63 protein-coding genes and 1 pseudogene (1 of these 64 cut by a window edge) are annotated in these 55,210 nt (G+C 67.9%); 41 read left to right on the top strand and 23 right to left on the bottom strand.

The window, feature by feature from the left end:
- A protein-coding gene (locus RJ03_RS24540; RefSeq protein ID WP_369974801.1) for a type III secretion system chaperone family protein crosses the window boundary here: on the top strand, positions 1–284 show its 3' portion. 220 nt of this gene lie to the left of the window's left edge; the window shows 284 of its 504 coding nt (coding positions 221–504); its start codon lies off the left edge, out of view; it ends in the stop codon at positions 282–284.
- Positions 285–363: 79 nt separating this feature from the next.
- On the top strand, positions 364–1,326 hold the full coding sequence (locus tag RJ03_RS24535) for an ROK family protein (RefSeq protein WP_036506018.1): 963 nt from the start codon (positions 364–366) through the stop codon (positions 1,324–1,326).
- Between the two features lie 58 nt (positions 1,327–1,384).
- On the opposite strand, the gene RJ03_RS24530 is transcribed toward RJ03_RS24535, so the two are convergent.
- From RJ03_RS24530 to RJ03_RS24510, 6 genes are all read right to left on the bottom strand, one after another.
- Entirely contained in the window at positions 1,385–1,606 is a 222-nt protein-coding gene (locus tag RJ03_RS24530; protein ID WP_036506087.1) for a DUF4287 domain-containing protein, read from the bottom strand.
- Between the two features lie 85 nt (positions 1,607–1,691).
- A complete protein-coding gene (locus RJ03_RS24525; RefSeq protein WP_036506016.1) occupies positions 1,692–2,915 on the bottom strand; it encodes an FAD-dependent oxidoreductase in 1,224 nt (407 codons plus the stop codon).
- 21 nt (positions 2,916–2,936) lie between these two features.
- Positions 2,937–3,857 (bottom strand): alpha/beta fold hydrolase, encoded by a 921-nt coding sequence (locus RJ03_RS24520; RefSeq protein ID WP_036506013.1) that lies wholly within the window; start codon positions 3,855–3,857, stop codon positions 2,937–2,939.
- A 92-nt stretch (positions 3,858–3,949) separates the two neighbouring features.
- Positions 3,950–5,056, bottom strand: a complete 1,107-nt coding sequence (locus RJ03_RS24515) for a YeiH family protein (protein WP_036506085.1) — start codon at positions 5,054–5,056, stop codon at positions 3,950–3,952.
- Positions 5,057–5,061: 5 nt separating this feature from the next.
- On the bottom strand, positions 5,062–5,223 hold the full coding sequence (locus RJ03_RS37825; protein WP_167332004.1) for a hypothetical protein: 162 nt from the start codon (positions 5,221–5,223) through the stop codon (positions 5,062–5,064).
- A 114-nt stretch (positions 5,224–5,337) separates the two neighbouring features.
- Entirely contained in the window at positions 5,338–5,874 is a 537-nt protein-coding gene (locus RJ03_RS24510) for an SLATT domain-containing protein (protein WP_157163491.1), read from the bottom strand.
- A gap of 149 nt (positions 5,875–6,023) precedes the next feature.
- Here RJ03_RS24510 and RJ03_RS24505 point away from each other — a divergent pair, with 149 nt between their 5' ends.
- From RJ03_RS24505 to RJ03_RS24480, 6 genes are all read left to right on the top strand, one after another.
- The gene (locus RJ03_RS24505) at positions 6,024–6,407 is read left to right on the top strand and encodes a hypothetical protein (RefSeq protein WP_030516176.1); all 384 of its coding nucleotides are present in this window, start codon (positions 6,024–6,026) and stop codon (positions 6,405–6,407) included.
- Positions 6,408–6,492: 85 nt separating this feature from the next.
- On the top strand, positions 6,493–7,287 hold the full coding sequence (locus RJ03_RS24500) for a hypothetical protein (RefSeq protein WP_036506009.1): 795 nt from the start codon (positions 6,493–6,495) through the stop codon (positions 7,285–7,287).
- A gap of 78 nt (positions 7,288–7,365) precedes the next feature.
- Positions 7,366–8,103, top strand: coding sequence for a phosphoglyceromutase (locus RJ03_RS24495; RefSeq protein ID WP_036506083.1), 738 nt, complete (start codon positions 7,366–7,368; stop codon positions 8,101–8,103).
- Positions 8,104–8,446: 343 nt separating this feature from the next.
- On the top strand, positions 8,447–10,498 hold the full coding sequence (locus RJ03_RS24490) for a CocE/NonD family hydrolase (RefSeq protein WP_036506007.1): 2,052 nt from the start codon (positions 8,447–8,449) through the stop codon (positions 10,496–10,498).
- Between the two features lie 406 nt (positions 10,499–10,904).
- Positions 10,905–12,155 (top strand): sensor histidine kinase, encoded by a 1,251-nt coding sequence (locus RJ03_RS24485; RefSeq protein ID WP_030516180.1) that lies wholly within the window; start codon positions 10,905–10,907, stop codon positions 12,153–12,155.
- Positions 12,152–12,841, top strand: a complete 690-nt coding sequence (locus RJ03_RS24480) for a response regulator (RefSeq protein ID WP_030516181.1) — start codon at positions 12,152–12,154, stop codon at positions 12,839–12,841. Before RJ03_RS24485 ends, RJ03_RS24480 begins: the two co-directional genes overlap by 4 nt.
- Positions 12,842–12,975: 134 nt before the next feature.
- Here RJ03_RS24480 and RJ03_RS24475 read toward each other — a convergent pair whose 3' ends face one another.
- The 3 genes from RJ03_RS24475 to RJ03_RS24465 all read right to left on the bottom strand — a co-directional run bounded on the left by RJ03_RS24475 (position 12,976) and on the right by RJ03_RS24465 (position 14,871).
- Positions 12,976–13,290, bottom strand: coding sequence for a hypothetical protein (locus RJ03_RS24475; protein WP_143860062.1), 315 nt, complete (start codon positions 13,288–13,290; stop codon positions 12,976–12,978).
- A gap of 78 nt (positions 13,291–13,368) precedes the next feature.
- Positions 13,369–14,007: an NADPH-dependent FMN reductase gene (locus tag RJ03_RS24470; protein WP_083871305.1), complete on the bottom strand. Its 639-nt coding sequence runs from the start codon at positions 14,005–14,007 to the stop codon at positions 13,369–13,371.
- Positions 14,008–14,031: 24 nt separating this feature from the next.
- A complete protein-coding gene (locus tag RJ03_RS24465; RefSeq protein WP_051025208.1) occupies positions 14,032–14,871 on the bottom strand; it encodes a DUF3109 family protein in 840 nt (279 codons plus the stop codon).
- Between the two features lie 167 nt (positions 14,872–15,038).
- Between RJ03_RS24465 and RJ03_RS24460 the strand changes: the two genes are divergently transcribed.
- The 9 genes from RJ03_RS24460 (at position 15,039) to RJ03_RS24425 (ending at position 23,695) form a co-directional block, all read left to right on the top strand.
- Positions 15,039–16,034, top strand: coding sequence for a Ppx/GppA family phosphatase (locus RJ03_RS24460; RefSeq protein WP_051025200.1), 996 nt, complete (start codon positions 15,039–15,041; stop codon positions 16,032–16,034).
- 36 nt (positions 16,035–16,070) lie between these two features.
- Positions 16,071–17,732, top strand: a complete 1,662-nt coding sequence (locus tag RJ03_RS24455) for an Rv0497 family membrane protein (RefSeq protein ID WP_036506004.1) — start codon at positions 16,071–16,073, stop codon at positions 17,730–17,732.
- 32 nt (positions 17,733–17,764) lie between these two features.
- Positions 17,765–18,646: a sugar phosphate isomerase/epimerase family protein gene (locus RJ03_RS24450; RefSeq protein WP_036506002.1), complete on the top strand. Its 882-nt coding sequence runs from the start codon at positions 17,765–17,767 to the stop codon at positions 18,644–18,646.
- A 318-nt stretch (positions 18,647–18,964) separates the two neighbouring features.
- A complete protein-coding gene (locus tag RJ03_RS24445; RefSeq protein ID WP_051025206.1) occupies positions 18,965–19,795 on the top strand; it encodes a thioesterase family protein in 831 nt (276 codons plus the stop codon).
- Between the two features lie 71 nt (positions 19,796–19,866).
- Positions 19,867–20,685 (top strand): pyrroline-5-carboxylate reductase, encoded by an 819-nt coding sequence (gene proC / locus RJ03_RS24440; protein ID WP_036506000.1) that lies wholly within the window; start codon positions 19,867–19,869, stop codon positions 20,683–20,685.
- A 167-nt stretch (positions 20,686–20,852) separates the two neighbouring features.
- Entirely contained in the window at positions 20,853–21,080 is a 228-nt protein-coding gene (locus tag RJ03_RS24435; protein WP_030516190.1) for a helix-turn-helix domain-containing protein, read from the top strand.
- A gap of 230 nt (positions 21,081–21,310) precedes the next feature.
- Positions 21,311–21,412 carry a 30S ribosomal protein bS22 gene (locus tag RJ03_RS36255; RefSeq protein ID WP_003402602.1) on the top strand — a complete coding sequence of 34 codons (102 nt, stop codon included), beginning with the start codon at positions 21,311–21,313 and terminating at the stop codon, positions 21,410–21,412.
- 193 nt (positions 21,413–21,605) lie between these two features.
- A complete protein-coding gene (locus RJ03_RS24430) occupies positions 21,606–22,688 on the top strand; it encodes an NAD-dependent epimerase/dehydratase family protein (RefSeq protein ID WP_051025205.1) in 1,083 nt (360 codons plus the stop codon).
- Positions 22,685–23,695: a lysophospholipid acyltransferase family protein gene (locus RJ03_RS24425; protein WP_036505998.1), complete on the top strand. Its 1,011-nt coding sequence runs from the start codon at positions 22,685–22,687 to the stop codon at positions 23,693–23,695. Before RJ03_RS24430 ends, RJ03_RS24425 begins: the two co-directional genes overlap by 4 nt.
- Before the next feature lie 73 nt (positions 23,696–23,768).
- Here the strand turns inward: RJ03_RS24425 and RJ03_RS24420 are convergent, their stop codons facing one another.
- Positions 23,769–24,806: an HAD family hydrolase gene (locus RJ03_RS24420; RefSeq protein ID WP_371507423.1), complete on the bottom strand. Its 1,038-nt coding sequence runs from the start codon at positions 24,804–24,806 to the stop codon at positions 23,769–23,771.
- 81 nt (positions 24,807–24,887) lie between these two features.
- Positions 24,888–25,148: a glutaredoxin family protein gene (locus RJ03_RS24415; protein ID WP_036505996.1), complete on the bottom strand. Its 261-nt coding sequence runs from the start codon at positions 25,146–25,148 to the stop codon at positions 24,888–24,890.
- A gap of 352 nt (positions 25,149–25,500) precedes the next feature.
- On the opposite strand from RJ03_RS24415, the gene RJ03_RS24410 reads away from it, so the two are divergent.
- The 4 genes from RJ03_RS24410 (at position 25,501) to RJ03_RS24395 (ending at position 30,387) form a co-directional block, all read left to right on the top strand.
- Positions 25,501–26,376, top strand: a complete 876-nt coding sequence (locus tag RJ03_RS24410; protein WP_036506067.1) for a redox-sensing transcriptional repressor Rex — start codon at positions 25,501–25,503, stop codon at positions 26,374–26,376.
- Positions 26,373–27,761, top strand: coding sequence for a glutamyl-tRNA reductase (locus tag RJ03_RS24405; protein ID WP_036505994.1), 1,389 nt, complete (start codon positions 26,373–26,375; stop codon positions 27,759–27,761). Before RJ03_RS24410 ends, RJ03_RS24405 begins: the two co-directional genes overlap by 4 nt.
- Positions 27,762–27,823: 62 nt before the next feature.
- Positions 27,824–28,828 (top strand): hydroxymethylbilane synthase, encoded by a 1,005-nt coding sequence (gene hemC, locus RJ03_RS24400; protein WP_036506065.1) that lies wholly within the window; start codon positions 27,824–27,826, stop codon positions 28,826–28,828.
- Positions 28,825–30,387: a bifunctional uroporphyrinogen-III C-methyltransferase/uroporphyrinogen-III synthase gene (locus RJ03_RS24395; RefSeq protein ID WP_036505992.1), complete on the top strand. Its 1,563-nt coding sequence runs from the start codon at positions 28,825–28,827 to the stop codon at positions 30,385–30,387. The genes hemC and RJ03_RS24395 overlap by 4 nt, the downstream gene beginning before the upstream one ends.
- Before the next feature lie 41 nt (positions 30,388–30,428).
- Here RJ03_RS24395 and RJ03_RS24390 read toward each other — a convergent pair whose 3' ends face one another.
- Positions 30,429–30,698 (bottom strand): hypothetical protein, encoded by a 270-nt coding sequence (locus RJ03_RS24390; protein WP_036505990.1) that lies wholly within the window; start codon positions 30,696–30,698, stop codon positions 30,429–30,431.
- A 329-nt stretch (positions 30,699–31,027) separates the two neighbouring features.
- On the opposite strand from RJ03_RS24390, the gene hemB reads away from it, so the two are divergent.
- The 5 genes and pseudogenes from hemB (at position 31,028) to RJ03_RS24365 (ending at position 34,188) form a co-directional block, all read left to right on the top strand.
- On the top strand, positions 31,028–32,005 hold the full coding sequence (gene hemB / locus RJ03_RS24385; protein ID WP_036505988.1) for a porphobilinogen synthase: 978 nt from the start codon (positions 31,028–31,030) through the stop codon (positions 32,003–32,005).
- Positions 32,002–32,520 (top strand): hypothetical protein, encoded by a 519-nt coding sequence (locus tag RJ03_RS24380; RefSeq protein ID WP_063065421.1) that lies wholly within the window; start codon positions 32,002–32,004, stop codon positions 32,518–32,520. The genes hemB and RJ03_RS24380 overlap by 4 nt, the downstream gene beginning before the upstream one ends.
- A gap of 385 nt (positions 32,521–32,905) precedes the next feature.
- Positions 32,906–33,421: pseudogene (gene mce1N, locus RJ03_RS24375) on the top strand (transport-regulating membrane protein Mce1N); the annotation flags it as partial.
- Between the two features lie 110 nt (positions 33,422–33,531).
- Complete coding sequence (locus tag RJ03_RS24370) at positions 33,532–33,771, top strand: hypothetical protein (RefSeq protein WP_143860068.1); 240 nt, start codon at positions 33,532–33,534, stop codon at positions 33,769–33,771.
- An 81-nt stretch (positions 33,772–33,852) separates the two neighbouring features.
- Complete coding sequence (locus tag RJ03_RS24365; RefSeq protein ID WP_036505982.1) at positions 33,853–34,188, top strand: hypothetical protein; 336 nt, start codon at positions 33,853–33,855, stop codon at positions 34,186–34,188.
- A gap of 39 nt (positions 34,189–34,227) precedes the next feature.
- Here RJ03_RS24365 and RJ03_RS24360 read toward each other — a convergent pair whose 3' ends face one another.
- Complete coding sequence (locus RJ03_RS24360) at positions 34,228–34,611, bottom strand: hypothetical protein (RefSeq protein ID WP_036505981.1); 384 nt, start codon at positions 34,609–34,611, stop codon at positions 34,228–34,230.
- A gap of 249 nt (positions 34,612–34,860) precedes the next feature.
- On the opposite strand from RJ03_RS24360, the gene hemL reads away from it, so the two are divergent.
- The 6 genes from hemL (at position 34,861) to ccsB (ending at position 41,173) form a co-directional block, all read left to right on the top strand.
- A complete protein-coding gene (gene hemL, locus RJ03_RS24355; protein ID WP_036506061.1) occupies positions 34,861–36,198 on the top strand; it encodes a glutamate-1-semialdehyde 2,1-aminomutase in 1,338 nt (445 codons plus the stop codon).
- A 194-nt stretch (positions 36,199–36,392) separates the two neighbouring features.
- The gene (locus tag RJ03_RS24350) at positions 36,393–36,998 is read left to right on the top strand and encodes a histidine phosphatase family protein (protein ID WP_051025203.1); all 606 of its coding nucleotides are present in this window, start codon (positions 36,393–36,395) and stop codon (positions 36,996–36,998) included.
- A 26-nt stretch (positions 36,999–37,024) separates the two neighbouring features.
- Positions 37,025–37,603, top strand: coding sequence for a TlpA disulfide reductase family protein (locus RJ03_RS24345; protein WP_036506059.1), 579 nt, complete (start codon positions 37,025–37,027; stop codon positions 37,601–37,603).
- Positions 37,604–37,647: 44 nt separating this feature from the next.
- Positions 37,648–38,469 carry a cytochrome c biogenesis CcdA family protein gene (locus RJ03_RS24340; protein WP_086007306.1) on the top strand — a complete coding sequence of 274 codons (822 nt, stop codon included), beginning with the start codon at positions 37,648–37,650 and terminating at the stop codon, positions 38,467–38,469.
- Positions 38,470–38,474: 5 nt separating this feature from the next.
- Positions 38,475–40,178 (top strand): cytochrome c biogenesis protein ResB, encoded by a 1,704-nt coding sequence (resB, locus tag RJ03_RS24335; protein WP_051025199.1) that lies wholly within the window; start codon positions 38,475–38,477, stop codon positions 40,176–40,178.
- 2 nt (positions 40,179–40,180) lie between these two features.
- Complete coding sequence (gene ccsB / locus RJ03_RS24330) at positions 40,181–41,173, top strand: c-type cytochrome biogenesis protein CcsB (protein WP_036505978.1); 993 nt, start codon at positions 40,181–40,183, stop codon at positions 41,171–41,173.
- Here ccsB and RJ03_RS24325 read toward each other — a convergent pair.
- The 3 genes from RJ03_RS24325 to RJ03_RS24315 all read right to left on the bottom strand — a co-directional run bounded on the left by RJ03_RS24325 (position 41,170) and on the right by RJ03_RS24315 (position 43,770).
- Positions 41,170–42,540, bottom strand: coding sequence for a wax ester/triacylglycerol synthase domain-containing protein (locus tag RJ03_RS24325; RefSeq protein WP_036505976.1), 1,371 nt, complete (start codon positions 42,538–42,540; stop codon positions 41,170–41,172). The genes ccsB and RJ03_RS24325 overlap by 4 nt on opposite strands.
- A gap of 715 nt (positions 42,541–43,255) precedes the next feature.
- Positions 43,256–43,468 carry a MarR family transcriptional regulator gene (locus tag RJ03_RS24320; protein WP_036505974.1) on the bottom strand — a complete coding sequence of 71 codons (213 nt, stop codon included), beginning with the start codon at positions 43,466–43,468 and terminating at the stop codon, positions 43,256–43,258.
- Positions 43,465–43,770 (bottom strand): hypothetical protein, encoded by a 306-nt coding sequence (locus RJ03_RS24315; protein WP_036505972.1) that lies wholly within the window; start codon positions 43,768–43,770, stop codon positions 43,465–43,467. Before RJ03_RS24315 ends, RJ03_RS24320 begins: the two co-directional genes overlap by 4 nt.
- 118 nt (positions 43,771–43,888) lie before the next feature.
- Here RJ03_RS24315 and RJ03_RS24310 point away from each other — a divergent pair, with 118 nt between their 5' ends.
- A complete protein-coding gene (locus tag RJ03_RS24310) occupies positions 43,889–45,055 on the top strand; it encodes a helix-turn-helix domain-containing protein (protein ID WP_245552373.1) in 1,167 nt (388 codons plus the stop codon).
- A gap of 172 nt (positions 45,056–45,227) precedes the next feature.
- Here the strand turns inward: RJ03_RS24310 and RJ03_RS24305 are convergent, their stop codons facing one another.
- From RJ03_RS24305 to RJ03_RS24290, 4 genes are all read right to left on the bottom strand, one after another.
- A complete protein-coding gene (locus tag RJ03_RS24305; protein WP_036505969.1) occupies positions 45,228–45,680 on the bottom strand; it encodes a nuclear transport factor 2 family protein in 453 nt (150 codons plus the stop codon).
- A 145-nt stretch (positions 45,681–45,825) separates the two neighbouring features.
- Positions 45,826–46,053 (bottom strand): deoxyribodipyrimidine photolyase, encoded by a 228-nt coding sequence (locus RJ03_RS24300; protein ID WP_227463165.1) that lies wholly within the window; start codon positions 46,051–46,053, stop codon positions 45,826–45,828.
- Positions 46,054–46,240: 187 nt separating this feature from the next.
- Positions 46,241–47,218, bottom strand: coding sequence for a quinone oxidoreductase family protein (locus RJ03_RS24295; RefSeq protein ID WP_036505967.1), 978 nt, complete (start codon positions 47,216–47,218; stop codon positions 46,241–46,243).
- 39 nt (positions 47,219–47,257) lie between these two features.
- Positions 47,258–48,136: a helix-turn-helix transcriptional regulator gene (locus tag RJ03_RS24290; protein ID WP_232329508.1), complete on the bottom strand. Its 879-nt coding sequence runs from the start codon at positions 48,134–48,136 to the stop codon at positions 47,258–47,260.
- Positions 48,137–48,278: 142 nt separating this feature from the next.
- Between RJ03_RS24290 and RJ03_RS24285 the strand changes: the two genes are divergently transcribed.
- The gene (locus tag RJ03_RS24285) at positions 48,279–48,962 is read left to right on the top strand and encodes a lysophospholipid acyltransferase family protein (protein WP_036505965.1); all 684 of its coding nucleotides are present in this window, start codon (positions 48,279–48,281) and stop codon (positions 48,960–48,962) included.
- Positions 48,963–49,047: 85 nt separating this feature from the next.
- Positions 49,048–49,695 (top strand): hypothetical protein, encoded by a 648-nt coding sequence (locus tag RJ03_RS24280; RefSeq protein ID WP_036505964.1) that lies wholly within the window; start codon positions 49,048–49,050, stop codon positions 49,693–49,695.
- A 22-nt stretch (positions 49,696–49,717) separates the two neighbouring features.
- Here RJ03_RS24280 and RJ03_RS24275 read toward each other — a convergent pair whose 3' ends face one another.
- On the bottom strand, positions 49,718–50,614 hold the full coding sequence (locus tag RJ03_RS24275) for a LysR family transcriptional regulator (protein ID WP_036505962.1): 897 nt from the start codon (positions 50,612–50,614) through the stop codon (positions 49,718–49,720).
- Positions 50,615–50,685: 71 nt separating this feature from the next.
- Here RJ03_RS24275 and dapA point away from each other — a divergent pair, with 71 nt between their 5' ends.
- Positions 50,686–51,564, top strand: a complete 879-nt coding sequence (dapA, locus tag RJ03_RS24270) for a 4-hydroxy-tetrahydrodipicolinate synthase (RefSeq protein ID WP_036505960.1) — start codon at positions 50,686–50,688, stop codon at positions 51,562–51,564.
- Between the two features lie 43 nt (positions 51,565–51,607).
- On the opposite strand, the gene RJ03_RS24265 is transcribed toward dapA, so the two are convergent.
- Positions 51,608–51,811, bottom strand: a complete 204-nt coding sequence (locus tag RJ03_RS24265; RefSeq protein WP_036506051.1) for a hypothetical protein — start codon at positions 51,809–51,811, stop codon at positions 51,608–51,610.
- Between the two features lie 78 nt (positions 51,812–51,889).
- On the bottom strand, positions 51,890–52,123 hold the full coding sequence (locus tag RJ03_RS24260; RefSeq protein ID WP_051025198.1) for a BldC family transcriptional regulator: 234 nt from the start codon (positions 52,121–52,123) through the stop codon (positions 51,890–51,892).
- A 222-nt stretch (positions 52,124–52,345) separates the two neighbouring features.
- On the opposite strand from RJ03_RS24260, the gene RJ03_RS24255 reads away from it, so the two are divergent.
- The 5 genes from RJ03_RS24255 to RJ03_RS24235 form a co-directional block, all read left to right on the top strand.
- Positions 52,346–52,684, top strand: a complete 339-nt coding sequence (locus RJ03_RS24255; protein ID WP_036505958.1) for a DUF4229 domain-containing protein — start codon at positions 52,346–52,348, stop codon at positions 52,682–52,684.
- 229 nt (positions 52,685–52,913) lie between these two features.
- On the top strand, positions 52,914–53,999 hold the full coding sequence (gene cds1, locus RJ03_RS24250) for an L-cysteine desulfhydrase Cds1 (RefSeq protein ID WP_036505956.1): 1,086 nt from the start codon (positions 52,914–52,916) through the stop codon (positions 53,997–53,999).
- A 95-nt stretch (positions 54,000–54,094) separates the two neighbouring features.
- Complete coding sequence (locus tag RJ03_RS24245; protein ID WP_036505955.1) at positions 54,095–54,316, top strand: helix-turn-helix domain-containing protein; 222 nt, start codon at positions 54,095–54,097, stop codon at positions 54,314–54,316.
- A complete protein-coding gene (locus RJ03_RS24240; RefSeq protein WP_036505953.1) occupies positions 54,316–54,906 on the top strand; it encodes a Clp protease N-terminal domain-containing protein in 591 nt (196 codons plus the stop codon). Before RJ03_RS24245 ends, RJ03_RS24240 begins: the two co-directional genes overlap by 1 nt.
- A 25-nt stretch (positions 54,907–54,931) precedes the next feature.
- Positions 54,932–55,210 (top strand): phage holin family protein (locus tag RJ03_RS24235; protein ID WP_036506049.1); only part of this gene is annotated, 279 nt, incomplete at its 3' end.

Here is a 55,210-nt window from a genome sequence, read left to right as displayed (position 1 = left end):
ACCTGCTGCGCCGCAACCGCCGCCTCTACGGTGTCGCCTACACCCTGGACCGGGTCGGCGACATCTATCTGGTCGGCCGTATCGCGACCCATGCCGTGACCCCGGACGAACTGGACCGCGTCTTCGGTCAGATCCTGGAGGCGGTCGACGGCGACTTCAACGTGCTGCTGGAGCTCGGCTTCGCGGAATCCATTCGGCGCGAATGGAAATGGCGTGTCTCGCGTGGCGAATCGCTGAAGAACCTGCGGGCGTTCGAGCATCTGGTCGACACCGAGGAGTCCTGAGGACCGTCCGCCCCGCCCGATGTCCGGCGCCGGGTACCGTGCATCCGATCGGGTGATGCGCTGAGGAGGCGGTGGCGAGATGGGCGTGCTGGCTGTGGATATCGGCGCGACGAAACTCGCCGCGGCCGTCGCGACGGCGCCGATCGAGGCAGTTCCGTACGACGACCCCGCATTGCGACCCCGTTCGCTGTCCCTGTTGCGGCACATGCGCCGGGTCGACGTGCCTTCCCGGGGAGCCTGGGATGCCTGCCGCGAGCTGCTGCGGCAGGTGGTAGCTGCCGCATCGGCCGACGACACCTGTGGCACCGGCGAATTCGAGGTGACCTCGATCGGGATCGCCGCCGCCGGCCCGGTGGATGTCGGTGCCGGTAGCACCGCGCCCTTGAACATTCCCGAGTGGCGTGACGGCTTCCCGATCGTCGCCGCGGTGCGAGAATTGTTCCCCGAGGCCGATATTCGATTCGCGATCGATGGCGCGGCCTTGGCATTGGCGGAGTATCGCGTCGGTGGTTTACGCGGTGTCCGTTCCGGATTGGCGATGACGGTCTCCTCCGGAATCGGCGGCGGGATCGTCAGCGACGGCCGAGTTCTCGTGGGCCGCACCGGAAATGCCGGGCACGTCGGCCATGTCGTGGTACCGGGCTGGGATGTGCCGTGTGCCTGCGGCGGTGTCGGATGTGTGGAGGCCGTCGCGAGTGGCATGTCCTCGGTCCGGTGGGCACGCGCACAGGGCTGGACGGGAACGACCGGGATGGAACTGGCGCGCTCCGCCGGAGCGGGTGACGCCGTCGCCGCGGCGGCGCTGTCGCGCGCGGGGACAGCTCTGGGACAAGCCATTTCGTCTGCCGCCGCGATGCTCGACATCGACCGTGTCGTGATCGGTGGCGGTTTCGCCGAATCCGGCGCCCCGCTGTGGGATCCGCTGCGGGCGGCGGTGGTGAAACATGCCGGCCTCGGCTTCATCCGTAAACTTCGTGTCCTGAAATCTCCGATCACGGACGGAGCCACGCTGGTGGGCGCGGCGGCTCTCGCGACCGATTGAGGACGAGGGCCGGTTCGACGGCCGGCGCCTGCGCGCTGTCGGGCCGAGCCCGTGCTGCCTACCCGTTGTCGATGTTGCGCACATGGGCGACGAGCGCGTTCGCATGCCCGTGCCCCAGCCCGTGCTCGCTCTTCAACCAGGCGACCAGCTCCATATGCTTGGTCGGCTCCGACCCGCGAACGACCTCGAACCACTCCTCGACGGGCCGGCCGTACTTCTTCTCGATGGCGGGGAAGTAGGACGCCGGACCCTTCACCGCTGCGGTGCTCTGTTCGCTCATGTTCATGTGGACGGTATCGATCGGCGGAACTCATCCGCATCGGAAAGTGATGTGCGACACATGCTCTCTGTGAGGCGGGCGGCGCCTACCCGAGGGCACTGCTGTTCCGGACATTCGGCGGGTAGTCGTCCACGGTCATGGAGTTGTAGACCCGGGCGCTCGTGGTGGTGAGCCGGAGGAAGGTGCGGGCGGCGCCGGTGGGCAGGGCGGAGAGCAGGCGAGTGGCCTGCACCAGTCCGGTGACACCGAGGCGGGAGGACGGAATCAGCGTTTTCGCCGCGCTCGAGGCGACCGCACGGCTGTCGCGTATGTGATCTGCCATCGCGTGTTCGTAGGCGGGGAAGGCTCGTTCGTAATCGCCGCCCGCCCGGGCCAGTTCACCGGCGAGTACGTAGGCGCCGACGACGGCGAGGGTGGTGCTGCCGCCGACGGCCGGGCCGGGGCAGTAACCCGCATCGCCGACGAGTGTCACCCGGCCACGCGACCAGCTGCCCATCCGCAGCTGGGCGATGGAGTCGAAATAGAACGCCGGGCTGTGGTCGAGTTCGTCCAGCCATTGCCACACCTCGGGATCGAAGTCGCGGAAGGCGTTGCGCAGCAGAGCCTTCTGCCGCGGTATGTCGCGATGGTGACAGTCGAGTTCGCGCTCGCTGCGGAACAGGAACAGCGCTCGGGCGTCGCCGAGGTGACGCGCGCCGTACATGCCGGCGGTGCGCCCGACGCCGACGTGGATGTGGAGTTCACGGTCCAGGCCGGAGTCGGGCAGCGTCAGCACCGCGAGATAGGCGCCCGCGAACACACGGAAGCGGGACTCCTCGCCGAAGACCAGGCGGCGCACGGTCGAATGCAGTCCGTCCGCGCCGACCACCAGGTCGAAGCGGCGGGGTGCGGCGTGGTCGAACCGCACCTCGCCCTCGGTGGAGATCGAGGTGACCGAATCGCCGAAGAGATATTCGACGTCGTCGCGGGTGGCGTCGTAGTAGATCTCGCTCAGATCGTCGCGCATGATCTCGGCGTGCCGATCCGAGGTGGCGCCGAAGATCTTGGCGAGATCCACCCGTACGGGACCGCGCCCGCCCTCTGGGTGCAGAACCATCCGGCTGGTTCCGGTGGCGCGCTCCTCGATCCGAGGCAGCACGCCCATCTTTTCCGAGATGTCCATCGCGGGCCGGAACAGGTCCACGGCGTGACCGCCCGTCTTGCGCGGTGCCGGCACGCGTTCGACGACCGTCACGGAGTAGCCGTGGCGGGTGAGCCAGTACGCGAGCACCGATCCGGCGATACCGGCGCCGGAGACGAGAATTCGCATCGAATCGTCCGATCGTGTGGCTCAGTACTTTTCGGCGAAGTCGCGCAGGAGTTCTCCGGTGGGGCCGGGCTCCTCGATCATCGGGCTGTGCCCGCAGTCGAGCGATTCGATCCGCACTCCGGGCACGCTCCGATAGTCCTGGAACGATGCCGCCGGCCAGCGGTGGTCCCGGGAGCCGTAGAGCACCAGGCTCGGCAGCCCGAGATCGGCGAGGCGGTCCGGTTCCCGGCGTTCCCGCAGATAGACGTCCGACGCGTCGGAGGTCGCGGTGATACTGCGGTAGGTCATGCCGTGGAAGTCGTCCACGAGCTGCTGCGGGATCGCGACGTCGCGAGTGAACGCGCTGCTCATGGCGTATCGAATGGCGGCATCCGGGAGCAGGGGCCACAGCGGTTGCCCGATCTGCGGGACGAACAGCAGGTTGCCGAGTGGGCCGTTGTCGGTGAAGGCGTCCAGGCGCGACCCGGTGCTGATCAGTCCGATCGCGCTCACCAGGTCGCGGCGCTGAGCGGCGAGTTCGGTCGCCACGTACCCGCCGGTGGAGTGCCCGACGGCGATCGCGCTCCGCACGCCGAGGCGGTCGAGGACCGCTCCGACGCGATGTCCCTGCTCGGCCATGCTGTAACCGCTGTCCGGTTTGGCCGACCGGCCGTGGCCGAGCAGGTCGACGCGCACCACGTAGAAGTCCGCCAGCGCGGGCAGGACCGGATCCCACCACGAGACCGAGCCGCCGGACCCGTGGATCAGCACCACCGCCCGCGCGCTCGGCGCCCCGCTGGTGACGACGTGGATATCGCCATCCGGTAGCCGCACCATCCGGTCCACGGAATCGTCCGGTGCGGCCGTCGCGACCCCTGCGGTATTCCCGACGAGCAGTGCGGTGAGCGCGGTGACCAGCAGCACCATCGCGCGTTTCGCTCGGCCGGCAGCGGCAGTTTCCATATCTCCTCCTGAGGACGATGGCGAATGCCATGACTGTCCCGGAGGACGCGGGTGCGCGTCTTGTAGAAATGTCGGCCGCTACCGGCTGTCCGTCAGTCGACCACGCCCCAGTGCAACACCCGGACGGTGAACAGCACCAGTCCCAGCGACACCGTCGCGACCACTACCAGGCCGACCACCGCCACCGCCAGGGGCCGCCATCCGCTGCGCCCCAATTCCCGGAAATCGGTGTTGAGACCGACGCCGGCGAAGGTGAGCAGGAAGGCCCATTTCGACAGGTTGGCCAGGTTGGCCAATTGCGCCTTGTCGATCCAGTGGGCGGTCGCCAGCGCGGAGACCGCCAGGAAGCCGAGGACGAACTTCGGGAACTTCGCCCACACGAAGGCAGCCTTGGCGCGCAGACCGGGCGCGATGGTGTCGGCCTCACCGCGGGAAGCCCAGTACAGGCCGAAGCCCAGGACCACGAATCCGATGAGCGCGTTGCGGGTCGATTTCACCAGCACCGCCAGTTTGCCTGCGGCGTCGGAGTAGGCGTAGCCGGTCGCGGTGGTTTCGGCGGTGTTGTCCACGGCCAGACCCGCCCAGAGGCCGAATTCGTGATCGGTCAGCCCCAGGCCGTGGCCGATCGCGGGAAGCGTGAACAGTGATACCGCGCCCAGTGTCAGGATCGCCGCGATGGCATAACCGACGTCAGCATTGCGGGCCCGGATGGCTCCGCGCGCGGCCACGATCGCCGAGACGCCGCAGATCGAGGTGCCCACGGCCAGTAGCGATCCCAGCTTGCCGGACAGGCCGAGCAGCCGTGCCACGGTGAGAATGATCGCGCCCGCCACCGTCATATCGATGAGGATCAGCACGAAGCTGGTGCCACCCAGTTTCGCGACATCCCCGAGGACGAAACGGGATCCCAGCGCCACGATGCCGGCCTTCAACCAGAATTCGTAGGTGCCGATACCGGGCTTGAAAATCCGGTGCACCCCAACGGTATTGGCGATGATCAATCCGAAGACGATGGCCCACAGGACGTATTCGATATCGGGGAAGCGCCAGTGGTGAGCGTGGACGAAGTCGTTCACCCGGATCTGGGTGTACTTGCCGAGCAAGCCGACCGCCACCAGCAGCGCGATGCCCGGCAGATAGGCCAGAGCGCCGCGCAGGTTCACCGATTCCTCTGTCGCGGTTGTCGTTTCGGTTGCCATGGCGATCACCACGGAATCTTCGGCAGGGCGTCGGCGACGGCGAGCAGCACGAACACGCCCGCGACGATCACCGCCCACCAGTCGACGCCGATCCGCCGGAAGACGGAAGGTTCCGGGGCCGATGCCCCCGAACCTTCCCGGTCGGGTACCACACCCGGTTCGCTCATGGCCGACTCCCTCATAGCCGTCGATCGCGGTGACTTCTGCGATCAGGCGTCATCATGAGCGCCGTCGAGTCGGCGGGAAAGTAATCGAATCAACAAGATTCGAGAAGGACGGGTCTAGCGTTCCTTGCCCGTGTCGGTGACTTCGCGCGCCAGCGGCTGGGTTCGGCGCATGGAGGTCCACGCTTCCAGATCTTCGGCGAGGATCGCGTTGAGTTCGATCATCGCCTCGCGGGCGAGCAGGTCGCGATCCTCGTGCTGGGCTCGCCGCAGTTCGACGCCGCGCAGCAAGGTCTGGAGCTGGCCGATGATGACACTGCGCTGGATCCACATCTCCCGATGGCGATAGAGACCGTCCCAGGCGGTGACCACGCCGATCGATGCCGCGAGTCCCGTGCTGAGCAGGCCGATCCACGGCGCCTGGAAGACCGCCACCGCGGTACCGAGCACGGCGATGACACCGTTGGCGACGGCGGTCCATACGACCACCCGTTTGGCCCGGGTCTTGACGACCAGGCGGGAGCGTTCGTACTCGTTCCGGTAATAGATCAGGTAGTGCAGGCTCACGGTCAGGGCGTCGGCGTCGCTGGGCGGCGAAGGGGGGCTGTGCAGCCCCGAGGAGTGACTTCCGCGCGTATTTCTCGACAGTCGCATGGAACAGGGAGGTCCTAGCGGGAGTGCGGTGCTGGGTTGATATGGAGGTGGATAAGGTAGCAGAAGTGGTTGCATTTGGGTGGCATTTTCAGCTACACTGATCTCACCGCCGTGTTGCGGCAGGCTCGTGCACTGGAGGGTTGAGACCGATGACCGTTGCGAACGCTCTCGCCATCACCAGTCATGTCGATACGGCCAAGCTGCGTCCGGCGGAGCTCGCGCGACAGCTCGTCCAGCATCTGGGTCCGACCCTGGTGGCGTTGATCGCCGGTGTCCGAGACCGCAAGCTGCCGCACAAGTGGTCCCATGCCGAAGGTCCGACGCCCAGGGATGCCGCCCTGGCTCGCCTGCAGGTCGCGCATCGGTGCTGGATCATCCTGGCGACCGCCGAGGACAGTGATGTGGCGCGGTCGTGGTTCATCGGAGCCAATCCGCGACTGGGCGAGGAGTCGCCCGCCCTGGCCATCCGTGCGGACCGATTCCGCGAGACCATCGCTGCCGCAGTGGCATTCGTCGACGGCTCGGACAACTGACTCGGTCGACCGGGGCGCGCGGTGAAGCCCGCCTTCGATAAACTCCCCTCTTTGGGAAGCTATCGGAAGAGGGAGACCGGTGTCTGTGCGCGAAACCCGAAATGCTCGGCGCTGCGCCAAGACCGGTTTCGCGCTTCTGCCCGCTGCCTCGCGTGAGGTCTATCGGCTGGCGAAACCGTCCTACGGACCGCTCAATCCGCTCCAGCGCGGGATCTCCAGTGACGAATCACGAACGGACTGGAACCGTTACGACGTCGAAGGCCAGCAGACCGTCTACGCCGCCAGTACCGAACAGGGCGCGTACGGAGAGCTTCTCGCACCGCTCAAGCCGAAACTTCCTCGCCGCGCATCCCACTATTTCGACGACGTCGCCTCCGACGACGAGCTCGAATCGCTGATCAAAGAGGAGTGGCAGAGCTCGGGATATCGGCCGCCGCGTGAGCTGAACATGTTGTGGCTCAGTGAATACAAGCTCTACCACCTGAGACTGCCGACGCACGGATGGTTCATCGATATCGAGGCGGCCTCGAGCCTGTCGGCGATCGCGCGGTATGCCCCCATCGCACTCGTGGAGCGCGGTCTGCGGGAGGTCACGGTCGCCGAACTGCGCGGCGGCGAGCGCTGGCTCACCACGGCGATCTCCACGCGGATCTGGCAGATCACTCTCGACGACGACAGCCTCGCGCACGGCATCGCCTACGGGTCGCGGCACGGCAGCGAATGGGACTGCTGGGCCATCTGGCTGCGCAGGACCGGTCTCGCGCACACCGCGAACGGACTCGTCACATCGGCGGATTCGGGCGCCGAGGTGTTGCCTCCGCCGATCAACCCCGCTCTGCAGGCGATTCTGACCGCCTACGATCTCACCGTGAGCTGGTAGGCCGCGCTCGCGGCGGTCGCGAGCGTCCGATCCGGCGCAGCTGAAATCCGCCTGCGCGGCACCGCTAGCATGACCTGCATGACGTACACCCTCGTGTTGCTGCGCCACGGCGAAAGCGAATGGAATGCTCTCAATCTGTTCACCGGCTGGGTGGATGTGCACCTGACCGACAAGGGTGTCGCCGAGGGCAAACGGGCCGGTGAACTGCTGGCCGAGCACGGCATTCTGCCCGATATCGTCTATACCTCGCTGCTGCGGCGGGCGATCAGCACCGCGAATATCGCCCTGGACGCCGCGGATCGGCACTGGATTCCGGTGGTGCGGGACTGGCGGCTCAACGAGCGGCACTACGGCGCGCTGCAGGGTAAGAACAAGGCCCAGATCCGCGATCAGTACGGCGACGACCAGTTCATGATGTGGCGTCGCAGCTACGACACCCCGCCCCCGCCGATCGAGGCCGACAGCGAATACAGCCAGAGCGGCGACGCGCGCTACGCCGGTATCGACGTGCCGGCGACCGAATGCCTGAAGGATGTCGTCGCCCGCATGGTCCCGTATTGGGAGTCCACGATTTCCAGCGAACTGGTGGCCGGAAAGACCGTTCTGATTGCGGCACACGGAAATTCACTGCGCGCGCTGGTGAAGCATCTGGACGGGATTTCCGACGAGGATATCGCCGGCCTCAACATTCCCACGGGTATTCCGCTGCGCTACGAACTGGACGAAAATCTGCGCCCGATCGGTCCGGCCGAGTATCTGGACCCCGAGGCGGCAGCCGCGGGTGCGGCCGCGGTCGCGAGCCAGGGCGGTAAATAGACCGGATTCTCCGCACTTTCCGACGCGCCGTGGTCATCGACCGCGGCGCGTCGTCGTATCTTGTGAGCTGCATCTCTTCTGCCGATTCGTAGCTATCGAATTGCCCATATGGCGGTTCGTGTCCCGAATTGCCCTGCCGGTAGTGGCGTCCGGGCCGGTGGGGAGTGGTGTGGATAACTTCCGGTAGGTAAACCGCGGGACTTTCCGCTGGTCATCGACGTGGATGAGGGGCTGAGAAGTTGAGAGTTTTTCCTTGCAGAAGTTGTAACGGCTGGTTTGCAACTTACTCCGCAGTAGATACACTCTCGGTCGTTCGACCATTTCGAGAGGCGGATCACGTTCGATGAAGTACGCGTTACGCGCCACAGTTGCCGCCGTCGCCGCCGCGGTGACCGTCCCGTTCTTCGCCACTGGAGCCCAGGCCGGACCCGTCGCGACCGGCCCGGACGGTGGCGCCGCCGGCGCCGCGTGGACCGCCACCCAGGACGGCCCGCAGCAGTATCCGAACATCCACATCGACTGGGATGTGCCGATCACCATGAGCGACGGCACGGTGCTGAAGGGCAATGTGTACCGCCCCGCCGACGCCGCCAGCCGTCCGGTCGACACCCGCACCCCGGTCGTCGTGAACATGACGCCCTACACCAAATTGGTGTCGAATCTGGCCGATCACGCGGGCTCGGTTCCGGGTCTGTCCGACGCGCTGCTGGGACTGTTCCGCCAGATCGATATGAGTGGCACTCCGCTGTCCGGGGTCACCGATCTGACCAAGGCCTTCGGTGGCGGCGAGCTTCGCAACTTCTCCGTCGACCGTCAGCTGATCAAGAGCGGTTACACCCAGGTCGTCATCGATGTCCGCGGCACCGGCTTCTCGCAGGGCGAATGGGATATGTTGCGGCAGCGCGAGCAGCAGGACACCGTCGAGGTGATCGACTGGGCGTCGCGGCAACCGTGGTCGGACGGCAAGGTCGGGATGACCGGCATTTCCTATTCGGGCATCAATCAGGTCCAGGTCGCGGAGAAGCAGCCGCCCGCGCTGAAGGCGATCTTCCCGGTGGTACCCGGCAGCGATCTGGTCGACGATGTGCTGGCCCCCGGCGGCGGCTTCGGCTTCAACTTCATTCCGTTGTGGCTCACCGCGATCAACACCCTCAAATGGGTCCCGGACGTGCAGTCGATCGTGACCGGCAAATTCGACACCGCCTGGCTGAACGACCGGATCAGCGATCCGTACACCTATATGGACGTCCTGCTGAACGCCTACACCAACACCGATATGAACACCCTCGATCCGCGGGTGAAGGACATGTTGAACGACATGTCCGCGCAACGGCAGGCGTGGATCGGTGATCCGGGCCGAATTCAGGTGCCGACCTTCGTCACCGGCGGCTGGCACGATCTGTTCACCTACTCCGAATCCAAGATCTACAACCAGATCCCGCTGCCGCCCGGGCAGAAGCAGCTGTTCATGGGCAACACCTACCACCTCAACTCGGGCAACGAGTACGGCAAGCCCGGCCTGCCGCCGCGGCTGGACGTCCTGCAGCGCGCGTGGTTCGACAAGTGGCTCAAAGGAATCGACAACGGCATCGACACCTACGGTCCGGTGACGCTGCGCGAGCAGGGCGGCGGCTGGGTCACCCAGGGCGGTTTCGGGCCGTCGGCGCCGGCCGAGGAGGCGGCGAAGTACCGCCGCATGTACCTGTCCGCTGATCGCAGCGGCACCGCGAACAGCGTCTACGACGGCTCGCTGACCGGTGAATTCACCGGTGCGCCGACGCGTCTGACGGTGGCGCCCGGTCTGACCACGGTGTGCTCCAACGATGCCGCGCAGGCCACCGCCGGTGTGCTCGCGATCATCAACGGCTGCGCCGCGGACTCGCGCATCGCGGAAACCGACGCGCTCACCTTCACCAGTGCGCCGGTCGCGGGCGAGACAACGATCTCGGGCCCGATCGCGGTGCGGCTCAACACGGTTCAGGACGCCGCCGACGGCTACTGGACGGTGACGGTGAACGACGTCGCGCCCGACGGGCAGTCGACGGTGCTGTCCTCGGGACAGTTGATGGCCTCGCTGCGTGAGGTCGACGAGGCGAACAGCACCCGTTCCGAGAACGGCGACTACACCGATCCGCGGGCCTACACCTCGCTGGACAAGCGCCTGCCCACGGTTCCCGGTGAGGCCACCGAGCTGAATATCGCCCTGCCCGCCACCCGGGCCGTCCTCGCGCCGGGCCATCGGCTGCGGGTGGACGTGTTCGCCGGCAACTTCCCCAAGGGCCTGCCGATCGCGCCGATGCTCGCCGACACCGGCCTGAAACCCGAGCATCTGCAACTGGATCCGAACGCCCCGAGTTTCGTGAACATCCCGGTCAAGGGAGACTCCGGCTGGTGATCCGGTAGGGGACTCCCCGACGGTCCCGGGAACGTACAACGGCGTACGTACCCGGGACTTTTCGTTTTCCGCCGGTGCGCGCGGCGCGTCTCCCGCCGGTGCCCGCGGCGCGGAATTGAGGCGCACCTCACAACCGGCATACGCCGCGAGGCCGGGCGACGCGGGCCGACCGACACGCCGGAGGTGTTCACGCGCGATTCGCGCGGCCTCCAGATGTGCGGTGCCGCAAGGCAAACTGTCCGCGCGACCATTGCCATGCGGCCGAAAACCGCCGGTCGAGGCCGATCCGGGGCTCGGCCAACTTTGTGTGAACACCCGGCCAACGATCGCGGAATCAGCCGTGACCTGCGCGAAACTTCGTCAACCCGGGTTTGGAGTACGTGTCCGCGACCGTACGATTCTCTATGTGAGCGTTCCCCAGGCCGTGCTGCTTGCAGTCCTCGCGGCCGTAGTCGGTCTGGCCGTCGGTGGCCTGGTCATCCCGTACATGAACGCCCGGCAAGCCGAGCGCCGCGCGGCCGAATCCGGCTTGACCATGTCGCAGGTGCTGGATCTGATCGTGCTGGCCTCGGAGAGCGGCATCGCCGTGGTCGACGAATATCGCGACGTGGTGCTGGTCAACCCGCGCGCCGAGGAACTGGGCCTGGTCCGCAACCGGTTGCTCGACGAACGCGCCTGGGCGGCGGTGGAGAAGGTGATCGCGACCGGCGAGGACGTCGAGTTCGACCAGACGCTGAAGAATCCGCTGCCCGGCCGCAATAGTATCGCCGTGCGCGGCGTGGCCCGTCCGCTCTCGCGCGGCGATTCGAACTTCGTCGTGCTGTTCGCCGACGACGACTCCGAACAGGCCCGTATGGAGGCCACCCGCCGCGATTTCGTCGCCAATGTCAGCCACGAGCTCAAGACCCCGGTCGGCGCGATGAGTCTGCTCGCCGAGGCCATGCTGGAGTCGGCCGACGATCCGGATTCGGTGCGGCATTTCGGTCAGCGACTGGTCAGCGAATCGAACCGGATGGGCAAGATGGTCACCGAGCTGATCGCGCTGTCGCGGCTGCAGGGGGCCGAGAAGCTGCCGCAGCTCGAGGCGGTCGACGTCGACACGGTGGTCAATGCCGCGATCGAACGGTCCCGCACCGCCGCCGAGGCCGCCGGAATCACCGTCAGCACCGACGCCAACAGCGGGCTCGAGATACTCGGCGACGAAACTCTGCTGGTGACGGCACTGTCGAATCTGGTCGAGAACGCGATCAACTATTCGCCGAAGGGTTCGCACGTGTCGGTGAGCCGTTCGCTGCGCAACGGCCACGTCAATATCGCGGTCACCGATCGCGGCATCGGCATCGCCAAGGAAGACCAGGAACGGGTTTTCGAACGTTTCTTCCGCGCGGACAAGGCGCGTTCGCGCGCCACCGGCGGAACCGGACTCGGGCTGGCTATCGTCAAGCACGTGGCCGCCAATCACAACGGGGAAATCACGTTGTGGAGCAAATTGGGCACCGGTTCCACGTTCACGCTGCGTATTCCTGCGGTCGAATCCGGCAACCAGAATTCCGCCGCCCCGGCGGAGAGGAAGAGCCCCACCGCAATCGGGGTGGGCAAGAACGACGACGGTCCGCGCCGGCGGACCGGACAAAACGGTGTGGAGGCAACCCGATGACCAGTGTGTTGATCGTCGAGGACGAGGAGTCGCTGGCCGATCCGCTCGCGTTCCTGCTGCGCAAGGAGGGCTTCGAGGTCACGGTCGTGGGCGACGGGCCATCCGCGCTGTCGGAATTCGACCGCTCCGGCGCCGATATCGTGCTGCTGGATCTGATGCTGCCCGGGATGAGCGGCACCGACGTGTGCAAGCAGCTGCGCACCCGCAGCAGTGTGCCGGTGATCATGGTGACCGCGCGCGACAGCGAGATCGACAAGGTGGTCGGCCTGGAACTGGGGGCCGACGACTACGTCACCAAGCCGTACTCCTCACGGGAACTGATCGCCCGCATCCGGGCGGTGCTGCGCCGCGGCGCCGGCGAGGAGATGGACGGGTCCGGCGAGAGCGGCGTGCTCGAGGCCGGCCCGGTGCGCATGGATGTGGACCGCCACACCGTGCAGGTCAACGGCAAGTCGGTGACGCTGCCGCTGAAGGAATTCGATCTGCTCGAATACCTGCTGCGCAATTCCGGCCGGGTGCTGACCCGCGGCCAGCTGATCGACCGCGTCTGGGGCGCCGATTACGTCGGCGACACCAAGACCCTGGATGTCCACGTCAAGCGGCTGCGGTCGAAGATCGAGGCCGATCCGGCCAAGCCCGAACATCTGGTGACCGTGCGCGGGCTCGGGTACAAGCTCGAGGCCTGATTCCGCCGGAACGGCGAAGCCGCCGGAACGAGGAAGCCGCGGAAACGAGAAAGCCGCGAGGCCCGACGGGTCTCGCGGCTTTTCCGTATCGACTTTTCGAATCGACTTGTCGAATCGACGTCGGCTGCCGTCGGCTAGACGACGTGCACCCACGCGGTGCCGATCTGCGGCAGCTCCTGCTTCTGCAGCTGGAACCAGCCGAAGTCGTCACGCTGCCAGCAGTCGTCCAGCGGCGCGGTGTCGTCGTGGCACGCGATCGGGCGGGAGGTGCCGTAGGGGCTCACGATGACCTGCTTGCCGTTCTCCTTCGCGGACAGCACCGCCGGGTCGTTGTAGACGACGAAGTTGTCGTTCTGCAGCGAGTAGTGCGCCGGATCGGTGGCGGGATCGGCGTGCGCGGCGGGAGCCAGCGTCAGGGCCGCACCGGCGGCGAGTGCTGCAGTAGCCAAGAATTTCCTCATCATGGTTTATGCCTATCACGGGTATGTGAAGCGCGCATGGCGAGGCGATGACCGTACAGAGATACTTCACAATTCCCGCGACGCGGCCGCGGCCGAGAGATAGGCGCCGATCGCGGCGACGGATTCGGCGAGAGCCTGTCGCACCGTCGCGTCCGCGATCGTTCCGTCGGCCCCGATCATGCTGCCCAGCACCGTCATTCGCCGGCACGCGGATTCGATTTCCACCGCGCCGACATATCCGAGCACCGTGCGCAGCGATGTGATCGCACCTTCACCGCGGCCCGCGGCCGCCACCGAAATCCAGGCCACCGGTTTCTCGTGCAGATCCGCGGCCCCGACGGTCCACTCCAGCAGATTCTTCAGGCTGCCGGGAATGAAGCCGGCGTATTCGGGCGCGCAGAACACCACGGCATCGGCGGCCGCGAGTCGCTCACGCAACGCGTGCACCGCCGGCGGGGCGGGTTGGTCGCCGGGAACGAAGGCCGGAATATCGACCAATCCGGTGAACAATTCCGCGGTGCATTCCGGTGCGGCGATTTCGGCGAAGGTGCGCAACGCGGCGGTGTTGGTGGATCCCGGCCGGGTACTTCCGGAAATCAACAGGATTCGAGGTGCGCCGGGGCGTGATACCGCAGAATCGGATCCCGCGGAGTCGGTCTCGGCGACGGAGGACTCGGATGCCGGCGTATCCGGCGCAATACCCATATTCGTACGAAATGGGTTGGCGGATCAGATATTCCCGGCCGGGTCGGTTTCCGTCTTCTCGCGCGCGGCGGTCGTGGCCGGATGCACCGCGATCAATCCCAGCCCTTCGCGCCGGCGGCAGTGCCGGGCGAGTTCGTCGTAGGCCGGCTGCCCGATCAATTCGATCAGTTCGGGCGCGTAGGACTGCCAGACCGGTCGGCTGCCGACATGCGCGTCGGGCGAACCCGAGCAGTACCAGTGCAGATCCAGGCCACCCGGGCCCCAGCCGCGCCGGTCGTATTCGGTGATGGTGGTGCGCAGGATCTGTTCGCCGTCGGGCCGGTCGACCCAGTCCTGGGTGCGCCGGATCGGCAGCTGCCAGCACACCTCGGGTTTCACCGTCAGCGGCTCGATGCCCTTGCGCAGGGCCATCGTGTGCAGGGCGCAGCCGATTCCGCCGGCGAAGCCCGGACGGTTGAGGAAGATGCAGGCGCCCTCGTAGCGGCGGGTGCGGATGGCCGGCTCGTCGTCGAGTTCGTCCTCTTCCAGATACAGCTTCTTGCGGACCTTGCCGTCGCGGTCGCGCGCCTCGTCCATCAGCTGCCAGTCCTGCGGCGTGAGCATCTTCACGGCCTTGGCCAGCTTCTTGCGGTCGTCGTCGTCGCTGAGGAAGGCGCCGTGCGAACAGCAGCCGTCGTCCGGGCGGCCCTCGATGATGCCCTGGCAGGCCGGCGTGCCGAAGACACAGGTCCAGCGCGACAGCAACCAGGTGAGGTCGGCCGCGATCAGATGCTCGGCGTTTGCGGGATCGACGAATTCGATCCACTCCCGCGGGAAGTCGAGATCGACCTCCGGTGCCGGATCGATCTTCGCAGCTGGTCGCAGCCCGGTCGGCGCCGTGTCCGGCGGGAAGGGGGTGGGCGCGGATGCTCCTGCGGTCACATCGCCAGACGCTAACAGCTTCCCCGCTCGAGCCCCACTCCCGGGCTGGTGGGTCGGGGGAGTTCGGATTCGTCCTCCGGTGCTCGCACCGTCCCCGGTACCGTATTCATGTGCGGCTCGGTGTTCTCGATGTGGGAAGTAATACCGTCCACCTGCTCGTGGTGGACGCGCATCGGGGTGGGCACCCGATGCCGATGAGCTCGACGAAGGCCACCCTGCGGCTGTCGGAGAATATGGACGACGCGGGCTGCATCACGCCCGAGGGCGCGGCCAAGCTCACCAAGACGATCACCGAATTCGCCAGTATCGCAAAGACTTCCGGCTGCGTGGAGCTGATGCCCTTCGCGACCTCGGCGCTGCGGGAGGCGGCCAATTCCGATGCCGTGCTGGCGCAGATCCGCGCGCGCGCCGGTGTCGATCTGCGGGTGCTGTCGGGTGTCGACGAGGCCCGGCTGACGTTCCTGGCGGTGCGGCGCTGGTACGGGTGGAGTGCGGGGCGCATTCTGAACCTCGACATCGGCGGGGGATCGCTCGAGATGAGCAACGGCTGCGACGAGGCGCCCGATGCGGCGCTGTCGCTGCAGTTGGGCGCGGGCCGGCTGACCAGAGACTGGCTGAACGGCGATCCGCCGGGCAAGCGGCGGGTGGCGGTGCTGCGGGACTGGCTCGACGCCGAGTTGGTGATCCCGGCCAAACAACTGCTGGAGGTCGGGCGCCCGGATCTGGCGGTGGGCACCTCGAAAACCTTCCGCTCGCTGGCCCGGCTGACCGGAGCCGCCCCTTCGGCCGCGGGACCGCGCGTGCGGCGTAGTCTCACCAGTTCCGGTCTGCGGCAGTTGATCGCATTCATTTCTCGGATGACCGCCGCCGATCGCGCAGAATTGGAAGGTGTCAGTTCCGACCGGTCCCAGCAATTGGTGGCCGGCGCGCTCGTGGCGGAGGCGAGTATGCGGGCATTGTCCCTCGATACGCTCGAAATCTGCCCGTGGGCGCTGCGCGAAGGACTGATCCTGCGCAAACTGGATACCGACCCGGGTACCGACCCGGGTCCGGGTAGTACTCGGCCCATCGGAGTGCCGGGCCCGACCGAGGCCGTATCGGGATGATCGATTCGGGCAGCGGTCTATCGGAAAGGAGCCGGCATGAGTGAGGATTCGACCCAGCTGTCGGTCGCCGAACTGCTGGCGCGCAACGGCCAGGGAGTTCCGGCGTCGGGCGGCGGGCGGCGCCGCAGAGGCGGACGCGGCATCGCGGTCACCGACCTGACCGGCGACCTGCCGGCGGTCCGGGAGGGTTCCTCCTCGCACGCCGCCCCGGAGGCCGAGCCGGATCCGGAACCGATGCCCGACTTCCAGCTCTCGGTACCCGGGTACGAAGCCGAATCACCGCTGTCCGGCCCGATCAGTTTCTACGATCCGCTGGCCGCCGCTCCGGAGGCGCCGAGCGCGCCGAACTCCTGGGACTCGCCTGGATACGGGGCGAGCGGTTTACCGTCCGCCTCGTTCGAATCGCCGGGCGGATACGGCTCAGCGCCCGAGTTCGGCGCGGCACCCGGATTCGACGCTCCCGGATACGGCGCTTCCGGATACGACGCCCAGCCCGATTCCACCCGGCACGCCGCGCCTGAGGGCGCTCCCGCCCCGTACGGCGTGGATTCCGCGCCGGCGCCCACCGGCCGCCGCGCCCGCCGCGAACTGCGGGAGGCGCTGGCCGAGCGGGAGGCGGCGGGTTCGTTCGCCGCTCCGGAAGCGCCGGTGGATTCGGGTCGGACCGGGCGCCGGCATCGGCCGGAGCCCGACGAGCGCAACACCGTGATGGTGCCGCCGTTCCGGGGCGGGATGGGAACCGACGCCACGCCGCCGACTACTGCCTGGGCGCCGCCACGCCCGCCCGAAACTTCTTCGCCGCCCCGCGAATTCGGCGCTCCGGCAGGCCGCGAATTCGGTGCCCCCGAGTACCCCACCCCGGGCCGCGCGGATCTGCCGCGCCGCAACGGTGCGAAGCCGGGACGCGACGGGGCCGATGCGCCCGACGGCCTCGCGGGCGGTCGCAACGGCGCCGACGCGGGCCGGGGTCTGCCCGCGTGGTCGGCCCGGCGGCGGCCGGGTGCTCCGGTTTCGGCTCCCCGTGATTTCGACGAATCCGGACCGGGCGGCCACGAGGACGAGCCGGCCGAGGATCGGTCGCCGGGATGGTCGCTGGCCGCTTCCGAGCAGCCGCTGCTGTCCGGGCAGACCGTTGCCGGAGATCTGCTGCGCGACGCCGGAGCTCGTGAGGAGCGGCGCGAAGCCGCAGCGCGCCGGGATCGCGGGCCGCGCCGCGGGGTCATCGATCTGCTCGATCCGGCCGAGGCGCGCACCGAGTTCTACGCACCGGTCGAACTCGACGAGCCCGAGGACGACTACGACGACGATCTGCTCGACGACGAGGAGATCGAGGCCACCCCGCGCCGGCGCCGGGCCGCCCCGCGCGGATTCTCGCTGCGCGACAAACTGCCGCAGCTGAGCCGGCCGGCTCCGCGCCGCGGCTCGGTCGAGGACCTGAACCGCCGGCAGTGGATGATCCTGGGCGGCCAGGCCGTCGGTGCGGCGGTCGCGGGAATGTTGCTGTTCAAGGGCTTCGAGCAGATGTGGGACATCATGCCGTTCGTGGCCCTGGTGCTGGCGATGGTCGTGATCCTCGGTCTGGTCGCGCTGGTTCGCGTACTGCGCCGCACCGACGACATCCTCAGCACGGTGATCGCGGTCGTTGTGGGCATCTTCGTGACGCTCGGACCGCTAGCCTTTCTTCTCAGCACGAACTGAGCAGGGAGCAGCAAGTGGGGTACAGCGGTCAGGTGGGGACCACCGTTCAGGTGGGGTTGTCGACGGCGTCGGTCTATCCGGAGAACACCGAGGCGGCGTTCCGGTACGCCGCCGACTTGGGTTACGACGGCGTGGAATTGATGGTCTGGGCCGAACCGGCCAGCCAGAACATCGCCACCGTCCAGTCGTATGTGCGCCGGTACTCGGTGCCCGTGCTGGCGGTGCACGCGCCCTGTCTGCTCATTTCGCAGCGGGTGTGGGGTGCCGATCCGGTGGCCAAGCTCGAACGCAGTGTGCGGGCCGCGGAGGCGCTGGGGTCGGCGACCGTGGTGGTGCATCCGCCCTTCCGCTGGCAGCGGCGCTATGCGGAGGGCTTCGCGCAGCAGGTGGGCGAACTCGAGGACAGCAGTCCGGTCGTCGTCGCGGTGGAGAACATGTTCCCCATGCGCGCCGACACGCTGTTCGGGCGTCGCTCCGGCTCGGCGCGCCGGCTGGAACGCCGTGGCGGACCGGGACTTTCCGTCACCGCGTTCAGCCCGTCCTACGATCCGACCGACACCGGCTTCCGGCACTACACCCTGGATCTGTCGCACACCGCGACCGCCGGAATGGACGCGCTGACCTTGGCCGACCGCATGGGCAGCGGTCTGGCGCACCTGCACCTGGCCGACGGCCGCGGCGCCGCGCACGACGAACACCTGGTTCCCGGTGAGGGTGCGCAGCCCTGTGTGGAAGTGTGTGAAGCGTTGGTGCGCAACGATTTCCGCGGTCATGCCGTGATCGAGGTGAACACCCAGAACGCGCGGACCACCGCCGACCGCGCGGCGATGCTGGGGCGGTCGCTGCGGTTCGCCCGCACCCATCTGAACAATCTGCAGCCGGCGCCGGGGCGGGAACCGACCCGGCAGGGTTGATTTGCCTCCGCTTCGCTCCGGCGGGTCTCGGCCCGCCTCGATTTTCACTCCTCCGGTCAGTCGCTGCGCTCCCTCCCTCCGTCGCTCCAAAATCGAGGCGGGCCGAGACCGTTCATATGTCCTCGTGCCCGGGGCGTACGGGCAGTCCGCGCGGGAAGGCGTTCGTCACACCCGTAGGGAATCGAGCGACCTTCCGGCAGACTTATACGGTGTACGAGCCGGTCGGAACCGGCTGGGCCCACGGAGAGGAGCGGCGGGGTGACGGAACTGGCGGTCGAGACGGTACGACCGGAGGTGGACGACGCACCGTTCAGCCGGGTGTGCGCGGTGACCGAGGTGGAGGCTTCCGCGGAGCTCGCGCGCTATCGCGGCGTCATCGATCCGGTGTGGACGATCGGTAAGAAACTGCACGGCGGGACCATGATCGCCGCGTCGGCGGCAGCCGCCACCACCCGGTTGCGCACCACGCACCCCGATCTGGCCGAGATGTTCCCGATCGCGGCGAGCACCGATTTTCTCGGCGCCCCCGATCCCGGCGAGGTCGAGTACGAGGTCCGTATCCGCAAGACGGGCCGCCAGATCTGCCTGGTCGACGCCGATCTGGTCCAGGGTGGCCGCACGCTGGTGCATTCGGCGTTCACCTTCGGTCACCTCGATGACGCCGAACCGGCCTATCGCCGCGAGACCGTGGCGGATATGCCGCCGGAGCCCCCCGCCGACGCCCTGGGATACGACGCGCCGGATTCTCCGATGGGCCGGTTGGTCAACGTCGCACGGGGCGCGTCGGTGGCGATCGACCCGTCCTGGGCGCGGTTCCTGTCCGGCGAGCGGGGCGAGCCCCGGCTGCGGTTGTGGATCCGTCCGCGCGCCGGTGACGGCAGCGATCCGGACGTCGCCGCCTATTTCGCCATGATGGCGGGCGATATGAGCCCGCCGGTGCCGATGAATATGGGCCGGTTCGGCTGGGCGCCGACCGTGCAGCTCACCACCTACCTGCGGCGGCGGCCCGCGCCGGGCTGGCTGCGGGTCATCGCGACCGCCCACGAGATCGGTGAGCGCATGTTCGACGAGGACCAGTTGGTGCTCGACAGCACGGGCGCGGTGGTGGCGCAGACCCGCCAGCTCGCGTTGATTCCGCTGCCGCGCTGATTCGCTGCCTCGCCGGTCCCTGATCGCCCCTGCCCCGCATCGCTCGCCGCGCACGGATAGCCTTGGGCCTCATGACGAGAATTGCGGTGATCGGTGGCGGACGGATCGGCGAGGCGTTGATCGCCGGGCTGCTCGAGGCCGGGCGACCGGGTAAGGATCTGGTCGTGGTCGAGACGGTGACGGCCCGCGCGCAGGTGTTGAGCGAGCGGTTCGGCATCCGGGTCACCGACAGTCTGGCCGAGGCCGCGGCGGGCGCGGATGTGCTGGTGGTCGCGGTGAAGCCGCACGATGTCGACGCCGTGCTGACCGAACTCGGCAAACTCGAACTCGACAACGACCGCGATCAGATCCTGGTGTCGCTCGCGGCCGGCGTGACCACCGCCCGGGTGGAGTCGAAGTTGCCCGCCGGATTCCCGGTGGTGCGGGTCATGCCGAACACCCCGATGCTGGTCGGCCAGGGCATGAGCGCGATCGCGGCCGGCCGGCACGCCAAATCCGCCGAGCTGGACACGGTCTCGGAACTGCTGGGCGCGGTCGGCAGGGTCGTCACCGTCGCCGAGAGCCAGATGGACGCGGTGACCGCGGTGTCCGGCTCCGGACCCGCGTACTTCTTCCTGGTGGTCGAGGCCATGGTGGAGGCCGGTGTCGGCCTCGGGCTGACCCGGGACGTGGCCACCGAACTGGTGGTGCAGACCATGCTCGGCTCGGCGGCGCTGCTGGAGGAATCCGGCCAGGATGCCGCGGAGTTGCGTGCCGCGGTGACCTCGCCGGCGGGGACGACCGCGGCGGCCGTGCGCGAGCTCGAGCGCGGCGGCGTGCGTTCGGCGTTCTGGGAGGCGCTGCACGCGGCCAAGCGCCGCTCGGTCGAACAGGGGGCGACCGGCGAGTAACCGCGCGGTGGCCGCCGGGTGTGACGTGACATCCGCTGGTGACACTGCTATTTCTCCCACCCGTCGCAGCAATCCCACTGGTCACGCTAAGCTCGAGGGAGCACGTGCGTGTCTGTTCCGCCGGTGGGGAAGCCGGCGGCGCGGACGTGCCGGAGGTCAGTGGCGCAATGATGTCTGGAAACAGCTCTGCGAGTTCCGGTCCTGTCATCGGCGGTGGAGGAACACAGTTCCTCACCGTTGCCGAGGTGGCGAATCTGATGCGGGTTTCCAAGATGACGGTGTATCGGCTGGTTCACTCGGGAGAACTACCCGCTGTCAGAGTCGGTCGATCGTTCCGGGTACACGCCAAGGCGGTACACGACTACCTGCAGACGTCGTACTTCGACGCCGGGTAGAGACGTGTGGACGCCGGTCGGCGGTGTCGGCGACCGGGCACATCGGTGCCCGTTTCGTTCGCCGTGGGTTGGCCCGGTACGATGAACCACCGTTGTGTTACCCGCTGCCGATCTGGGTCAGGTCGGGAGCTGAACACTGGTTGCCAGGCGGCCGCCGAGCGAACCGGAAGATGGGCGTACGTAACCGGCGTGCGTGCCGAGGGTAGAGAGAGAACGCGAGGAACAACCCTATGGGTTCTGTGATCAAGAAGCGCCGTAAGCGGATGTCGAAGAAGAAGCACCGCAAGCTGCTTCGCCGTACGCGCGTGCAGCGTCGCAAACTCGGCAAGTAAGTCTTACACGCTGGAAATTAGCTGAAAGCCCGCCACCGTTTCAGGTGGCGGGCTTCAGCATTTGTTTCCGGTGACTGAAGTCATCGTTAGATCCTGGTAAATACTGTCGGCCACCTCCGTAACAGCCGCTACTCTGGTTAACGGAACTAGCCAAAGCAGGGGTGCACAGGTGGGATTCGGCGTGGGTTCGGATATGCGGGACGGGCGTACGGCTGGCCGCGACGACCAGCCGCCAAAAGTCGTTCTCGTCACGGGCGCGAGCCGCTTCTTCGGCGGCAATGTCGTCACTCGGCTGGCGGCCGATCCCGCGATCGAACGCGTCATCGCCGTCGACGCCCGCATGCCCAGCCGCGATCTGCTGCGTCGCATGGGACGGGCCGAGTTCGTTCGCGCCGACATTCGAAATCCGTTGATCCGCAAGGTGATCGACGGAAACAAGGTCGACACCGTCGTGCATCCGGCCGTGCTCTCCCGCCCGCCCGCCGGTGGCGGCCGGGCGGCGATGAAGGACTACAACGTCTTCGGCGCCATGCAGCTGATGGCGGTCTGTCAGAAGGCACCGAGTGTGCGCCGTGTCGTGCTCCGGTCCTCCTCGGCGGTGTACGGTTGTGGTCCTAAGGATCCGGCGAAATTCACCGAGGAAATGAGTGCGCGCACGCCGCCGAAGGGCTGGTTCGCGCGCGATATGATCGAGGTCGAGGGATTCGTCCGTGGAATGGCGCGTCGGCGTCCGGATATCGCCGCGGTGATCCTTCGATTTCCACCGATTGTGGGGCCGCGGCTGGCGGGCCGGGGTGTGCAGTATTTTCGCTCTCCGATCACGCCGACGATCTTCGGCCGCGACCCCCGTATGCAGCTGTTGCACGAAGAGGACGCGATCGCGGCGCTGGCGCATGCGGCGCATTCCGCATCAGGCGGCACGTTCAACGTCGCCGGGGACGGGTCGCTGGCTTTGTCGCAGGCCATCCGTCGCGCGGGTCGCGTCGAACTACCGGTGCCGATGAGTGTTTTCCAGACGGTCGGCCGGTCGTTCATGGGCCCGGTGATGCGTGAGTTCACCACCGAGCAGATCGATTACTTCCACTACGGCTGTGGATTGGACACCACGAGAATGCGCAGCGAACTCGGCTTCGCACCGCGTTGGACGACGGTGCAGGCGTTCGACGACTTCATCGGGGGCGCAGCGTTGCGGCCCGTCATCGATCCGCGCTGGATCGACGCCGCAGAAAACAGACTCCTCGGCCTCGTCGGGGCCGGGACGGGAGCACATCGATGAACGACGTGGCCAAAGTCATTCACCTGCACGAGACGGATTTCGAGGCCCGGCAGCGCCCGGCATCGCGGCGCTGGCCCGGGGAGTCGGCCCTGCAGCCGGTGACCTCGTTGACCGAGCGGCTGGCCGAATCGGCGCCGCCGCGCTCGCTGGGTGATCTGGTGCGGGGTGCGGTGGCCGGCGGTATTCGCAATACCGCCGATTTCGCCCGCCGCCGCCTCACCGGGGACTACCAGGTCGACGAGTTCGGTCGCGACGAACATCTGCTCCAATCGGTCATCCTGCCGACGCTGCGACCACTGTCGGAACTGTGGTTCCGGGTGGACGTCAACGGCATCGAGAACATTCCGTCCTCCGGTGGTGCGCTGGTCGTCTCCAATCACGCCGGCGTGGTGGCGCTGGACGCGCTCATGCTGCAGCTGGCGGTGCACGATCGGCATCCCGCTCATCGGTCGCTGCGATTGCTGGCCGCCGATCTGGTGTTCGAGATGCCGGTGGTCGGCGGGCTGGCCCGCAAGGCCGGCCACACCCTGGCCTGCCCGGCCGACGCCGAACGGCTGCTGCGGTCGGGCGAGGTCGCGGGGGTGTTCCCCGAAGGTTTCAAGGGCATCGGCAAGCCGTATGCGGAGCGCTACAAGTTGCAGCGCTTCGGCCGCGGCGGATTCGTTTCGGCGGCGGTGAAAACCGGTGTGCCGATCATTCCGTGCTCGATCGTCGGGTCCGAGGAGATCTATCCGAAACTCGCCGATATCAAGCCGTTGGCGCGGCTGCTCGGATTGCCGTATTTCCCGGTGACTCCCACATTTCCGCATCTGGGACCGCTGGGTGCGATTCCGTTGCCGTCGAAGTGGACCATCGAATTCGGTAAGCCCATCGCGACCGAGGATTACGCGGCGGAGGCGGCCGACGATCCGATGACGATGTTCGAGGTCACCGATCAGGTCCGCGAAACCATCCAGCAGACGCTGTACAAGCTGCTCACCAAGCGGCGCAACCCCTTCACCGGCTGACGCCGAACAGAGCCGGAGAAATCGAGCCTCCTCGCTGCGGCGAGGAGGCTCGATCACTTCGCCCCGGAAAATCTCAGCCGTGGTGTTCGCGCTTGCGGGTGAGCACGGCGGCCGCCGCGCCACCGGCCGCGCCCAGCGCCAATGCGGTGGGCACGCCGATCTTGGCGGCTTTGCGGCCGGTCCGGAAATCGCGAATCTCCCACCCGCGGTTCTTGGCGACCTCGCGCAGGTCCGAATCCGGGTTGATCGCCACCGCGGTACCGGCCAGCGAGAGCATCGGCACGTCGTTGTGGCTGTCGGAATAGGCCGTACAGCGTTTGAGATTGAGACCCTCGCGAATGGCCAGGGTGCGCACCGCATGTGCTTTACCGAGGCCGTGCAGAATATCGCCGACCAGCCGTCCGGTGAAGACGCCGTCCACACTTTCGGCGACGGTGCCCAGCGCGCCGGTCAGCCCGAGGCGTTTCGCGATGACCTGTGCGAGTTCCACCGGCGTCGCGGTGACCAGCCACACCTGCTGCCCGGCGTCCAGATGCATTTGCGCCAGCGCGCGGGTGCCGGGCCAGATCTTGTCGGCGATGATTTCGTCGTAGATTTCCTCGCCGAGTGCGGCGAGTTCGGCGGTCGAGCGGCCGGCGATGAATGACAGCGCTTTTTCCTTACCGCTGGCCATATCGCCCTGGCTTTCCTTGCCGGTGACCCGGAATTTCACCTGCTTCCAGGCCATATCGACGAGGTCGGAAGTCTTGAAATATTTCCGCGCCGCCAGGCCGCGCGCGAAGTGCACGATCGAGGCGCCCTGCACCATCGTGTTGTCCACGTCGAAAAATGCCGCCGCGGTCAGGTCGCGGGGCGGGCGTGCGTGTGGCGGTAATTCCGAATCGGATTCGGCGCCAAAGGTTTCGGCCAATTCCGCGTCGTGCAGTGCGAGGGCCGCGTCGGCGCTGGCCTCACCGGCGAGGTTGGCGCGTACCTCCTCCTCGCTGGGCCCGAACGGGCTGCGCGCGATCCGTGTGAGCTGGTCCGACAGACCCTGCCCCCAGCGCGCCGGGAATTCGCCGAACCTGCCCGCGATGAAGCCCGTCCTCGCATCTTTCGATCGTTCCGGCACCAGTACCTCCGCCTGTTCGCGCGAACACTCCAACATTAGCCGAGCACAGCGTGGTCCCGATGGCTGCTCGGCGATGTGTGCTCAGCGACTCAGATCGGCCCGCAATCGCGGTTCGTCGACGTCGAAGTAGCTGTGTTCACGGCCGTCGAGCAGCACCACCGGCAGCCGGTCGCCGAACTCGGCCCGCAGCGACGGGTCGGTGGCCGCCGCCGCGTCGACATCGACGGTCGCCGGCTCCAGCCCGAAGTCCGCGCAGATGGCGCGCAGTTGCGTCAGTGCGACCGTGCACATACCGCAGCCGTCACGAGTCAGCAAAGTCACCGAATGCGTGGCAGTACTCATATCGCCATTAAATGCCACGGCGCCGACAGACCTGCGATTAGCCGCGAATCGCCGGATTCGCGCGACGAAATCGCCGGTCCGGCGTGCCTGCACCGAAGCCCGTGCCACGGCGGTTGAATGTGAGCAGGCATTCGTGAAGCCGACGAGTGGAGAGTGACTGAATTCACCGACTTTGTGCAGGGCTTCACAAGCGGTTACGGTGGTGACACGCGACCCGCCTGCTTCTGGCGGCGGACGCAACCGCACCCCGTGTATCAATACCGATCCGATACCGATGCCTGTGCCCGGTATCGGCGGCGGACCAAGCGAAAACCCGGACACTACCCCCCGGCCGGACGAGGAGCCGAACGACGTGACAGAGCAGCATGAGACGCCAAGTGGCGTCTCCGGCAGAGCTCTGAACAGCGTTTCCGGCAAATCCATCAACAAGGACATCCCGCAGGCGACGGTGACCCGCTTGGCCACCTACCTCCGAGTGCTCGCCGTCCTGGCCGACGAGGGTGTGCTCATCGTATCGAGTGAAGAACTGGCTGTCGCGGCGGGTGTCGGTTCGGCGAAGCTTCGCAAGGATCTATCCTTCCTCGGCCCCAACGGGGTTCGCGGCGTCGGCTACGACGTGGCCAAGTTGCGCAACCGCATCGAGGACGTCCTCGGCCTGGCCGACGGCCATCGCGTGATCCTGGTCGGCGCCGGAAATCTGGGCCGGGCACTGGCCGGTTACGGCGGATTCTCGCGGCGCGGATTCACCATGGTCGGCATCTTCGACAACGATCCCGCGGTGATCGGCGCCTCGGTCGCCGGGCTGCGGGTGCTCGACACCGCCCGGCTGCGGGCCGCGGTCGCCGAACTCGCCCCCACGATCGCGGTCGTCACCGTTCCCGATGCCGCGGCCCAGGGCGTCTGCGACGAACTCGTCGCCGCCGGGGTGCAGTGCATCCTCAGCTTCTCGCCGGTGAACCTCGCGGTTCCGGCCACCGTGGAGGTCCGCCGCGTCGACCTCGCCGTCGAACTGCAGATGCTGTCGTTCGAGCGCGCTCGCAGCGCGGAACTCGAGGCCGCGGAACCGGCCGCGACCGAGCGCGTCGCCGCGGGGGAGACGGTGCACGCGGTATCCACCCCGATCGGGCGGCGGATGGCCGGCCGCGCGGCCCACCAGCCCGCACCCCGCAAGACAACCTCGCATTCGGCAACGGAGCCAACCAGCAAGGGATCGGTGGTCGCACCATGAGTGTGCTTCTCGTCGGAATTTCGCATCGCAGCGCTCCCGTGGCGGTGCTGGAGAAGGTCGCGGTCACCGAGGAGGACCGGCCCAAGCTGACCGATCGCATGCTGGCCTCCCAGCACATTTCCGAGGCGATGATCGTCTCCACCTGCAACCGCGTCGAGATCTACGCAGTGGTCGACGCCTTCCACGGCGGGCTCGCCGAGGTCGGTGATCTGCTGGCCCGGCATTCCGATCTGCCGCTGCCCGAACTGACCAAACACGCCTACGTGCGCTACAGCGAGGCGGCGGCCGAACATCTGTTCGCGGTGGCCAGCGGCCTGGATTCGATGGTCGTCGGCGAGCAGCAGGTGCTCAGCCAGATCCGCTCGGCCTACGCCGCCGCCGATGCCCAGCAGGCCGCCGGACGCACCCTGCACGAATTGGCCCAGCACGCCCTGCGCGTCGGCAAGCGGGTGCATTCGGAAACCGGGATCGACCGCGCGGGCGCCTCGGTGGTGTCGGTCGCGCTGGATCGCGCCGCGAACGTGCTCGGTGATCTGGCCGGGCGCACCGCGGTCGTGGTCGGCGCGGGCGCGATGGGCGGGCTGTCGGTGGCCCATCTGGCACGGGCCGGAATCGGCAGAATCATCGTGGTCAACCGCACCCTCGAGCGTGCCCAGCGGCTGGCCCACACCGCGACCACCATGCACGGCGCACCGGCGACCGCGATGGAACTGTCGAACCTGGTGAACGCCATGGCCGACGCCGACATCGTGATCACCAGCACCGGCGCGGTCGGTTCGGTGGTGAGCCTGGCCGACGCCCACCGCGCCCTCAACGTCTCCCGCGCCGGACATCAGATGGTGATCTGCGACCTGGGACTGCCGCGCGATGTGGATCCCGCGGTGGCCGGACTGCCCGATATCACCGTCATCGATATGGAGACGCTGCAGCGCGATCCCGCGGCGGGTGCGGCGGCCGACGACACCAGCGCCGCGCGCGCCCTGGTCGCCGAGGAGCTCGCCAAATATCTGTCCGGCCAGCGGATGGCCGAGGTGACCCCGACCGTCGCGGCCCTGCGCCAGCGCGCGGCCGAGGTGGTCGAGGCGGAACTGATGCGGCTGGAATCCAAACTGCCCGATCTCGGCGATCCGCAGCGCGAAGAGGTGGCCCGCACGGTGCGCCGGGTGGTCGACAAACTGCTGCACGCGCCCACGGTCCGGGTCAAGCAGCTGGCCTCGGCGCCCGGCGGCGGCAGCTACGCCGAAGCGCTGCGCGAATTGTTCGAATTGAAACCCGGTGCGGCACAAGCTGTTGCGGCGCCGATGGAAATCGCCACCCTCGGCGGCGAACTGGCCGACGACTTCACCACGAGCCATCTCGGAGACGAACAGGGGCATCCGCAGTGAGCGCTGATACGGCCACCGCATTCGGGGGCGCGGCCACCGGGGTCGACACGCAGGAGCACGACATGACGCGACGCGGCACCACCGACGCCCCGTGGCGGATCGGCACCCGCGGCAGCGTGCTGGCACTGACCCAGGCCGGCACCGTGCGCGACGCGCTGATCGCCACCGGGCAGCACGCCGAACTGGTGATCGTGAAGACGGCGGGCGACCAGTCGTCCGACCCGGTCGAGAAGATCGGCGTCGGGGTGTTCACCGCCGCGCTGCGCGAGGAACTGGCCGCCGGGACCGTCGACATCGCGGTGCACTCCTACAAGGATCTGCCCACCGCGCCGGACCCCCGCTTCACCATCGCCGCGATTCCGCCGCGCGAGGATCCGCGTGACGCCCTGGTCGCCCGGGACGGCCTGGTGCTGGGCGAACTACCCGCCGGATCCCGGGTCGGCACCTCCGCGCCGCGGCGTGCCGCCCAGTTGCGCGCACTCGGACTCGGTCTCGAGATCGTGCCGTTGCGCGGCAATATCGACACCAGACTTCGTAAGGTCGCCGAAGGGGAACTCGACGCCGTGGTCGTCGCGCGGGCCGGGCTGTCCCGCGTGGACCGGCTCGGTTCGGTCACCGAGGCCCTCGAGCCCGTGCAGATGTTGCCGGCACCGGCTCAGGGCGCGCTCGCGGTCGAATGCCGCAGCGAGGAAAGCGATCTCGTCAGCATCCTGTCCACCCTCGACGATCCGGGCAGTCGCGCCACGGTCGTCGCCGAACGCGCGCTGCTCGCCGAACTCGAAGCCGGTTGCACGGCGCCGGTCGGTGCGCTCGCCGAAGTCGTCGAATCGCTCGACGACGAGGGCCGCGTGGTGGAGGAACTGTCGCTGCGCGGCGGCGCGGCGGCGATCGACGGCTCGGATGTCATCCGGGCCTCGGCGGTCGGCTCGCTCGCGAACGCAGAGCAGCTGGGCCGCGATCTGGCGCGTGAGCTCCTGGAGCTGGGGGCGCGCGACCTGCTGGCCGGCGAGGTATCCGCCGGCGCGTCCGACTTCACCAATCCCAGCCCGATGGAGAACAAGCCATGAGCCGAGCCACCAAGAAACATCCCGGTCGGATTCTGTTCGTCGGGTCGGGTCCTGGTGACCCGGCGCTGCTCACGGTCCGCGCCCGCGAGGTGCTGGGACGAGCGCGCCTGGCGTTCACCGATCCCGATGTCGACAAGGGCGTGCTGGCCATGATCGGCACCGCCGTCGAGCCGGGGCCCGACGGGGAATCCGCGGTCGACGTGCGCCCCGCGCTGGGCGAGCCGGCCGAGGTCGCGAAGACGCTGGTCCACGAGGCCCGCGCCGGACACGATGTGGTGCGGCTGGTCTCCGGCGACCCGATGACCACCGATTCGGTGATCTCCGAGGTCAACGCCGTCACTCGGTCGCATATGAACTTCGAGGTGCTGCCCGGGCTGCCGTCGGCGACCACGGTGCCGGCGTATGCCGGTATCGCGCTCGGCTCCTCGCACACCGAGGTCGACGTGCGTGGTGAGGTCGACTGGGCCTCCGTCGCCGCCGCCCCCGGCCCGCTGGTGTTGCACGCCACCTCCGGCCACCTGGCCGAGACCGCGAGCGCGCTGGTCGAGCACGGCCTCGCCCCGCAGACCCCGGTCGCGGTGACCGTGCGTGGCACCACCCGGCAGCAGCGCACCATCGAGGCGACGCTGGCCACTCTGAACTCCGCCGCCTCGGAGCTGGTCGGACCGCTCGTGGTCACGGTCGGCAAGGAGGTCGAGAAGCGCTCCAAGATGTCGTGGTGGGAGTCGCGGGCGCTGTACGGCTGGACCGTGCTGGTGCCGCGCACCAAGGAGCAGGCCGGTGAGATGAGCGAGAAGCTCGTCATGCACGGCGCCATCCCGATGGAAGTTCCGACCATCGCCGTCGAGCCGCCGCGCAGCCCCGCGCAGATGGAGCGCGCGGTCAAGGGCCTGGTCGACGGTCGTTACCAGTGGGTGGTGTTCACCTCCACCAACGCTGTGCGCGCGGTGTGGGAGAAGTTCGGCGAATTCGGTTTGGACGCACGGGCTTTCTCCGGTGTGAAGATCGCGTGCGTCGGTGAGGCGACCGCCGACAAGGTGCGCTCGTTCGGTATCAACCCCGAACTGGTGCCCAGCGGTGAGCAGTCCTCGGAGGGTCTGCTGGCCGACTTCCCGCCCTACGACGATGTTTTCGACCCGGTCAACCGCGTGCTGCTGCCGCGCGCCGATATCGCCACCGAAACGCTGGCCGAGGGTCTGCGCGACCGCGGCTGGGAGATCGACGATGTCACCGCGTACCGCACCGTGCGGGCCTCGCCGCCACCGGCCGAAACGCGGGAGATGATCAAGACCGGCGGCTTCGACGCCGTGCTGTTCACCTCCTCGTCCACGGTCCGGAATCTGGTCGGTATCGCCGGAAAGCCGCACGCGCGCACCATCGTTGCCTGTATCGGCCCCAAAACCGCTGAAACGGCTATCGAATTCGGTTTGCGCGTGGATGTGCAACCCGAGATCGCCCAGGTCGGCCCGCTGGTCGACGCCCTGGCCGAACACGCCGCCCACCTGCGCGCCGAGGGCCTGCTGCCCCCGCCGCGCAAGAAGAGCCGCCGCAGCCGCTAGCGGCTCGATGGGCTGGGCCGCTAGCGGCTGAGCGGGAGACCTCACACCCGCCGGACGCGCATGAGGTCGCGGACGAGGCTGCAGGTCTTGTTCGAGGGCGGGCGGATGCCGACGACCTCGGCGGTGTGCCGGATGGTCTGGTTGTCGGCGAGGTTGGCGCGGTAGACGCCGGAGTCGAGCAGGGCGATGGCCAGTCGCATGGCCTTCAGCCTGCGATTGTGCATGACGTACCAGGAGCGCGGCCGTCCGGCCGGTAGAGGCTGTTTCAGCAGCGGCGCGTAGGGATCGATCATCGTCGGTGCGGTGGGCATGAGAATCCTCCCCTCGGATGGAGATTCGCCGAGTCGTCGGTGGGCGGAATCGAAGGCGGGACGGATATGGGCAGTCCGTCCCACCGCCGATCGTTCGGTCGTGCGCCGTGGGCAGTAGCGCGCTACCGAGGCCGGTCCGACTGTCGACGAATCCCCTCGAACACATCTTCGATTCTACCGGAGGGCACCGACAAAAACCGGGCCCCGCAACGGGTTTCGGCGCGCGGCCGGATCGCCCGCGCGTCGCCCGGAATTTGCCGGCTGTGATCCGCGCCAATCGGCCGGGAGGTGCCTGGGAGCCGGGCTTTCGCGCGGCGTATCGTGCGGTTATGACCGGAATGGACCGCCCGCGGCGGTTGCGTCGTACCCCCGCGATGCGTCGCCTCGTCGCCGAAACCACCTTGGAACCAAGGCAATTGGTACTGCCCATGTTCGTGGCCGACGGACTGGCCGAACCGCGCGAGATCAGTTCGATGCCCGGCGTGTACCAGCATTCGATGGATTCGCTGCGCAAGGCCGCGGCGGAGGCGGTCGGCGCGGGCGTCGGCGGGCTCATGCTGTTCGGCGTACCGCGTCCGGAGGACAAGGACGCGGTGGGCAGCCAGGCCAGTGCCCCGGACGGCATTCTCAACCGCGGCCTGCGCGCGCTGACCGAGGAGGTCGGCGGCGACACCGTCGTGATGGCCGATACCTGTCTGGACGAATTCACCGATCACGGGCACTGCGGGGTGCTGGCCGGCGACGGCTCCGTCGACAACGACGCGACCCTGGACCGCTATGTCGAGATGGCGCTGGCCCAAGCCGAGGCCGGCGCCGCACTGCTGGGCACCAGCGGCATGATGGACGGCCAGGTCGGCGCGATCCGCGCGGGTCTGGATGCCGCCGGCCACATCGATACCGGGATCCTCGCCTATGCGGCCAAATACGCCTCGGCGTTCTACGGCCCGTTCCGCGAGGCCGTCGGATCGTCGCTGCAGGGCGATCGCCGCACCTATCAGCAGGATGCCGCGAATCGGCGTGAATCGCTGCGCGAACTCGAGCTGGACCTGGCCGAGGGCGCCGACATCGTGATGGTCAAACCGGCCATGTCGTATCTCGACATCCTGCGCGACGTCGCCGATCATTCGCCGGTTCCGGTCGCGGCGTATCAGATCTCCGGCGAGTACGCGATGATCACGGCCGCGGCCGAACGCGGCTGGATCGACCGCCGCGGCGCCATCCTCGAATCGCTTCTCGGCATCCGCCGGGCGGGCGCGGATATCGTGCTGACCTACTGGGCCACCGGGGCCGCGCACTGGCTGTCGTGAATCCGGCGACAATGCCGGCCGAGCCCGGCATCCGAACCAGACCCGAAGATGTGCGCACCGCCTGTCAGCTGTGGTGGGCCGTGGTCGCACTCGGGGTGTTGCGGCTGATCCTCGGCGCGGTCGACCGTCTCGGTAATCGCCGCCAGGTCGCCCAGGACTTCTACGATCAACTGCACGGCGAGCGGCCCGACTTCAGCGTGGCGCAGATGGAGCTCGTGGTCTCGATTCTCGAGGTGCTGGTCCTCACCTACGGCCTGGCCGTCGGGATCGGCGCGGTGGCCGTGGTGCACGAGCTCGGTCGCGGGCGACTGTGGGCGCGCACGGTTGCCGATGTGGCGACCGTGGTGCTGGTGCTCGGCGCCGTCGGGTCGATGTTCGGACTCGGCGCGGTCGTGGGCGGCCCGGCGGTGCTGATCGGGGCGGCGGCGATATTACAGGCTGTCCTGGCCTGCGGAGCCGTATTCCTCTGCCGCAGAAAGGAATCCGAGGCTTTCTTCCGAGCGAACGGCCACTGAGACGCGAGGCCGAATTTGTCGCGTGCCGACCGGGATGTATGGTGAGGGTTGTCACAGATAGCTCGGGAACTGAAAGTCGTTGGTTGTGCGTTGCTCCTCGGATGTGGTTTTTCGGTCGGTGGTCGCATCGATCGGTCACCGCGATGAGAGCGCAGCACGGATGGCTTCGGTGGATCGGAGACATCGATGCGCGTGGTGATTCAGCAGCGACAAAGCATTCGACGCGATGTCCTGGTGATGGGACTGCTGCTGCTTCTGGCACTGCTCACCCTCGCCGGACTGCTGCTCCCGGGGAAGGTCGGCTGACTCCGCCGCCACCCGCTCGGTCCGGCACGCGCGTCGTATTCGGAGGTCTTGCGTGAGCGACGCCCAATCCACCGCCGCGGTGCGGCCGGATTCCGTGCTGTTCAGCGAGCCCGGCGCCCGCTGGCGAACGGTCGCCTACGGCCCGCTGCTCTGCCTGCTGGTGCTGATCCTGGAACTCGCGCTGCGGCGCGGCCCGGTGCACTGGTTCGGTCTCACCTTCTGCGCGATTCTGCTCGCCGGATTCGTGACTCTGCAGGTCGTTGCGGGAAAACGCCACGTCAGCGTCGAACTCACCGACTCCGCGCTGCGCGAGGGCACCGAAACGCTGCCGCTGGAGTCGATCGCGCGGGTCTTTCCCGAACACGACGAGGAATCGTGGGACGACGATCCCTGGGAGTCGGCCCGCGCGCTGGGTGAACTGACCGGAGTGCCGCGCCGCCGCCGCGGCATCGGCCTGAAATTGCGCGACGGCGCCATGGTGCAGGCCTGGGCGCGCGATCATCAGCAGTTGCGCGCCGAGTTGAGCGCCGCGCTCGAGCGGCTCGCCGAGGAATCGACTCCCGCGGCGAAGAAGTCCGCGGACTCTCCGGCGCAGGAGTCCGCGGCCGTGCTCGCGGCGAGCGCCGACGATGCGGAGAATTCGGTGGTGGCGTCCGGTTCGGACGGCGAGGGCGACGTGGGGTCCGAGGGCAAGGAGGATGTCGCGTGATGCGCCGGCTGTGGATCCTGCTCGATCTGGTGCTGGTCGTGGCCTGCGCGGTGGCCGCCGTGCCCATCTGGCGGCACGGTGTGCACCGGACCTGGTTCGCGGCGGTGGGAGATCAGCCTGCCTTCGAATCCACTCACTACGCCGGTCCGTGGCTGGCGCTTGCCACGGTACTGGTCGCCGCCGCGGGACTCGCGGCCATCGATCTGGTGGTGCGGTGCGCGGTGCGCCCGCGCTGAAACGCCTGTTTCCCACAGCCGCACCCGTTTTCGCCGCGCGCCGTCCGATAGTGGATCGAGTGTTGTGGGTATTACCGGAAAATGAGCACCATGACGCGCACCCGAGCAGTGCGGAAATCCTCGTTCACGATTCTCGCGGCCGCGGCGATCGGTATGGCTCCGGTGGCCGTGGCTGCCGCCTCGCCTGAAAGTCCTTCGGCCGCAGGCACTTCGGCGGTTACTGTGGAGCCGGCCGGTCCGCAGGTATCCGGCGCGCAGAGCCGAGCCGCCGCGGTTGTCGCCGATTCGGTGGCCGCGACTGCGGTGTCGCCGCGCGCCGGGCAGGTTTCCTCACTGCTGGATCTGCTTCCCACGCCGCTGAATTGCCTGCTGTCCACCGGCTATGCCCTGCTGTGCCTGGGCGTTCCGGTGCCCTGAACCGCCGCCGCGCGGTCAGTGCCGGTCGAAGACCTTCGGTCAGTGCCACTGCTGGAAGACGTCGAGCAGGCGCGTGCCGTGCGATCCGGGCACGTTCGCCATCACCACGACGCTACCGTCCGGGTGGCTCGCCGCCTCCTCGATCACCTGCCGCAGTGAGGCGTGCACGTTGCCGTTCTGATCGTGATAGAGCTGGGTGTCCGGCTTCAGGCCCGCACCGATCCGGCTCTCCGGAACGACCATCGTGACCAGTGCCGGAATCGGCCCGTCGCCGAGCGCGGCGGTCTCGTCGTGGGTGAGGATCACTCCGGCGCGCTGCTGCTCGGGCTGGACGACGGGCGTCAGGGCGGCGGCCTGGGTCGCTGCCGCGACGGAGCCGACGAGGGTTGTCAACAGGGCTACCCCGAATACTGCTTTGCGCATGGACCCTCCCGGCGATGAGCGTGATGGTGGGTACGAGGTTACGCATGGGCAACCAGGCCACAACCCTTATGGCAGGAAATTTACGCCGCGTGTTGCGCTGCGGGCGCCGACGGGCGAATGTGAGGAAATTCTCGGCAAACCGCTGGTCGGGCGAGCGGGAGTACAATATGCCGGCTTGCCCTGTGGGGTGGCTCACCCCACTACACCCTGTCGTCGACCGCTCCGGCGGGGGCTGCGACACTGGTGGTCGTGAGTTCTTCTCCGCGCGCGACCCAGGTAAACGTGCCGGTCTCCGCCCGACTCTTCGAACGCGCCGCCGCGATCATCCCCGGCGGTGTGAACTCGCCTGTGCGGGCCTTCAATTCGGTCGGCGGCACCCCGCGATTCATCGCTTCGGCGCGTGGGTACACGCTCACCGACGCCGACGGCAACGACTATGTGGACCTGGTGTGTTCCTGGGGGCCGATGATCCTGGGACATGCGCACCCGGCCGTCGTGGACGCGGTGCAGCGGGCGGCCACCAGCGGGCTGTCCTTCGGCGCGCCGACCGAGGCCGAGATCGAGCTGGCCGAGGCGATCGCCGCGCGGGTCGATCCGGTGCAGCGGGTGCGGCTGGTGAACTCCGGCACCGAGGCCACCATGAGCGCGGTGCGGCTGGCGCGCGGATTCACCGGGCGCAGCAAGATCGTCAAGTTCGCGGGCTGCTATCACGGCCATGTCGACGCGTTGCTGGCCGATGCCGGTTCCGGCGTCGCCACCCTGGGTCTGCCCACCTCGCCGGGTGTGACCGGGGCGCAAGCCTCCGACACCCTCGTGCTGCCCTACAACGACCTCGAAGCCGTCGCCACGGCCTTCGCCGAATATCCGGGCCAGATCGCCGCCGTGATCACCGAGGCGGCCGCCGGCAATATGGGCGCGGTCCCGCCGCTGCCCGGTTTCAACGCCGGCCTGCGCGAGCTGACCAGCGAACACGGCGCCCTGCTGATCATGGACGAGGTGATGACCGGCTTCCGCGTCAGCGCCGCGGGCTGGTACGGCCGCGATCCGGTGGCCGGCGACCTGTACACCTTCGGCAAGGTGATGAGCGGCGGACTCCCGGCCGCGGCCTTCGGTGGCCGCGCCGAGGTCATGGATCACCTCGCGCCGATCGGGCCGGTGTATCAGGCGGGCACGCTCTCGGGTAATCCGGTGGCGGTGGCGGCCGGTCTGGCCACGCTGCGTGCCGCCGACGCGGACGTCTACGCGGCCCTCGACCGCAACGCCGAACGACTCGGATCCCTGATCACCGAGGCTCTGACCACCGCGGGGGTCCCGCACACCGTGCAATTCGCGGGCAATATGGTGAGCGTGTTCTTCGCCGAGGGTCCGGTTACCGACTACGCGACCGCCAAGGCCACCGCCACCTGGCGTTTCCCGGCCTTCTTCCACGCGCTGCTGGAGCGTGGCGTCTACGCGCCGCCGAGCCCGTTCGAGGCCTGGTTCGTCTCGGCCGCCCTCGACGAGGACGCATTCGACCGTATCGCTGCCGCACTGCCCGCCGCCGCCGCGGCAGCCGCGGCCGCCACACCCGAAGGATCCCGCGCGTGAGCGACTCAGATCAGCTCGAATCCGTCACTGCCGCAACAGAATCCCCCTCGCACGAAGAACCGACCGGTGCGGCCGCGGTGAACGAGGACACCGAACCGTCGCAGGCGCCCGTGCCCGGCTCGGGAGCCGATGCCGGCAAGGTTCCCTCGCTCCCCGGGGACGTCGCCTCGGATACCGAGACGATCGTCCACGTGATGCGCCACGGCGAGGTGCACAACCCCAAGGGCATCCTCTACGGCCGCCTGCCCGGCTTCAGTCTCTCGGTGACTGGCCGTTCGCAGGCGGCGACGGTGGCGCGCACTCTCGCCGACCACGACATCGCCCTGGTCGTCGCCTCGCCGCTGCAGCGCGCCCAGGAGACCGCCGCGCCGATCGCCGGACAGCACGGGCTGATCGTGCGCACCGACGACAACCTCATCGAGGCCGGCAACACCTTCGAGGGCCTGCGGGTATCGGTCGGCGACGGCGCGCTGCGCAAGCCGCGGCACTGGTGGAAGCTGCGCGATCCGTTCACCCCGTCGTGGGGGGAGCCGTATCTGCAGATCGCGCATCGCATGCTCGCCGCCGTCAACAAGGCGCGGGTGGAGGCCGCCGGGCACGAGGCCGTGGTGGTATCGCATCAGCTGCCGGTGTGGACGCTGCGCCGCTTCCTGGAGGGTAAGCGGCTGTGGCACGATCCGCGGCAGCGGCAGTGCTCGCTGGCTTCGCTGACTTCGCTTGTGTACCAAGGCGATACGTTGATCGACATCGTCTACTCCGAGCCGTCCGGCGGCTCGGATCCCAGGGTGACCGGGGCGTGAGCGGGGCGGTCCGGCGTCTGCTGCCGATGCTGCTGGCCTGCGTGGCGGTCGTCGCCGCGCTGGCCGGTTGTTCGTCGGGTAACGACGCGGTCGCCCAGGGCGGCACCTTCGATTTCGTCTCACCCGGTGGCAAGACCGATATCCGGTACGACCCACCGGCCGCGCGCGGCACGATCGGCCACCTGTCGGGACCGAATCTGCTGACCGGCAAGACCGTCTCGGTCGACGACTTCCCGAATCAGGTCGTCGTGCTGAACCTCTGGGGCCAGTGGTGCGGGCCGTGCCGCGCGGAAGCGCCCGCGCTGGAACAGGTCTACGAACAGTCCAAGGACAAGGGCGTCGCCTTCCTGGGGATCAATGTGCGTGATCCGCAGGAAGACAAGGCGCGCGACTTCGTGACCGACAACCATGTCGGCTATCCCTCCATCTACGACCCCGAGATGCGCAGCCTGCTGGCGCTCGGCGGCAAATTCCCCACCAGCGTCATCCCCACCACGCTGGTGCTGGATCGGCAGCATCGCGTCGCCGCGGTCTTCCTGCGGTCGTTGCTGGCCGAGGATCTGCTGCCGGTGGTGAATCAGGTCGCGCAGGAGGGCCGGCAGTGACGGCGTTGGCCTCCCCGGCGGTGCCGGCATTGGCTTCCCCGGCGGTGCCGGCGTTGGCTTCGGTGGGCGAATCGTTCCAGCAGACCGCGGCCACCGGGCCGCTGCTGCTGGCCTTGGGCGCGTGCCTGCTCGCCGGACTGGTCTCGTTCGCGTCGCCGTGCGTGGTGCCGCTGGTACCGGGATATCTGTCGTATCTGGCCGGGCTCGTGGGCGCCGAAGCGCCGCCGGTCACCGTCGGCGAGGCCCAGGGCAAGAGCGCGGCCGTCGCGCTGCGCGCCGGGCGGATGCGCGTGGCGGGTGCGGCCGGACTCTTCGTCGCCGGTTTCACCGTGGTATTCGTGCTGGCCTCGGCCACGGTCTTCGGGGTCATCCAGACCCTGAACGTCAATCGTGAACTGCTGCAACGCATCGGCGGCGTGGTGACGATCGTGATGGGGCTGGTATTCCTCGGCCTGGTGCCGATGTTGCAGCGTGACACCAGAATGCATCCGCGCCGGCTCACCGGAATCGTCGGCGCACCGCTGCTGGGCGCGGTGTTCGCCCTCGGCTGGACGCCGTGCCTGGGTCCGACGCTGTCCGGCGTGATGGCCGTATCCGCCGGCACCGAGGGGGCGACGGCCGCTCGCGGTGTCGCGCTGATCGTGGCGTACTGCCTCGGTCTCGGCCTGCCGTTCGTGATTCTCGCGTTCGGATCGGCCACCGCGCTGCGCGGAGTCGGCTGGCTTCGGCGCAATTCGCGCACCATCCAGATCATCGGCGGCGTACTGCTCGTCGTGGTCGGCATCGCACTGGTCACCGGGATGTGGGACCAGTTCGTCGGATGGATCCGCAACGTATTCGTCTCCCAGGTAACCCTGCCGATCTGAGCCCCATGACTGCCACGATGACGCCCCCGTCCACCGCCGCGAAGCCGCCGCGCCAGTCGCTGCCGCGCCGCGCGTTCGCACTGCTGCGCAACGCCTGGCGCGGATTGACCAGTATGCGCACCGCGCTGATGCTGCTGTTCCTGCTGGCGCTGGCGGCGATTCCGGGGGCGTTGCTGCCGCAGCGCAGTCTCAACCCGCAGAAGGTCGACAAGTACATCGCCGATCGCGGCACCCTCGGTCCGTGGATGGACCGGCTGCAGCTGTTCGACGTGTTCTCCAGCTTCTGGTTCACCGCGATCTACGCCCTGCTGTTCGTCTCGCTGGTCGGCTGCATCGTGCCGCGCGTCTTCGACCACTACAAGGCGCTGCGCACACCGCCGGTCATGGTGCCGCGCAACCTGTCCCGGCTGCCGCATCACGCCGCGACCACCACCGATGACACCCCCGCCGAGGCGATCGAGCAGGCGCGACGCGGACTGCGCGGCTGGCGCACGGTGGTGCGGGACGAATCCGGCGTGCGCAACGGCCGTCTCGGTGAGGTGACGCTCTCCGCGGAGAAGGGGTATCTGCGCGAGCTGGGCAATCTGGTCTTCCACTTGGCCCTGGTCGGCCTGCTGGTCGCGATCGCGGCGGGCAAGCTGTTCGGCTATGAGGGCAACGTGATCGTCGTCGCCGACGGCGGTCCCGGATTCTGCACCACCTCGCCGGCGGTCTTCGATTCCTTCAAGGCCGGACGGGTCAACGACGGCACCGGACTGACGCCGGTCTGCGTGCGCGTCAAGGATTTCAAGGCCGACTACCTGCCCAACGGGCAGGCCGAGATGTTCACCGCCGACATCTCGTATCAGACCGGCGAGGATCTGGCGACCGACACCTGGCGTGACACCACCATCCAGGTCAACCATCCGCTGCGCGTCGCCGGCGACCGTGTCTACCTGCAGGGACACGGCTACGCGCCCACCTTCACCGTCACCTATCCGAACGGGCAGAAGCGCACCGAGACCATCCAGTGGCGGCCCGACGACGGCGCCACCTTCCTGTCCAGCGGTGTGATGCGATTCGACCCGCCGGGCGGCATGTACGGCAGCGAGGACGAGCGGCGCAAGAACCAGATCGCGATCGAGGGCCTGTTCGCCCCCACCGCGCTGATGCACGGCAGCCTGCTGACCTCCTCGTATCCGGGCCTGACCGATCCGGCGGTGGCGATCGACATCTACCGCGGCGAGACCGGACTCGACACCGGACGCGCGCAGTCGTTGTTCTCGCTCGATCCGGAGATGGTCAAACAGGGCCGGCTGACGAAGCAGCAGCGCGTCAATCTGCGGCCCGGTGAATCGGCCACGCTGGCCGACGGCACCAAGGTCACCTTCGACGGCGCGCAGCAGTACGCGAATCTGCAGGTCTCCCACGATCCGGCGCAGAGCTGGGTGCTGGTGTGCGCGTTGACGATGATGGCAGGTCTGCTGGTCTCGCTGGTGGTCAAGCGGCGGCGGATCTGGTTGCGCGCCTATCCGGAAGGCCCGGACGACGACCGTTCCGGTGAACGACGTACTGTAGTAGAAATGGGTGGGCTGGCCCGCACCGACCAGGCGGGCTGGGGCGGCGAGTTCGACCGCTTGCTGACACGGCTGCTCGGTTCCGACCGCACCGACACCGGCAGCCCCACGGATCAGCGCCCGGTCGCCCGGACCGAGAGCACGGGAGAGTGAACATGCCGATCGACGAAACACTCGCCGGTTACAGCAATCTCGCCTTCAAGACGGCGTTCGTCGTCTACCTGCTGGTGCTGGCGATGCTGATCGTGCAGTACGCCTCCGCGAAGAAGAAGGTGACCAGCGCGCAGGAGCGTGAGCGCGAACTGGTCGGCGTGGGCGCCTCCGGTGGCGTGAGCGCCGACCGGCCGCTCGTCCCCGGCAAGCTGGAGCCCGCGCCGAAGCGTTCGCTGGCGGAGCAACTCGGCAATATGGCGTTCGCGGTCCTCTTCGTCGCGATCGGCCTGCATCTGGCCTCGATCGTGTTGCGCGGATTCGCGACCCACCGCTTCCCGCTCGGCAACATGTACGAGTTCATCACCATGGCGACCGCGGCCGCGATGGTTACCGGCCTGGTCTTCATCCACGACCGCCGGTACCGCGCGATGTGGGTCTTCCTGCTGGTCCCGGTGCTGATCCTGATGTTCCTGGCCGGCCAGGTACTCTACGCCGACGCCGCGCCCGTGGTTCCGGCGCTGAAGTCGTACTGGCTGCCGATCCACGTCACCATCGTCAGCATCGGCAGCGGCATCTTCATGCTCTCCGGTGTGGCGAGCCTGCTGTTCCTGCTGCGCATGAACCAGCCCGAGGGGCAGGAATCGAGCAACCCGCTCGGCGCCCTCGCCCGCCGCCTGCCCGACGCCCGCACCCTCGACCGCCTCGCCTACCGCACGACGGTCGTGGCCTTCCCTCTCTTCGGCACCGGCATCATCCTCGGCGCCATCTGGGCCGAAAGCGCGTGGGGCCGCTTCTGGGGCTGGGACCCCAAGGAAACCGTCTCCTTCATCGCCTGGGTCATCTACGCCGCCTACCTGCACGCCCGCGCGACCTCCGGCTGGCGCGAAACCAAGGCCGCCTGGATCAACGTGGCCGGTTTCGTCGCCATGCTGTTCAACCTTTTCATCATCAACATCGTGGTGAGCGGGTTGCACAGCTACGCGGGGCTGAACTAGCCTCCACCCAGTTCGAGGACGGTGTGGAAACCTTCGGCGAGACAGTCGGTGAAGACTTCCACGTCCGGCACGGCGGCGGTATCGGCGTTGATGCCCACACAGCAGGTGTCGGTGTGTGAGATGAGGGTGACGTTGAACGCCGTGCCGATAGTGGGGCCGAAGGCGTACATGCGCTCGACGGCGGCGCCGGCGATGTAGATGGGTACGGGGGAGCCGGGCACGTCCGAGGCGACGAAGTCCACGTGCTTGAGCATCGCCGTGACGATCGCGACCGGTAGCCGGTTCAGCGTGGCGGCGACGGCGGCCGAATAGGGGATCGCCGGTTCGTGCCGCCAGCCGACGACCATGGCGTCCAGCACGGGCATCAGCGCGGCCGGGTCGGTGATGCCGGCCGGCAGCGCGAATCTCACCAGAGTGATGCGATTTCCGCCGATCGGGTCGGTGTCCTTGCGCACGCTGACCGGCATCGTGACCCGCAGCCGCTCGACCTCCGTTTCGTGCAGTTCGTGATAGCGGTGCAGACCGATGACCACCCCGGCCAGGAAAGCGTCGTTGAGGGTGCAGCCGACCGTGTGCGCGGCGCGGCGCAGTGGTTCGAGCGGGACGTCGAGGGTCGAAAGGTGGCGCGCCAGACCACGTTTCGTCATCACGGGAGAGAGGGTGCCGACCACCGGTCGCGCCAGCTTGCCGATCGAGACGGCCAGTTCCATCCCGTCGCGCACGGTACCCACCGGGTGGGTCAGGGCGTGGCGGGCCAACGGCAGCACGTGCGCGAGGCCGCCGCGCAGCAACTCCGATCCCACCGCCCAGTTCCATCCGACGATGTCGGCCACTCCACCGCGGCTTTCCGGGGCGGGCTCCGGGTCCGGCCGAGGTTCGCCGCCGGAGCGGGTGAAATCGACGATCTCGTTGGCCAATTGGATGCCGCCCAAGCCGTCGGTCAGGCAGTGGTGCACCTTGAGCACCAGCGCGCTACCGCCGCCGGCCACATCGCCGAGCACGGTCACCTGCCACAACGGGCGGACCGGGTCGAAGGCCGTCATGGCCTCGACACGGGCGAACTCGAACACCGCCGTCCGGTCGAGCGCGGCCGGCAGTGCGACCCGGCGCATATGCCAGGACAGGTCGAAGCCGGGATCGGCTTCCCAGCGCGGCGGAGCGAGACCGGCCGGCAGGGCGACCAGCCGATCCCGGAAGCGGGGCGCCACCCGGGTGCCGCGATCGACGGCCTGCACCAGTCGTTCCCAGTCGGGCTCGGCGTCGAGCATCACGACCGAGACGATCGTCGAGCGCAGGACCGCGTCGCGCTCCATGCTCCACGAGAACAGGTCGGACTGGCTGAGGTGAGATTCGCGCGTGTCCGTCATCGGCGTGCCTTCGCTGGAGAATCGGCGCCGTGTTCGCCGCGGATGCGACTTCCGGCGCCGCTCGTGCCTCGACCGTATGCACCGCATCCGTCGCGCCGGTAGGGCCGAACGTCGGTGCCGCCGTGACCGAAGGACTCGTACCGGTTCCGCCGAGATGCCGACGTCACCGCGGCGTGCAAGGGTTTCCCAACCGTATCGCGCAATCTTGCGACCTTGGTGTCAGGTACCGACACGGCGGATGCAGGTCCTGCAAGGTCATGTCAAGCTGCGTAGACGCTGTGTTCCTCGTACCTGCGGGGTCGCGGCTCGGCTTCGACGGGCAGGTAACGATTCATTGCAATCGCATTAATGCGACCTAACCGGAGGCCTCATACCGGTTACGGTGTGTGCGCGGAGGTTGCCCTCCATGGGGAGCGGATACGTCGGCCTCCGTTGTCAGGGGAAGAACCGGTGCCCCACTTCTGTGGGTCTGAGCCGCCCAGCGGGTGGGGCACTGCCTCTTCTTGTGCTGCGCCGACCTCCGACGGTGGACGTCGGCGGTCACTGCGTCGCGGAATCTTCGCTGATGTCACCGTCGATGAGGATCCGGTGCCGTGGAGATCGTCTGCCGCGTGCGGGCGCGTCGGCCGGATCAAGGTTTCGCCTGTGCGGGTCGGACAGCATGCGGCCCACAGCAATACGGTTGTCGGAATTCCCGCGGCGATCAGCAGGCCGATCACCGGATCGATGCCGCGACGGCGCGACCGCGCGGGCTCAGTTGCCATCGGCAGCGGTCTCGGCTCGGGACGACCAGGCCGCGCGCGTGCAGGCGGGCCAGGGCGTTGCGGATGCTTCGCGTGGTGTGCGCCGTGGCTCGTTGCAGTTGGGCGGTGGTGAGAAGGCCGCCCGGCGCGAGTGTGCGCAGGACGGCGCGCTCGGATGGATTCACGCGCGAGCTCCGGAGGCGTGCCATCGTGCGAAAGACAGGCGAGGGCACGCGGTTTCGACATCCGCGAGGTGCATGATCAGGTCGAGGGTGCGGGCGTCGAGATGGGCGGGTGTGGGCATGACGATCGCATCCACGTCGGCCGTGCGGATCTGGTCGAGCAGCGGAATGGTCCGATGCGGCACCGGCCAGAGCAGCGTGTAACCGAGGTGCCGGGCGAGCCGTTTCACCTGTGCCGCATCCCAGTTCGGCGCGGTGCTGACCTCCGGGTCGATCCAGGCCAGCGCTGTCGGACGTGTTCTCATCCCTACCCCTCCTGTCTGTGTATGTCAGATTCGGCGCAGGTAGGGGCGCCGAAGACCAGTGAAGGGACAGGGGGACAGCGCGGCGGTATCGATCTACTCTCGGAGCATGGGCGAACACGTGGGGCGGCGGATCGCATCCGAGCGCAAGATCGCGGGACTGGGGCAGCGTCAGTTGGCGGCGCGCGCGAACTATTCGCTGTCGATGGTGAAGGCGGTCGAGCAGGGGCGAGAGGTTGCCTCACCGGGGTTCATTGCGGCGGTATCCAGGGCGTTGGGGATAGACCCGGACAGGTTGCAGGGCACGCCCTATCTCGAGACGCTCGAAGAGGACGGACCCCTCGAAGGCCTTCCGGAGCTGCGCGCCGTACTTGCCGAAGGTTCGTATGTGCAGGCACTGGAGCCGACGACCGCCGCGGAGTTGCGCGCGGAACTCGACTCCGTCGAAGCTGCGTTGCACAACGATCGGACGCGTCGCGCTCTTGCGTTGCTGCCGAACCTGATTCGACGACTGCACGGTGCCGCCGAGACGGCTTCCGACGATGCCGAGCGCGCCGCTGTGTACGGCATGCTGTGCGCGGCCTACATCGCCGCGGAAGGGGCATGCTGCCGGCTCGGATACTCGTCGTTGACCGCTCTGGTACTCGATCGGCTCGATACCGTCGCGTCGCGCGCCGACGACCCCGGCTTTGCTGTTCGCAGTTTGATGAAGCGCTCGCGGCTACTCATGGCGCACGATTCAACCGATGTGGCAATGAATTTGGTGGAACGAGGAATGGCGTTGGTCCCCGGTGCCACCGAGGGAGAACGGGTTTTGCGCGGCTACGGACACCTGCGGGCAGCGATCGTGGCCGCGCGCGGCCGTCGTCTGGAACTCGCGCAGGACCACATCGCCGCCGCGCGTGACATCGCGCGGCCGATGAGCCATGAGAGCGATTTGTACACAACGGATTTCGGCCCGGGCAACGTCGAAATCCATGCCTGTGCCGTGGAGTTGGAAGCTGGTGATCCGGGCAGAGCGGCGCGTGAGGGAGCGGAACTGCGGATACCGTCCGACGTCGCCGCGCCGCGCGTCGGCCACCATTGGCAGGACAACGCGCGCGCGTGGCTGATGTCGGGTAAACCGGATCGAGCGCTGGCGGCGCTCAACAAGGCCCGCGCCGCCGCACCGCAGCAGACGCGGCTGCATCCTTCGGTTCGCGAGACCGTGTACGGCATCGCGGCGGCGCAGCGCCGTCAATCCGAGGGGTTGCTGGGATTCGCGGCGTGGATCGGGGCGGGGCTCTAGCGAAACCCCTCCGTTCTTCGCCTTCGCGTGCGTCGGGGTGCGGTGGTGGGTGAACTATTCGTGCAAACCGCCGCGAAAAATGCAGAAAACTCGAAATATCGGCGAGGTTTGCACGATTAGTTCAGGGTTCGCCCGCCCCGAACGCATGTCTCGGCCCACGGCAGTCGAGACTTCACGGCGCGGCGACGGTCGTGGTGTCCGGGGCGAACGCCCAGGCGACGGCAAGGCTGTCCTCGTAGACGTGGTGGCGGGTGATCAGGCCGTCCTCCACCGTGAGGTGAAGGGCGAAGCGGGCGCGGTAGGGGCGCCCGGTTGCGCGTGCGGTTTGGCGGATCTCGCCCAGGACCACCGCATCCGGGCCGTCGACGAGAATGCGTTCGACCACCGTGCCGGCCTCTTCGGGCACATGGTGTTCAGCGATCTCGCGGAAATGCGCGGCCGCGTCGGCGCGGGTGGAGCGGTGTGTGATCCACGGGGTGGCGGCGCGGCCGTGCTCGTCCTCCGGCCAGTTCAGTTTCCAGTCGCTCGCCGGGGCGTACAGCGCGGCAATAGTTTCCGGATCGCCGCCCGCCATGCGGGTCAGCAGATCTTCGACGACGGTGCGGGTGGCAGCGGAATCGTTCACTCTGTCGACCCTGCCCGCGCGGAGGCCGCAAGTCCATTACCTCCGACGTCATGCGGATTCATCGACACCGGGAGACCGTCATGAAGCGCGTGCAGAATTCGCCCCGGATAACGGGTTGCCGGGGCGAATTGTGCGCGAGGAACTTTCAGGACTTCTTGCTCGGGATGACGACGACCACGATGAGGGTCAGGATGCTGAAGAACAGTCCCAGTAACCCCCAGCCGAACGGATTGCGGCCCTTGGCGGCGGCGATGGCGGCGCAAATGAACGCGGCGATGATGCTGCCGATGGCGACGAAGATTCCTTTGACGCCGCGCAGGATGAATCCGGCCGCTTCCGGATCGGTGTGGGCGGCAGCCAGCAACAAGTTCATGATCACTCCTCCTGTGCCGCGAGCTTCCGGGCCGAAATAGATTCCGATGTGCGGCTTCTCAGCAGTACCCGCGCGCCGCGACCGCAAACGGCGACCCGTGACCCGCCACCCGCGCACCGTGGCCCGCACACCACCCACCGCGACCAGCGACCCGCGCACCGACGGGAATCCGCACGTCGCCCCGGCGTCATCCCCTCGCCGCCGCCAATACTATTTTGCCTGTGCTGGAACCTGATTCGATGCGTCGATGCGCCTCGACAACCTGGTCGAAGGGCAGGGACTCGACCTGGACGCGAAGCGCCCCGCGGGCGGCGGCCTCGACGGCCCGGCGCAGCGCCGCTCCGGCGTCGGCGGGGTAGGCGGCGGCGAAGGCGGCGAGATTGAATCCGGAGACGGTTTTGTTGGTGAACCACAGCTCGTTCGCGGAAACTCCGACGTCTTCGGCGCCGGAAGCGTTGCCCATCACGATCATTCGGCCCAGCGGGCGAAGCCGGTCCAGGCTCGCACGACGGGCCGGGCCGCCGACCATATCGACCACGATGTCGAACTCACCTGCGCCGGAGATGTTCTCGCGCAGGATCACCTCGTCGTAGCCGAAGGACCGAGCTACGTCGATCTTCTCGGCGCTGCCGACGCTGCCGACCACCCGGCCCGCACCGAGCAATCGTGCGGCCTGGCCGAGCTGGCTGCCGACGCCGCCGGCCGCCGCATGGACCAGCACACTCTCGCCGGGTTCGATCCGCGCCACGCGATCGAGAACGAGAAAGGCGGTGGTGCTGTTGGACGGCAACGCCGCCGCGATATCGAGGCTCAGGTCGAGGCCGTCGAGCGGTGCGACCACGGCGGCGGAGGTGACCACGACCTCGGCGTAACCGCCACTGTCGACGATGGTCAGCGCCGCGACCGGCTGCCCGACCGTCAGGCCCGTCACGTCCGGTCCGACGGCACGGATCCGGCCCGAGACCTCGATACCCGGCACGAACGGCAACGGCACACCGACCACGCCCTGCCGGTACAACACCTCGGCGAAGTTGGCTCCCGCGTAGGCGACGTCGATGGACACCTGGCCCGGGCCGGGTTCCGGGATGTCGACGGTGGCGGGCCGCAGTACCTCCGCCGGACCGAATTCGGGGATGGTGATCGCCCGCATCTGTGCATTGCTCATGAGGATGATCCTCGGCGCGCGGCAGGCGAGGAGGCAGTGTCAGCTCATCCTGGGTGTGAGACCACCAGGCTGCAACAGCCGTTCCAGGCGTTCGGCGGTGTCGGTGCCGGGGCGCGGATTGTGCAGGATCAGGTGGTGGCCGGGGTGGTCGGGCACCGGGAACAATGTGGCGTCGAAGATCAGCAAGCCCACGTCGGGATGTTCGACGGCCTTTACCGCGACGCTGTGTTCGGCGGCGTCGTGCCGGGCCCAGAGCTCGGCGAACTCCGGGCTGACCTGCGCGAGATCGGTTGCGATGCGGTCGAATTCGGGATCGTCGGGATAGCGGGCGGAGTCGGCGCGGAACCCGGCCGCCACGCCCGGCGCATTCTCCGCCCACTGCTGGTGCAGGACGCGGTAGCGGGCATTGGTGAAGTAGGACACCAGGCAGTTGTGGTCGGTGTCGCCGTAACCGAACACGCGGCGGGCGGCGTCGTTGACGGCGGTGAAATTCCAATGCCGGTCCCGGATGTATCCCGGGCGCGGAGCCCATGCGTCCAGCAACGCCTGCATCTGTGGAGAGGCCGGGACCGACGGCGCGGCCTCGCGCTGCGGAGGATTGAGGCCGGAGAGGCGATACAGATGTGCGCGCTCGGCCTCGTCGAGCAGCAGCGCGCGGGCCACGGCATCGAGCACCTCGCCCGAGACCTTTATATCGCGCCCCTGCTCGAGCCACGTGTACCAGGACACGCCGACCCCGGCCAGCACGGCGACCTCTTCACGCCGCAACCCGGGAGTGCGCCGCCGCCCGGCCTCCGGCAGTCCCACCTCGGCGGGCGTGAGCCGTTCACGGCGGCTGCGCAGATATTCGCGCAGCTCCGCCCGCCGCCGATCCCGCGCGCTCGTACCGCGCGGATCGTCGTTCGTGCTGATACTCACTCGTCCACGATAGTGAGGTGGCGCAGGTGCTGATGGCTCGAGCCCGAATCAATCGTGCAAACCTCGTCGGACAACAGGGCCCCGAACATGTCGGTGCCCCGTGGGAGAATCGAGTTCGTTCGGTGGGAATCGGGGGGTTGAAATGAGCGAACAATCAGGGCGTCGGCGCGAACGATCCGGGCGTCGGCCCAAGGGGTTGGGCAAGCGGGCATGGCTCACCACGCAGTTCGTGCGGCGGATTCTGCGCACGCTGGCGTGGTCGAACTTCGTGCACGTCACCGTGGTGGGGCGAGAACTGGTGCCGAAGGCGGGTCCGGTGATCGTGGCGAGCAACCACATCTCGATGCTGGACGCGGTGTTCCTGTGGGGTGCGTTGCGGCGCAGGGCAATTGCCATCGCGATGGCCGAGTTGTGGTCGTGGCCGGTGGTCGGGTGGTTGGTGCGGCGACTGGGTCATATTCCGGTGGTGCGGCGCGACAGTGTGTCCGGGCAGTCGGCGATGGCACAGGCGGAACAGATTCTGCGGTACGGCGGGGTGTTGATCATCTATCCGGAAGGGCGGCTGGTCGCATCGGGCGACACCGAGCCGTACAAGCCGGGCGTGGCGAAACTGGCTCTGGCGACCGGAGTTCCGATCGTTCCGGTGGGCACCACGGGCACCGACCGAGTGCTGCCGATGCGCCGCAATCGAGGCGACGGCCCCGCATTCGACCGCCGCCAGCAGGTGCACATCCATTTCGGCACGCCCATCGATCCCGCGGAGTTCGACGATCCGGAGAAATTACTCGATCACCTGCGCCGCCGCATCGAAGACCTGCGGGAATGAGGTCGGCGGCCCCCAGGTGCCGAAGGTCGCGCCCTGCCCTCCCGTATGGTCGGGATGTGGCCATTCCGGAAGGAACCGAGCTCCGATGACCGCGGTCCGCGTGTGGTACGCCGCTTACGGATCGAATCTGTTCGAGAAGCGGTTCGCCTACTACCGGGCGGGCGGCAATCCACCGGGCACCCCGCGTCTCTACGGGGGTTTCCGCGATCCCACGCCGCCCGCGCGGAATTGCCCACTGTCACTTCCCGGATGCGTTTATTTCGCAGGGCAGAGCCCGGTGTGGAGCGGGGGTGTGGCGTTCTATGCCCACCGTCCGCCGACGGACTGGCCGGTCGGCGCGGCGGCGCGGGGTTACCTGCTGACCGTCGGTCAGTTCAGCGATCTGATGGCTCAAGAGATGCACCGGCAACCGGGACACGGGCCGGTCTTCGACCCCGAGGAGGTGGTTCGCCGCGGCTCGCTTCAACTCGGCGAAGGCCACTACGAAACGCTCTGGCACGTGGACGACGTCGACGGCATCCCGGTCCTGACCTTCACCGCCCCGGACAGCCCGCTGACCGTCGATCTGACCAAGCCGTCCGCACGGTACCTCAGCATGCTGGCCGGCGGTCTCGGCGAATCCCACGGCTGGCCTCCGGACCGCATACTGCGCTACCTGTCCGACCTCCCGGGCGTCCGAGATTTCTGGGATCCCGAAGAACTCCGAACGGTGGTCGACGGCCGGGGCCTCTGACCGGCCGGAGCCTTCGAGCAGTTCAGGTGAGTTCGTCCACCGGCGGGATGGTTCCGGTGGTGGCGTGCAGGGCGGTGCGGGCGGCGGAGATGGTGGGGTGGGTGCGGGTGCCGGCGCGGTAGGCGATCCGAGTGCGGCGGCGGATGGGGAGCGGGGTCAATTCGATCGGGGTGGTGTCGGTTTCGGGATGCAGGGGTATCGCGAGCTGCGGAATGAAGGCGACGCCCTGGCCGGCGGCGACCAGGGCGAGCACCGTGCCGAAATCGTCGGAGCGGTGGCGGATACGAGGAACGAAACCCGCTGCCTCGCATGCTCTTACGGTCATGGTGTGGCAGAGGGTGCCGGGTGTTCCGGAGATCCAGGCCGCCTCGCGGTAGGCGGCCAGCGGCTGGGTGGTGCGGGCGGCCAGGTAGACCGGCTCCTCCAGGAACGGTTCGGTCTCCAGGCCGGCCTCCGGTTCGGCGGGCACGTAGTCGTACTCCTGGATGAGTGCGATATCCAGCGCGCCGGCGCGCAGTGCCGCGGGCACGGCCGCCGGATCCAATTCCGTCACATGCAGTTCCAAGCGCGGATGAGCACGGCTGAGCGAGACCAGTGCATGCGGCAGTATCCGCTGCACGGCGGTGGGGAAGGCGCCGATGTGCAGGGCGCCGGTGAGTTCGGCGGTGGCCAGTTCGGCCTCCGCCTGCTCCAGGATCGCGAGGACCGATTCCGTGTGCTCCACCAGGCGGCGCGCCGCCGCGGTGAGGGTGACGCGGCGGCCGCTGCGTTCCAGTAGCGTGACCCCTGCCTCGCGTTCCAGCGCGGTGAGCTGCTGGGATACCGCCGACGGGGTGTAGGACACGGCCTCGGCGACCGCAGCAATCGTTCGGCGATGGGCCAATTCCCGCAACAGCCGTAGGCGGCGTACATCGAGCATAAGTTCAGCTTAATCTCGACGGAAGATTTGTGAACTGGACCTGAATCAACGCCTAGACGAGGGTAGGTGGCATGACGTTCAGCGGTCTCTTCGTTCCACTCGTCACGCCGTTCACGGCGGACGGCGAGCTGGCCTGCGACGCTCTGGGCCGGCTCGCGCACGACGTCCTCGACGCGGGTGCCTCCGGCATCGTCGCCCTGGGCACCACCGGCGAGCCGGCCACCCTGACAGCGGAGGAGAAGCGCCGGGTCGTCGACATCTGCGCCCAGGTCTGCGCCGAGCGTGACGCGCCGCTGATCGTGGGCACCGGCTCCAATTCGACGGCCGATTCCGAGCTCGCGCTGGCCGCGCTGGACGAGCGAGTCGCGGCGGCGCTCACGGTGGTCCCGTACTACACGAAACCCTCGCAGCGCGGCGTGGTGGAACATTTCCGGCGGCTCGCGCAGCGGAGCGCGGTGCCGCTGCTGATCTACAACGTGCCGCATCGGACGGGCCGGCCGCTCGATCCGGAAACATTGACCGAACTGGCCGAACTGCCGAACGTCGCGGGATTCAAACATGCCGTGGGTGTCGTGGACGAGACGACGGTCGCGTGGCTGGCGGCGGTCGGTGACCGGACGACGGTGCTGTGCGGCGACGACCTGTACGCGGCGCCGCTGCTGGCGATGGGCGCGCAGGGAGCCATTCTGACCTGCTCGAATGTGGCGCCCGCGGCCTATGCGGAGTTGATCGCGGCCTGGCGGGACGGACGGATCGAGGCGGCACGAAAAATCGGCAACCGGTTGGTCGAGCTGGCGCGGGCGCTGTTCGCCGAGGCCAACCCGACCGTGGTCAAAGGGGTGCTCGCCGCGCAGGGCCGGATACCGAGCGCGCATGTGCGCCTGCCGCTCCTGCCCGCGTGCGCCGATTCGGTCTCGGCTGCGCTGGCCGCCGCGGGCTCCATCGGCTGATCAGCCGCGCCTGCAAGCCATCTCACGGGTGAGGATATGCGCGTCAGTGATCCGTGCCCGGGTCGCCGTCGCGATGTTGGCGGGAGATCCGCCACAGGAATTCGGGGTCGTCATCGGGGCCCACGACTCGACGTCGCTTCTCGGGCCCCCGTCCGATGCCGATCCGGGGCGCATGCTCCGGTCCGAACGCTTTCCAGCACAGCACCGCGACAGCCACGACCGCGATGAGTGCCAACAGGTACGCCACGTCGCTCACCTCCTGACATCGAGGGTAATCCCGTGGACGTACCTGTCGCACTCTGACCGCGAGAATGAGCCCTCGAACTCAGGGGCGGGTCGCCTCGGTGGTCAGCGACTTCAGCAGCTGCATTACCTCCGATTCACGGAAGCGGCGATGTCCGCCAGGGGTGCGCAGCGAGCCCAGCCGTCCGGCATGTGCCCACCGAGTGACCGTTTTCGGATCGACGTGGAACAGCGCCGCCACCTGGCCCGGGGTCAGGAGGGCCTCCTGGCCGTTGACGGAACCCAACGTGCGGCTCGCCGCGGTGATCGCAGTCATTCGCAAACCTTTCCGTAATCGACAGATCCCTCATCAGATAGCGACATCGTTGCACCCGGACCCCCAGGTGTTCGAACGATCTAACGTTGGTAAAGGGGAAGTAATAGACAAAACGGATATACGTACGGCTGAGTACGTCGCGCCGGCGAACATCCGGCGATCGAATCCGGCGGGACCCGGGCAGGTCGGAACGGGTGCGGCGGCGTCGCCTACCCTGGTCGTGTGAGTGAAGCATCCCGATCCGACGACGCCGCGAGCGATCGGGCCCCGGCCTCGGCGGGTCGGCGGCTCGCGCGCAACCTGGCGCTGTACACCCTGGCCCGGCTGGCCCTCGTCGCCGTGATCGCCGTGATCATCCTGGTGGTGGCGCACGTGGTGAACGTCGACATCCCGCTGATCGTCGCGCTGCTGTTCGCGCTGATCGTGGCGATGCCGCTGTCGCTGGTCCTGTTCAAGCGGCTGCGGGCGCGCGTGAACGAGGACATCGCGGCGGTCGACGAGAAGCGCCGCAACGACAAAGCGAACCTGCGAGCTCGCCTGCGTGGCGAGGAGGCGCAGTGAGCGACAATCGCGCAGCGGCTCGCTGCGCCGACCGGGTGCGGGTGTCCCGCATGGCACAGGAGGCGCAGTGAGCGACAATCGCGCAGCGGCTCGCTGCGCCGACCGGGTGCGGGTGTCCCGCATGGCACAGGAGGCGCAGTGAGCGACAATCGCGCAGCGGCTCGCTGCGCCGACCGGGTGCGGGTGTCCCGCATGGCACAGGAGGCGCAGTGAGCGGGCGGGAGCTGCGGTGAAGTACTGCGATCGCAGTGCTTCGCGGGAGTGGGTCGACAATGCGGTGCGGCTGATCGAGGCCGATGCGCAGCGCAGCGCCGACACCCATCTGCTGCGGTATCCGCTGCCACCCGAATGGGGCGTGCGGCTGTATCTCAAGGACGAGTCCACGCATCCGACCGGCAGCTTGAAACATCGGCTGGCGCGTTCCCTGTTCCTCTACGCGATCTGCAACGGCTGGGTGTGCGAGGGGACGACCATCGTCGAGGCGTCCTCGGGGTCGACCGCGATCAGCGAGGCCTACTTCGCGAAACTGCTCGGCCTGGACTTCGTCTCGGTGGTGCCGGCGAAGACCTCGCCCGAGAAGATCGCGCTGATCGAGGCGCAGGGCGGCCGATGCCACTTCGTCGACCGCGCGCCCGACATCTACACCGAGGCGGTGCGGCTGGCCGCCGAATGCGACGGCCACTACATGGACCAGTTCACCTACGCCGAGCGGGCCACCGACTGGCGCGGTAACAACAACATCGCCGAATCCATCTATCAGCAAATGATTTTGGAGACCCATCCGGTTCCGGACTGGGTGGTGGTCGGCGCCGGCACCGGCGGAACGAGCGCGACCATCGGCCGGTACATCCGCTATCGCCGTCACGCCACCCGGCTGGCCGTGGTCGATCCCGAGGATTCGGCGTTCTACGGCGGGTACGAGGTCGGGGACCCGGGATATCAGACCGGTATGCCGTCGCGGATCGAGGGTATCGGCCGGCCGCGGGTGGAGCCTTCCTTCATCGGCGATGTGGTCGACCGGATGATCGAGGTGCCCGATGCCGCCTCCATCGCCGCGTGCCGCCATGCCAGTGCGGTGCTCGGCCGGCGAGTGGGCGGATCCACCGGAACCAATCTGTGGGGCGCGTTCGCCCTCATCGCCGAGATGGTCGCCGCGGGCCGCGAGGGCAGTGTGGTGACGCTGCTGTGCGACGGCGGAGACCGTTATGCCGGAACGTATTTCAACGACGAGTGGGTCGCGGGGCAGGGGCTGGACCTGGCCGAGTCGCACGCGATTCTCGACGAATTCACCGCCACGGGTATCTGGACCGCCTGAGTCGCGGAATCGCTATCGCATCGTTCGCCGCAGGTGAACACGCCTGGTGTCAATTTTGATTGACGCGCTCGCGATGTCAACGTAAATTGACGTACATGAGTGAAGCGACAACGCTGGCGGCCGCCGCCGGCAGTCCCGACCCTCAGGTCGGGCTGCGGGCGGTGCTCGCGCTGCGGCGATTGCTCGAGCGGCTCGAGGCGATCCAGGTGGCCAATGCCCGTAAGCAGGGCTGGTCCTGGCAAGCCATCGCCGAGGCGCTCGAGGTCAGTCGGCAGGCGGTCCATCAGAAGTACAACCGGAAAGGCGGAATCCACTGATGTTCGAGAGATTTGCCAAGGCGGCGCGCTCCGCCGTCGTGGACGCGCAGGAGGAAGCGCGTGAATTGCGTTCGCCCAGTATCGATGTCGAGCACCTGCTGCTGGGACTCGCCACCTGTTCGGATGCGCCGCTGCGAAAAATACTGGAGGAAAACGGCATCAGCGCCGAGGCGATTCGGAGGGCACTACCCGGCCGGCCGCGGACCGAGGAACCGCTGGGTGAGGAGGACGCGGCCGCGCTGAAGTCGATCGGCATCGATCTGGACGCGGTGCGAGACAGTGTGCAGGCCACCTTCGGCGAGGGGGCCTTCGACGAAGCGGTGCCGGTTCCGGACAAGGGCCGCGGGCGGTTCCGGTTCGGCGGTGGAATGAGCTTCGGCCACATCCCCTTCACCCGCGAGGCCAAGAAGACCTTGGAACTGTCACTGCGAGAAGCGATCTCCCGTGGTGACGACCGTATCGAGGCCGGTCACGTCCTGCTCGGCATCCTGCGCGCGCCCAACCCTGCCACCCGGGAACTGCTGGGCGGCAGCGAAGGGATGGAACGAGTGCGCAGCGCGGTACAGGAAATGCTCGATCGCGCGGCTTGACGGCCTCCGCCGTTAGCATTGCCGCATGGCACTTCTGCTCCGTTTGGCGATCAACGCCCTCGCGATCTGGCTCGCGGCGGCCTGGGTCGGCGGTATCGAATTGAAGGATCCGCCCGATGCGGGCACCGGCGGCAAGATTCTCGTCGTGGTCTGCGTCGCGATCGTCTTCGGACTGGTCAACGCGCTGATCAAGCCGATCGTGAAATTGCTGTCGCTCCCGCTGGTGATCGTCACGCTGGGGCTGTTCCTGCTGGTGATCAACGCCCTCATGCTGTGGCTGACGGCGAAGATCACCGAAACCACC

Source organism: Nocardia aobensis NBRC 100429, assembly GCF_000308375.1.
Lineage (GTDB): Bacteria > Actinomycetota > Actinomycetes > Mycobacteriales > Mycobacteriaceae > Nocardia > Nocardia aobensis.
This window is presented reverse-complemented; position numbering and strand designations above follow the sequence as displayed.

Excerpts from the sequence above, each read along its gene's own strand:
- RJ03_RS24535 (WP_036506018.1), top strand. The coding sequence starts at position 364 with ATGGGCGTGCTGGCTGTGGATATCGGCGCGACGAAACTCGCCGCGGCC.
- RJ03_RS24530 (WP_036506087.1), bottom strand. The coding sequence starts at position 1,606 with ATGAGCGAACAGAGCACCGCAGCGGTGAAGGGTCCGGCGTCCTACTTC.
- RJ03_RS24525 (WP_036506016.1), bottom strand. The coding sequence starts at position 2,915 with ATGCGAATTCTCGTCTCCGGCGCCGGTATCGCCGGATCGGTGCTCGCG.
- RJ03_RS24520 (WP_036506013.1), bottom strand. The coding sequence starts at position 3,857 with ATGGAAACTGCCGCTGCCGGCCGAGCGAAACGCGCGATGGTGCTGCTG.
- RJ03_RS24515 (WP_036506085.1), bottom strand. The coding sequence starts at position 5,056 with ATGGCAACCGAAACGACAACCGCGACAGAGGAATCGGTGAACCTGCGC.
- RJ03_RS37825 (WP_167332004.1), bottom strand. The coding sequence starts at position 5,223 with ATGAGCGAACCGGGTGTGGTACCCGACCGGGAAGGTTCGGGGGCATCG.
- RJ03_RS24510 (WP_157163491.1), bottom strand. The coding sequence starts at position 5,874 with ATGCGACTGTCGAGAAATACGCGCGGAAGTCACTCCTCGGGGCTGCAC.
- RJ03_RS24505 (WP_030516176.1), top strand. The coding sequence starts at position 6,024 with ATGACCGTTGCGAACGCTCTCGCCATCACCAGTCATGTCGATACGGCC.
- RJ03_RS24495 (WP_036506083.1), top strand. The coding sequence starts at position 7,366 with ATGACGTACACCCTCGTGTTGCTGCGCCACGGCGAAAGCGAATGGAAT.
- RJ03_RS24490 (WP_036506007.1), top strand. The coding sequence starts at position 8,447 with ATGAAGTACGCGTTACGCGCCACAGTTGCCGCCGTCGCCGCCGCGGTG.
- RJ03_RS24480 (WP_030516181.1), top strand. The coding sequence starts at position 12,152 with ATGACCAGTGTGTTGATCGTCGAGGACGAGGAGTCGCTGGCCGATCCG.
- RJ03_RS24470 (WP_083871305.1), bottom strand. The coding sequence starts at position 14,007 with ATGGGTATTGCGCCGGATACGCCGGCATCCGAGTCCTCCGTCGCCGAG.
- RJ03_RS24455 (WP_036506004.1), top strand. The coding sequence starts at position 16,071 with ATGAGTGAGGATTCGACCCAGCTGTCGGTCGCCGAACTGCTGGCGCGC.
- proC (WP_036506000.1), top strand. The coding sequence starts at position 19,867 with ATGACGAGAATTGCGGTGATCGGTGGCGGACGGATCGGCGAGGCGTTG.
- RJ03_RS24435 (WP_030516190.1), top strand. The coding sequence starts at position 20,853 with ATGATGTCTGGAAACAGCTCTGCGAGTTCCGGTCCTGTCATCGGCGGT.
- RJ03_RS36255 (WP_003402602.1), top strand. The coding sequence starts at position 21,311 with ATGGGTTCTGTGATCAAGAAGCGCCGTAAGCGGATGTCGAAGAAGAAG.
- RJ03_RS24430 (WP_051025205.1), top strand. The coding sequence starts at position 21,606 with ATGCGGGACGGGCGTACGGCTGGCCGCGACGACCAGCCGCCAAAAGTC.
- RJ03_RS24425 (WP_036505998.1), top strand. The coding sequence starts at position 22,685 with ATGAACGACGTGGCCAAAGTCATTCACCTGCACGAGACGGATTTCGAG.
- RJ03_RS24415 (WP_036505996.1), bottom strand. The coding sequence starts at position 25,148 with ATGAGTACTGCCACGCATTCGGTGACTTTGCTGACTCGTGACGGCTGC.
- RJ03_RS24405 (WP_036505994.1), top strand. The coding sequence starts at position 26,373 with ATGAGTGTGCTTCTCGTCGGAATTTCGCATCGCAGCGCTCCCGTGGCG.
- hemC (WP_036506065.1), top strand. The coding sequence starts at position 27,824 with ATGACGCGACGCGGCACCACCGACGCCCCGTGGCGGATCGGCACCCGC.
- RJ03_RS24395 (WP_036505992.1), top strand. The coding sequence starts at position 28,825 with ATGAGCCGAGCCACCAAGAAACATCCCGGTCGGATTCTGTTCGTCGGG.
- RJ03_RS24390 (WP_036505990.1), bottom strand. The coding sequence starts at position 30,698 with ATGCCCACCGCACCGACGATGATCGATCCCTACGCGCCGCTGCTGAAA.
- hemB (WP_036505988.1), top strand. The coding sequence starts at position 31,028 with ATGACCGGAATGGACCGCCCGCGGCGGTTGCGTCGTACCCCCGCGATG.
- RJ03_RS24365 (WP_036505982.1), top strand. The coding sequence starts at position 33,853 with ATGAGCACCATGACGCGCACCCGAGCAGTGCGGAAATCCTCGTTCACG.
- RJ03_RS24360 (WP_036505981.1), bottom strand. The coding sequence starts at position 34,611 with ATGCGCAAAGCAGTATTCGGGGTAGCCCTGTTGACAACCCTCGTCGGC.
- RJ03_RS24350 (WP_051025203.1), top strand. The coding sequence starts at position 36,393 with ATGCGCCACGGCGAGGTGCACAACCCCAAGGGCATCCTCTACGGCCGC.
- RJ03_RS24345 (WP_036506059.1), top strand. The coding sequence starts at position 37,025 with ATGCTGCTGGCCTGCGTGGCGGTCGTCGCCGCGCTGGCCGGTTGTTCG.
- resB (WP_051025199.1), top strand. The coding sequence starts at position 38,475 with ATGACTGCCACGATGACGCCCCCGTCCACCGCCGCGAAGCCGCCGCGC.
- ccsB (WP_036505978.1), top strand. The coding sequence starts at position 40,181 with ATGCCGATCGACGAAACACTCGCCGGTTACAGCAATCTCGCCTTCAAG.
- RJ03_RS24325 (WP_036505976.1), bottom strand. The coding sequence starts at position 42,540 with ATGACGGACACGCGCGAATCTCACCTCAGCCAGTCCGACCTGTTCTCG.
- RJ03_RS24315 (WP_036505972.1), bottom strand. The coding sequence starts at position 43,770 with ATGAGAACACGTCCGACAGCGCTGGCCTGGATCGACCCGGAGGTCAGC.
- RJ03_RS24300 (WP_227463165.1), bottom strand. The coding sequence starts at position 46,053 with ATGAACTTGTTGCTGGCTGCCGCCCACACCGATCCGGAAGCGGCCGGA.
- RJ03_RS24295 (WP_036505967.1), bottom strand. The coding sequence starts at position 47,218 with ATGAGCAATGCACAGATGCGGGCGATCACCATCCCCGAATTCGGTCCG.
- RJ03_RS24285 (WP_036505965.1), top strand. The coding sequence starts at position 48,279 with ATGAGCGAACAATCAGGGCGTCGGCGCGAACGATCCGGGCGTCGGCCC.
- RJ03_RS24280 (WP_036505964.1), top strand. The coding sequence starts at position 49,048 with ATGACCGCGGTCCGCGTGTGGTACGCCGCTTACGGATCGAATCTGTTC.
- RJ03_RS24275 (WP_036505962.1), bottom strand. The coding sequence starts at position 50,614 with ATGCTCGATGTACGCCGCCTACGGCTGTTGCGGGAATTGGCCCATCGC.
- dapA (WP_036505960.1), top strand. The coding sequence starts at position 50,686 with ATGACGTTCAGCGGTCTCTTCGTTCCACTCGTCACGCCGTTCACGGCG.
- RJ03_RS24260 (WP_051025198.1), bottom strand. The coding sequence starts at position 52,123 with ATGACTGCGATCACCGCGGCGAGCCGCACGTTGGGTTCCGTCAACGGC.
- RJ03_RS24245 (WP_036505955.1), top strand. The coding sequence starts at position 54,095 with ATGAGTGAAGCGACAACGCTGGCGGCCGCCGCCGGCAGTCCCGACCCT.
- RJ03_RS24240 (WP_036505953.1), top strand. The coding sequence starts at position 54,316 with ATGTTCGAGAGATTTGCCAAGGCGGCGCGCTCCGCCGTCGTGGACGCG.